The 57,671-nt window shown below is 29.1% G+C and carries 54 protein-coding genes and 2 other annotated features (2 of these 56 only partly in view); of the genes, 13 read left to right on the top strand and 41 right to left on the bottom strand.

Features of this window, described 5'->3' with window-relative positions:
• The 9 genes from ACWOA3_RS01130 to ACWOA3_RS01090 all read right to left on the bottom strand — a co-directional run.
• Nucleotides 1-366: the 5' portion of an esterase family protein gene (locus ACWOA3_RS01130; RefSeq protein ID WP_048803431.1), read on the bottom strand. 375 nt of this gene lie to the left of the window's left edge; 366 of the gene's 741 nt are visible here — the first part of the coding sequence; the start codon lies at nucleotides 364-366; the stop codon falls past the left edge of the window.
• Nucleotides 367-398: 32 nt separating this feature from the next.
• Entirely contained in the window at nucleotides 399-1,229 is an 831-nt protein-coding gene (locus ACWOA3_RS01125; RefSeq protein WP_003146474.1) for an alpha/beta hydrolase, read from the bottom strand.
• A gap of 350 nt (nucleotides 1,230-1,579) precedes the next feature.
• Entirely contained in the window at nucleotides 1,580-2,746 is a 1,167-nt protein-coding gene (dltD, locus tag ACWOA3_RS01120; protein ID WP_442565892.1) for a D-alanyl-lipoteichoic acid biosynthesis protein DltD, read from the bottom strand.
• A 2-nt stretch (nucleotides 2,747-2,748) separates the two neighbouring features.
• Complete coding sequence (gene dltC / locus ACWOA3_RS01115) at nucleotides 2,749-2,982, bottom strand: D-alanine--poly(phosphoribitol) ligase subunit DltC (RefSeq protein WP_442565893.1); 234 nt, start codon at nucleotides 2,980-2,982, stop codon at nucleotides 2,749-2,751.
• 21 nt (nucleotides 2,983-3,003) lie between these two features.
• The gene (gene dltB, locus ACWOA3_RS01110; RefSeq protein ID WP_442565894.1) at nucleotides 3,004-4,161 is read right to left on the bottom strand and encodes a D-alanyl-lipoteichoic acid biosynthesis protein DltB; all 1,158 of its coding nucleotides are present in this window, start codon (nucleotides 4,159-4,161) and stop codon (nucleotides 3,004-3,006) included.
• Between the two features lies 1 nt (nucleotide 4,162).
• Nucleotides 4,163-5,665 carry a D-alanine--poly(phosphoribitol) ligase subunit DltA gene (gene dltA / locus ACWOA3_RS01105; protein WP_456883820.1) on the bottom strand — a complete coding sequence of 501 codons (1,503 nt, stop codon included), beginning with the start codon at nucleotides 5,663-5,665 and terminating at the stop codon, nucleotides 4,163-4,165.
• Nucleotides 5,666-5,923: 258 nt separating this feature from the next.
• Complete coding sequence (locus ACWOA3_RS01100; RefSeq protein WP_456883819.1) at nucleotides 5,924-9,766, bottom strand: PD-(D/E)XK nuclease family protein; 3,843 nt, start codon at nucleotides 9,764-9,766, stop codon at nucleotides 5,924-5,926.
• A 28-nt stretch (nucleotides 9,767-9,794) separates the two neighbouring features.
• On the bottom strand, nucleotides 9,795-12,821 hold the full coding sequence (locus ACWOA3_RS01095; protein ID WP_456883818.1) for an SbcC/MukB-like Walker B domain-containing protein: 3,027 nt from the start codon (nucleotides 12,819-12,821) through the stop codon (nucleotides 9,795-9,797).
• Complete coding sequence (locus ACWOA3_RS01090; RefSeq protein WP_456883817.1) at nucleotides 12,808-13,947, bottom strand: exonuclease SbcCD subunit D; 1,140 nt, start codon at nucleotides 13,945-13,947, stop codon at nucleotides 12,808-12,810. Before ACWOA3_RS01090 ends, ACWOA3_RS01095 begins: the two co-directional genes overlap by 14 nt.
• Nucleotides 13,948-14,765: 818 nt before the next feature.
• Between ACWOA3_RS01090 and ACWOA3_RS01085 the strand changes: the two genes are divergently transcribed.
• A complete protein-coding gene (locus tag ACWOA3_RS01085) occupies nucleotides 14,766-14,993 on the top strand; it encodes a hypothetical protein (RefSeq protein WP_456883816.1) in 228 nt (75 codons plus the stop codon).
• A gap of 1,033 nt (nucleotides 14,994-16,026) precedes the next feature.
• Here ACWOA3_RS01085 and rseP read toward each other — a convergent pair.
• The 3 genes from rseP to ACWOA3_RS01070 are packed head-to-tail and all read right to left on the bottom strand — an operon-like array spanning nucleotide 16,027 to nucleotide 18,867.
• Complete coding sequence (gene rseP, locus ACWOA3_RS01080; RefSeq protein ID WP_456883815.1) at nucleotides 16,027-17,319, bottom strand: RIP metalloprotease RseP; 1,293 nt, start codon at nucleotides 17,317-17,319, stop codon at nucleotides 16,027-16,029.
• Nucleotides 17,320-17,339: 20 nt separating this feature from the next.
• The gene (locus ACWOA3_RS01075; protein WP_442565900.1) at nucleotides 17,340-18,113 is read right to left on the bottom strand and encodes a phosphatidate cytidylyltransferase; all 774 of its coding nucleotides are present in this window, start codon (nucleotides 18,111-18,113) and stop codon (nucleotides 17,340-17,342) included.
• Nucleotides 18,103-18,867, bottom strand: coding sequence for an isoprenyl transferase (locus ACWOA3_RS01070; protein WP_003146490.1), 765 nt, complete (start codon nucleotides 18,865-18,867; stop codon nucleotides 18,103-18,105). The genes ACWOA3_RS01075 and ACWOA3_RS01070 overlap by 11 nt, the downstream gene beginning before the upstream one ends.
• Before the next feature lie 258 nt (nucleotides 18,868-19,125).
• Nucleotides 19,126-19,339 (top strand) — a binding site (T-box leader).
• Between the two features lie 44 nt (nucleotides 19,340-19,383).
• On the opposite strand from ACWOA3_RS01070, the gene ACWOA3_RS01065 reads away from it, so the two are divergent.
• From ACWOA3_RS01065 to ACWOA3_RS01045, 5 genes are all read left to right on the top strand, one after another.
• Complete coding sequence (locus ACWOA3_RS01065; protein ID WP_003146492.1) at nucleotides 19,384-20,403, top strand: methionine ABC transporter ATP-binding protein; 1,020 nt, start codon at nucleotides 19,384-19,386, stop codon at nucleotides 20,401-20,403.
• On the top strand, nucleotides 20,393-21,073 hold the full coding sequence (locus ACWOA3_RS01060; protein WP_271987873.1) for a methionine ABC transporter permease: 681 nt from the start codon (nucleotides 20,393-20,395) through the stop codon (nucleotides 21,071-21,073). The genes ACWOA3_RS01065 and ACWOA3_RS01060 overlap by 11 nt, the downstream gene beginning before the upstream one ends.
• 20 nt (nucleotides 21,074-21,093) lie before the next feature.
• Nucleotides 21,094-21,921, top strand: coding sequence for a MetQ/NlpA family ABC transporter substrate-binding protein (locus tag ACWOA3_RS01055; protein ID WP_003146495.1), 828 nt, complete (start codon nucleotides 21,094-21,096; stop codon nucleotides 21,919-21,921).
• Between the two features lie 21 nt (nucleotides 21,922-21,942).
• On the top strand, nucleotides 21,943-23,124 hold the full coding sequence (locus ACWOA3_RS01050; protein WP_456883814.1) for an aminotransferase class I/II-fold pyridoxal phosphate-dependent enzyme: 1,182 nt from the start codon (nucleotides 21,943-21,945) through the stop codon (nucleotides 23,122-23,124).
• 114 nt (nucleotides 23,125-23,238) lie between these two features.
• Nucleotides 23,239-24,450: an L-lactate MFS transporter gene (locus tag ACWOA3_RS01045; RefSeq protein ID WP_442565902.1), complete on the top strand. Its 1,212-nt coding sequence runs from the start codon at nucleotides 23,239-23,241 to the stop codon at nucleotides 24,448-24,450.
• A gap of 42 nt (nucleotides 24,451-24,492) precedes the next feature.
• On the opposite strand, the gene ACWOA3_RS01040 is transcribed toward ACWOA3_RS01045, so the two are convergent.
• From ACWOA3_RS01040 to ACWOA3_RS00970, 15 genes are all read right to left on the bottom strand, one after another.
• A complete protein-coding gene (locus tag ACWOA3_RS01040) occupies nucleotides 24,493-24,981 on the bottom strand; it encodes a LysM peptidoglycan-binding domain-containing protein (RefSeq protein WP_003146500.1) in 489 nt (162 codons plus the stop codon).
• Between the two features lie 16 nt (nucleotides 24,982-24,997).
• Nucleotides 24,998-25,174, bottom strand: a complete 177-nt coding sequence (locus tag ACWOA3_RS01035; protein ID WP_003146501.1) for a DUF6501 family protein — start codon at nucleotides 25,172-25,174, stop codon at nucleotides 24,998-25,000.
• A gap of 45 nt (nucleotides 25,175-25,219) precedes the next feature.
• A complete protein-coding gene (gene panF / locus ACWOA3_RS01030; protein ID WP_003146502.1) occupies nucleotides 25,220-26,674 on the bottom strand; it encodes a sodium/pantothenate symporter in 1,455 nt (484 codons plus the stop codon).
• Nucleotides 26,674-26,919 carry a DUF997 family protein gene (locus tag ACWOA3_RS01025; RefSeq protein WP_003146503.1) on the bottom strand — a complete coding sequence of 82 codons (246 nt, stop codon included), beginning with the start codon at nucleotides 26,917-26,919 and terminating at the stop codon, nucleotides 26,674-26,676. Before ACWOA3_RS01025 ends, panF begins: the two co-directional genes overlap by 1 nt.
• On the bottom strand, nucleotides 26,912-27,514 hold the full coding sequence (locus ACWOA3_RS01020; protein ID WP_456883813.1) for a phosphatase PAP2 family protein: 603 nt from the start codon (nucleotides 27,512-27,514) through the stop codon (nucleotides 26,912-26,914). The genes ACWOA3_RS01025 and ACWOA3_RS01020 overlap by 8 nt, the downstream gene beginning before the upstream one ends.
• A 1-nt stretch (nucleotide 27,515) precedes the next feature.
• On the bottom strand, nucleotides 27,516-28,598 hold the full coding sequence (locus ACWOA3_RS01015; protein WP_456883812.1) for an undecaprenyldiphospho-muramoylpentapeptide beta-N-acetylglucosaminyltransferase: 1,083 nt from the start codon (nucleotides 28,596-28,598) through the stop codon (nucleotides 27,516-27,518).
• A gap of 2 nt (nucleotides 28,599-28,600) precedes the next feature.
• A complete protein-coding gene (coaD, locus tag ACWOA3_RS01010; RefSeq protein WP_003146509.1) occupies nucleotides 28,601-29,092 on the bottom strand; it encodes a pantetheine-phosphate adenylyltransferase in 492 nt (163 codons plus the stop codon).
• 1 nt (nucleotide 29,093) lies between these two features.
• Entirely contained in the window at nucleotides 29,094-29,648 is a 555-nt protein-coding gene (gene rsmD, locus ACWOA3_RS01005) for a 16S rRNA (guanine(966)-N(2))-methyltransferase RsmD (protein WP_456883811.1), read from the bottom strand.
• Between the two features lie 92 nt (nucleotides 29,649-29,740).
• Complete coding sequence (locus ACWOA3_RS01000) at nucleotides 29,741-30,007, bottom strand: DUF2129 domain-containing protein (RefSeq protein WP_003146512.1); 267 nt, start codon at nucleotides 30,005-30,007, stop codon at nucleotides 29,741-29,743.
• A gap of 9 nt (nucleotides 30,008-30,016) precedes the next feature.
• Nucleotides 30,017-32,104, bottom strand: a complete 2,088-nt coding sequence (gene pnp / locus ACWOA3_RS00995; protein WP_442565906.1) for a polyribonucleotide nucleotidyltransferase — start codon at nucleotides 32,102-32,104, stop codon at nucleotides 30,017-30,019.
• A gap of 238 nt (nucleotides 32,105-32,342) precedes the next feature.
• A complete protein-coding gene (locus tag ACWOA3_RS00990) occupies nucleotides 32,343-33,977 on the bottom strand; it encodes a Na/Pi symporter (protein WP_442565907.1) in 1,635 nt (544 codons plus the stop codon).
• A gap of 217 nt (nucleotides 33,978-34,194) precedes the next feature.
• Nucleotides 34,195-34,476 (bottom strand): 50S ribosomal protein L27, encoded by a 282-nt coding sequence (gene rpmA, locus ACWOA3_RS00985; protein ID WP_003145565.1) that lies wholly within the window; start codon nucleotides 34,474-34,476, stop codon nucleotides 34,195-34,197.
• Entirely contained in the window at nucleotides 34,476-34,811 is a 336-nt protein-coding gene (locus ACWOA3_RS00980) for a ribosomal-processing cysteine protease Prp (protein ID WP_003146517.1), read from the bottom strand. The genes rpmA and ACWOA3_RS00980 overlap by 1 nt, the downstream gene beginning before the upstream one ends.
• Nucleotides 34,812-34,813: 2 nt before the next feature.
• Nucleotides 34,814-35,122 (bottom strand): 50S ribosomal protein L21, encoded by a 309-nt coding sequence (gene rplU, locus ACWOA3_RS00975; RefSeq protein WP_003144981.1) that lies wholly within the window; start codon nucleotides 35,120-35,122, stop codon nucleotides 34,814-34,816.
• A 19-nt stretch (nucleotides 35,123-35,141) separates the two neighbouring features.
• Nucleotides 35,142-35,213, bottom strand: a sequence feature (ribosomal protein L21 leader region).
• 136 nt (nucleotides 35,214-35,349) lie between these two features.
• The gene (locus ACWOA3_RS00970; RefSeq protein ID WP_456883810.1) at nucleotides 35,350-36,243 is read right to left on the bottom strand and encodes a YidC/Oxa1 family membrane protein insertase; all 894 of its coding nucleotides are present in this window, start codon (nucleotides 36,241-36,243) and stop codon (nucleotides 35,350-35,352) included.
• Between the two features lie 206 nt (nucleotides 36,244-36,449).
• Here ACWOA3_RS00970 and ACWOA3_RS00965 point away from each other — a divergent pair, with 206 nt between their 5' ends.
• Nucleotides 36,450-36,884, top strand: coding sequence for an ArsR/SmtB family transcription factor (locus tag ACWOA3_RS00965; protein WP_456883809.1), 435 nt, complete (start codon nucleotides 36,450-36,452; stop codon nucleotides 36,882-36,884).
• Nucleotides 36,885-36,955: 71 nt separating this feature from the next.
• Entirely contained in the window at nucleotides 36,956-38,185 is a 1,230-nt protein-coding gene (locus ACWOA3_RS00960; RefSeq protein ID WP_456883808.1) for an MFS transporter, read from the top strand.
• A gap of 99 nt (nucleotides 38,186-38,284) precedes the next feature.
• On the opposite strand, the gene ACWOA3_RS00955 is transcribed toward ACWOA3_RS00960, so the two are convergent.
• The 14 genes from ACWOA3_RS00955 to ACWOA3_RS00890 form a co-directional block, all read right to left on the bottom strand.
• Nucleotides 38,285-39,565, bottom strand: coding sequence for a solute carrier family 23 protein (locus ACWOA3_RS00955; protein WP_048803459.1), 1,281 nt, complete (start codon nucleotides 39,563-39,565; stop codon nucleotides 38,285-38,287).
• 261 nt (nucleotides 39,566-39,826) lie between these two features.
• Entirely contained in the window at nucleotides 39,827-40,411 is a 585-nt protein-coding gene (locus tag ACWOA3_RS00950) for a peptidylprolyl isomerase (protein WP_314990948.1), read from the bottom strand.
• A gap of 207 nt (nucleotides 40,412-40,618) precedes the next feature.
• Complete coding sequence (gene thrS, locus ACWOA3_RS00945) at nucleotides 40,619-42,562, bottom strand: threonine--tRNA ligase (protein WP_456883807.1); 1,944 nt, start codon at nucleotides 42,560-42,562, stop codon at nucleotides 40,619-40,621.
• Nucleotides 42,563-42,901: 339 nt separating this feature from the next.
• On the bottom strand, nucleotides 42,902-44,101 hold the full coding sequence (locus ACWOA3_RS00940) for a leucine-rich repeat domain-containing protein (protein WP_456883806.1): 1,200 nt from the start codon (nucleotides 44,099-44,101) through the stop codon (nucleotides 42,902-42,904).
• Complete coding sequence (locus ACWOA3_RS00935; protein ID WP_456883805.1) at nucleotides 44,082-45,650, bottom strand: hypothetical protein; 1,569 nt, start codon at nucleotides 45,648-45,650, stop codon at nucleotides 44,082-44,084. The genes ACWOA3_RS00940 and ACWOA3_RS00935 overlap by 20 nt, the downstream gene beginning before the upstream one ends.
• A gap of 6 nt (nucleotides 45,651-45,656) precedes the next feature.
• Nucleotides 45,657-46,619 (bottom strand): glycosyltransferase family 2 protein, encoded by a 963-nt coding sequence (locus tag ACWOA3_RS00930; protein WP_048803463.1) that lies wholly within the window; start codon nucleotides 46,617-46,619, stop codon nucleotides 45,657-45,659.
• Nucleotides 46,620-46,634: 15 nt separating this feature from the next.
• Nucleotides 46,635-47,666: an L-threonylcarbamoyladenylate synthase gene (locus ACWOA3_RS00925; protein ID WP_456883804.1), complete on the bottom strand. Its 1,032-nt coding sequence runs from the start codon at nucleotides 47,664-47,666 to the stop codon at nucleotides 46,635-46,637.
• Between the two features lie 25 nt (nucleotides 47,667-47,691).
• Nucleotides 47,692-48,477, bottom strand: a complete 786-nt coding sequence (locus ACWOA3_RS00920; protein WP_456883803.1) for an energy-coupling factor transporter transmembrane component T family protein — start codon at nucleotides 48,475-48,477, stop codon at nucleotides 47,692-47,694.
• Nucleotides 48,470-49,357: an energy-coupling factor transporter ATPase gene (locus ACWOA3_RS00915; protein ID WP_456883802.1), complete on the bottom strand. Its 888-nt coding sequence runs from the start codon at nucleotides 49,355-49,357 to the stop codon at nucleotides 48,470-48,472. Before ACWOA3_RS00915 ends, ACWOA3_RS00920 begins: the two co-directional genes overlap by 8 nt.
• Entirely contained in the window at nucleotides 49,342-50,163 is an 822-nt protein-coding gene (locus ACWOA3_RS00910) for an energy-coupling factor transporter ATPase (protein WP_172497820.1), read from the bottom strand. The genes ACWOA3_RS00915 and ACWOA3_RS00910 overlap by 16 nt, the downstream gene beginning before the upstream one ends.
• Before the next feature lie 247 nt (nucleotides 50,164-50,410).
• On the bottom strand, nucleotides 50,411-51,208 hold the full coding sequence (truA, locus tag ACWOA3_RS00905) for a tRNA pseudouridine(38-40) synthase TruA (protein WP_456883801.1): 798 nt from the start codon (nucleotides 51,206-51,208) through the stop codon (nucleotides 50,411-50,413).
• A gap of 24 nt (nucleotides 51,209-51,232) precedes the next feature.
• A complete protein-coding gene (locus ACWOA3_RS00900) occupies nucleotides 51,233-51,922 on the bottom strand; it encodes a DUF5758 domain-containing protein (protein WP_456883800.1) in 690 nt (229 codons plus the stop codon).
• Between the two features lie 156 nt (nucleotides 51,923-52,078).
• A complete protein-coding gene (locus ACWOA3_RS00895) occupies nucleotides 52,079-53,173 on the bottom strand; it encodes an MGDG synthase family glycosyltransferase (RefSeq protein WP_456883798.1) in 1,095 nt (364 codons plus the stop codon).
• Nucleotides 53,174-53,184: 11 nt separating this feature from the next.
• Nucleotides 53,185-53,787 (bottom strand): phosphatase PAP2 family protein, encoded by a 603-nt coding sequence (locus ACWOA3_RS00890; protein WP_456883796.1) that lies wholly within the window; start codon nucleotides 53,785-53,787, stop codon nucleotides 53,185-53,187.
• A 362-nt stretch (nucleotides 53,788-54,149) separates the two neighbouring features.
• Here ACWOA3_RS00890 and ACWOA3_RS00885 point away from each other — a divergent pair, with 362 nt between their 5' ends.
• The 5 genes from ACWOA3_RS00885 to ACWOA3_RS00865 all read left to right on the top strand — a co-directional run.
• The gene (locus tag ACWOA3_RS00885; RefSeq protein WP_456883795.1) at nucleotides 54,150-54,425 is read left to right on the top strand and encodes a hypothetical protein; all 276 of its coding nucleotides are present in this window, start codon (nucleotides 54,150-54,152) and stop codon (nucleotides 54,423-54,425) included.
• On the top strand, nucleotides 54,422-55,240 hold the full coding sequence (locus tag ACWOA3_RS00880) for a serine hydrolase (RefSeq protein WP_456883794.1): 819 nt from the start codon (nucleotides 54,422-54,424) through the stop codon (nucleotides 55,238-55,240). The genes ACWOA3_RS00885 and ACWOA3_RS00880 overlap by 4 nt, the downstream gene beginning before the upstream one ends.
• A gap of 155 nt (nucleotides 55,241-55,395) precedes the next feature.
• Nucleotides 55,396-56,052: a S24 family peptidase gene (locus tag ACWOA3_RS00875; protein ID WP_456883793.1), complete on the top strand. Its 657-nt coding sequence runs from the start codon at nucleotides 55,396-55,398 to the stop codon at nucleotides 56,050-56,052.
• 4 nt (nucleotides 56,053-56,056) lie between these two features.
• On the top strand, nucleotides 56,057-57,469 hold the full coding sequence (locus ACWOA3_RS00870) for a Y-family DNA polymerase (RefSeq protein ID WP_456883792.1): 1,413 nt from the start codon (nucleotides 56,057-56,059) through the stop codon (nucleotides 57,467-57,469).
• 53 nt (nucleotides 57,470-57,522) lie between these two features.
• A protein-coding gene (locus ACWOA3_RS00865; protein ID WP_456883791.1) for a hypothetical protein crosses the window boundary here: on the top strand, nucleotides 57,523-57,671 show its start. The gene runs 151 nt beyond the window's last position; the window shows 149 of its 300 coding nt (coding positions 1-149); the start codon lies at nucleotides 57,523-57,525; the stop codon falls past the right edge of the window.

Raw genomic sequence — 57,671 nt, 5'->3', positions numbered from 1 at the left:
ATATCCTCCCATACTACAACCTGTAGCCATCATTTGACCAAACCAACCTGTTTTATGCTTAATAAATGGTATAGCTTCTTCAATTACATACTTTTCATATTGTGTATGTGCTAATGCTCTATCATGGCCATTTTTCCAATCGCATAACCATGATTCACTATCAACACTTGATAATGTAAAAAATTGAACTTTCCCTTCATTTATAAATCTTTCACAAGCATGTATCATACCAAAATCATAATACTCATTGTGTGTTCCCCCAGATGATGGAAATACAACGATAGGTAATCCTGCATGTCCATATCTATTAAGAACCATTTCTCTTCCTAAATTTCCACTATAATGACTTAAATTCTCTATATTCAAATTAAATAACCTCCATTTTCTATAAAATACTCTTACCAGTTTTCACTAATAAACCTTAAACATTCCGGTAAATATTTAGCCCAACATTCTTCGCTATGCTCACCATTAGCTACTACATTTAACTTAAGCTCACTAGTTGATAAACCAGCATCAATTAGTTGTCTATAATAATCTAAACTTGCATCTATATATAGTTGTTTTAAATTACCATTTGCCAATTGTTTATCTGTATCGTCACCTTCATTTGTTCCTACTTCAATATATACTCTTTGATCCGAAACTTTATGTTTTGATATATATCTATCAAATTCAGGTTTATTTAACCAGTTTGCTGATGAAAATACTCCTAGACATCCTACTACATCTTTGTGCTCTAATCCTATATATTGTGAAATATTAGCTCCTAAAGAACTACCAATCATCGCTGTGTATTCACGCTGTGGTTTTGTACGATATGTACTATCGATAAATGGTTTAACAACATTTACAAAAAAGTCAGCATACTCAGATCCTAATCCACCTAATGTTAAACCGAAATTTAATATAGGTAAACTTGAGAATTTCCAAGGTGCATATTCATTCATTCTTCCTTCATTATCATTATCAATACCAACTATTATCATTTTGGGCATATCTGGGTTTCTTTTTATCGCTGGAATTACTTTCCATGAGTGCCCACTAAAAGATTCTCCACTATAAAAAACATTTTGACCATCATTCATATAAACTACTGGATAATGTTTATGTTCATCTTGAGCATATCCTTTTGGTAAAAGAACTCTAATACGACGATTCTTCCCTGTATACGGAACTTTTAACTCATGCTCTTTCATCTCTAAATAAAAATACGCATCTCTATTCATTAATTTTTTCCTTCTAAATTATTATTATAGCTATAATTCTACAATATTTCTCATATAAAATCAATTAATTGAGTGTTATTTTCTGTAATTTTTCTGAAAAATTAATTTTAACATATTATTTTCATAATAAATGATACTAAAATATTCACTTTTGAATTTAAATTCATTATTCATTTCTAAATAAAATAAAAACGGATTGCATAAAACAACCCGTTTATTAACCTTAAAATTCGCTGTATACATATTCTTGAACATTAGAAAAATCAGTAATGAATGAATATATTATTATTCCCATTATTATAATATAAAAGAAAAATATCCATAACATCAATTTTTGATTTTCATTCATTCTATTTTTTAAGCTTGTAAAGATCTCTTTCAAAATCAATCCATCCTCTCCAACCTAAATGCATTGCATCGTACATATAATATTCCTCATATTCTTTACTAGAATAATCCATTACTTCTATATTATTCTTTTTAGCAATTTTTTTTAAGTTATTATATGCAACCTGTCTTTTTTCACTATCTATTCCTGTATAATCACTCCATTTACCATTAGCAGGAAGTATTGCGAATTTCATATTTAGATTCAAGTCTTTTACTATTGATAAAAGTATATCTAAATCATCATATTCCTTAGACTCATCATATTTTGTATTTTTAGAACTATTTTTCAATTGATCATATTTTGTTTTAATATACTTATCGTAGTATGTATTGTCAATTTGATAATCATTGTTATTAGTTCTTTCTTTGGCTTGTTCAGTTACCTTTTCATCTAACTCTTTCCAGTCATAATCAGGTGTTTTTTCACCACTTAATGGATAATTTTCTCTACCTTTATTTTTAAAAAACTCATACTTATTCTTCAGTTTATAAAAGTAATTATCCAGTTTTAAAAATTCCCCTGTGATAAAATTCCCTTGCTCCTGTACAAAATATTTTTTATAACTTCTATATTTCTTATTAAGAACTTTATTAGTTGATGAAAGTTCAATTACTCTATTGATAAATTTTTCTTTTGTTTCTTTACTAATTTTATCATTAGCCATAGTGTTATAAACATGTTCACTAGAAATTCTTGATAAAAATGCATCTTTTAATATACCATTTTTATTATCGAACCACTGAATTGATTGAATCATGACAATTTCATTATTTCTAACATCATTTCCTATAGCTCCAATCGTTGCCGCATGTATAATGTTTTGAGAATTACCTACCCCAATCTGCATAATATTAAAATCATCATAGTTAAAGATTTTCTTTGGATGATATTCTTCATTAATTGTTGTAGTTAATTCTGATGAACCTAATAATACTAATGTTTTAGGAGTAATATTCTCAAGGATTATATCCTTACTCTTATATTTCTCAAAAGCAGTACTATATCTGACACTATTATCATTTACTTTATAATAGTCTTCTATCTTTTTTATATACGTCTTATTTAAAATTACAAGTGTAATTAATACCAATACTATTGATATTAAAAATGCTTTTAATCTTATCATCTCTACTTCCTATTTTCTATATATGCAATTACTTTATTTGGTGTATCGATTTCTTCATATGTTACTTCTGTTGGCGCTATACTTAATCCAAATATTTCTTCAATTTTCACTAACATTTCTACGAAAGCTAATGAGTCCATTAGTCCTTCTTCTTTCATATTTATATCTAAATCTTCTCTTACAACTTCATCTTCACAGATTTCTTCTAACATATCCAATACTTGTTCTTTTATCATGTTTGTTCTCCTAACTCTATATTATTTTTTTAGTACATGGCTTATTAGTTTATATGGTTCTCCTGAAAAGATATATAAACCTATTATTACTAGATTTATCGTTATGAACCAACTAAGTACTTTATACCATGTTTCATTTTTATTCTTCTTGTAAAATTTACTTTTCTTCTGATAGTATTCAAATCCCGCCATTAATAAACCGTGATAGAATCCATAGACTATATAACTTATAGTTAGTCCATGCCAGAATCCCATAAGTACCATGTTTACCATATACGCATACATCGCTGTATTTAGTCTCTTCTTAAATCTTTTCTTCTTTGTTGCTTCCATAAAGATTCTTGAGAATACGAAGTCTCTTAACCATGTCGATAGTGTTATGTGCCATCTATTCCAGAAGTCTTTTATGTCTATACTTAAAAATGGTTTATCGAAGTTCATAGGTGTTTTTATTCCTAAAATATTACTACTTCCTACCGCCATTAAACTGTATCCTGCAAAGTCAAAAAATAGATATAGTGTATAGAGATACATGTATTTTATCGAATACATAAAGACTCCATGGTTTGTTAAACCAACTAGATAATGATAACTCAATGTTGAGAATACTACTTTGTATAATAATCCCAATATTAACCTGTATATTCCTTCTCCCGCTAGTTCTAAGTACTCGGCTCTCGGCATCTTTTCTTTTATATCACTCATGAATCTTCTACTTCTATCTATCGGACCTGAGCTTACTGTTGGGAAGAATAATAAGAATTGTACATATTCTACAGCACTGATTTTTTCTTTTATTAAACCATCTGATATTTCTATCATAATTTGTATCGTTTTAAATGACATATATGATATTCCAATAAAAGCTAATAAATGTAAATGCGTTACCGCAAATATTTTATTTATTACTAATGGTAATATTGATAATATCACTAGTATTTTTAAGGATTTTTTATTTTCTGTTTTTTGTGCTATTAATACCAATATGTATTCATATAGGATAAAACCTATTAGGTACGCTAACATTATCGTGCTTTTTCCATATATTACTACGGCAAAAATTATCGACAACATTAAGATATAATACTCGATTCTTTTACCAAAATAGTTTATTATAAATCCTATAATTAGTGCTATAGCTAAGAAAAAGAAGAATTCTATTCCTTCAAAGTAGCTCATCTTATACTAACTCCTTTAACTTCTTCTTATCTATTTTACCATTATTATTTAATGGCATCTCATCTAAAAAGACAATCTTCTTAGGTATCATATATTCCGGTACTAATTTCTTAAGCTCTTGTTTTATCCGTTTTGTTACTTCGAAGCGTTTTTCAATCTCTTGATTGTATATTACAAATGATACTAGTGATTTTACTTTTCCTTCTTCATAACTTGGAACTGTCGCCGCTTGTCGTATTTTTTTATTTTTTAGTAGATTGTTGTCTATATCTTCAAGTTCGATTCTATGCCCGTGAAGTTTCACTTGGAAGTCTATGCGCCCTTCACAAAACAACATGCCATCTTTGAAATATCCTAAGTCTCCAGTAAGATAACTTCTTTCTTCTTTTCCGTCTACTTCTCCTAAGCCAAATTTTTCATTTGTTATAGCATCATTTTTGAAATAACCTTTTGCGACAGTATTTCCTGTAATTACTATCTCACCTTTACCTTCTTCATCAGGATCAGCTAAATGTACTTTAGTACCCCATTTCACTTCTCCTACTGGTAGGTTCTCATAGTATTTCGCATTTAATTCTTTCGTTATTTCTACCCATGTCACCATTACTGTCGATTCTGTTGGTCCATATGTATTTATTACTTGAGCATCTCCAAAATTTTCATGGATTTTAGCTACAGTAGTACTAAAAAGTTTTTCTCCACAAAATACAAATTGTTTTACTTTTGGCATTAAACTTTGGTTGAAGTTTTTATCTATAAAGCACATTTCTATAAATGACGGTGTTGAAATCCATATTGTAGCATTTGATTTATTTAATTCCTCAAACATTAATTTGAAGTTTTCTTGATGTTTTTTATCTATTTGTACTAAAGATGCCCCTAAGTACATACTTGGCCATAATGACATTACCGATAGATCAAATGAGAATGGTGGATGTCCTAAAAATACTAGTTCTTCTTTTTCATCATAATATCCTGTATACCAATGTAAGAAATTATTCAAGTTGTTATATGTAATACACACACCTTTTGGCTTTCCTGTACTTCCTGATGTGAATATTATGTAAAATAGGTCTTTATCTTTTACATAGTGTTCTTTTGATATTGAACCTTGAACAGTTGATAGTATTTCTTTAGCAGATTCTACATCTAGCATTTCTCTAGTCAGTTCTATTTTTTCTGTGACAAGTACTAGTTTTGATTCTACTGTTTCTACTATTTCTTCCACTCTGTCTTTAGGTGTGTTTATATCTACTGGACAGAATGCTCTTCCCGATTTTACACACGCTAAAAAGTACACTAACATAAACGGATGTTTATGTCCATAGACTACTATAGGGTTTTTATCTTCCCTTAGTTTTTCTTCTAGATAAAACGCAAGTTTATCCGAATACTCTATTAAATTTTTATATGTTAAATTTTCATTCTGATATATATTATTAATATATACTTCTTTAGAACTATTTCTATACTGTTCTAGTTTTTCAAAAAAAGTTAATTTCATATTTATCTTATCCTTGCCTTTATCGTTATTATTTACTATCTAATACAATCTATTACTTCTACGAAAACACATATGAAAAGAAGTTACTCTTTCACTTATACTATTATAATATAAATCTTATCAAATGTGATTAAAATTTAATAAAAAAATAAAAAAAATTAGAGATAATCAAATTAATGCGTGTGTTTTAGTAACCATTTTATCGAATTATCTCTAATATTATATTTTTTCTTTAAAAGATTATAATCAATTAAAAATCTATTCTTTCAACAACTTTTCTTTTAATTCTTTCGGTTTAATATCAACTTTATATTTATAATCTAATCTCGTATCATTATTAGATGCAAAATTAAATAAAGTTTGTTTTTCAGCAAGATACTGATTATCTACTTCATAATTGTTTAGTGAGTAATCAAATGAGAATATTTTTTCTAATAAACACATCACATTGTGAAGATTTTTATTAACCAATTTTTCTAATTCCGGACTACTATAAGCTTTATGTGCATCAGCCCCATGGATAGCACCTTTCTTCGTAGTTCTAACATACATAACTTCTGGTGCAATTTCTAAAAAGTCTTCTTTTAATATTAAATCACTATTGGCTAAACCTCTTAATCTGTATGTTTTTAAATCTTTTCCTAACTTGGCAATTTCTCTATAAAAAATCCCAAGAATATCCTCAGATTTCTTATTGAACATCAATTCGCATGCTAACGCGTATGTTAAAATTTGAGAAATAAATCCTAATTCAATACTATCTAGCGTAAAATCTGTCTGACTACTCTTATAATCGATAATAGAAATATTTTTATCTAAAACATCAACCCTATCTATTACACCGACAAATCTAATAGGGGGAATATTATATTGTTGAAGTAACTCTTTCTTATTAATCTCGCCAGTTTCAATATTTTCACACGTAATAATATTGTCTTCTATCTTTAAAGAAAATGGCTTTTCTAAGAATGTCGGTATAAATTTTGTTAAAGCAAAATATTTTATTTCAATTGCTATCGCTATCTCTAATCTTTGAAGCATATTAATTAATAGATATTTATGAGTATTTAACAATTCTATTAATTTTAGAGTTTCTAGTATATCTTTGTTATCACTAGTATAAACAACATCTCTCACAATATCTTTTATTTTAAATTTTCTAGCGATATCTTCATCTTCTTGAACTTCAATATCTATCTTACTTCCACATTCAGCAATAAAATTAACGATTCTTTCATCTGCCATCACCGCATGGAAAAATCTTCCTGAAACAAGATTATCAATATCTATATCTCTTTCTTCTGCTATTCCAAGAACTCGTTTAATGAAGAACTGATATGGATTTCTCTCAAAATCAGAAATTTTAGATATACTAAACTTAGAGAAAGTATCTTTTTTCACTTCTAAAAATTCTTCAATTGTATTTTCGTTAAGTTCAAACTTGTAATCTCTAATTATTTTAGATAAATAATTTTTAATACTATTGTCTTTAGAAAAGAATATTCTATCATTTAATTCATCTAGTACTTCATAACTTTCAATACTCTCCGAAGATATTAACATCTGATAGTTTTCTAAAAACTTAATCATAAGTTCTACTAATATTTCAACTTCTTTCGTCTTACTATCTTTTACTTCCATAAATCTTCGATAGACTTTTGAAAACAAGTAGTTGAATTCTTTATCAGAAACAATTTCTGAAAAATTTTCTAAATAATAACTATAGTCTGAAATAGAAAATTCTAATATTTTTGAAGTTTGTTTTTCTTCTAATTGTGGAAACAATGATTTTACTGTACTCAAATATGGAGAAGCAAAGTTTTCTTTGAAACTTTTATCTAATAAACTATAACATATATATGTCTTATCTTTTGCGCGAGTTAAAGCCACATATGCTACAAATTCTTCATCAATAAGAGCCGCTTCTTTAGTTGGAGATAAGAAGATATCCCTTAAAATTAGTTCTTCCTTATCTTTATCGTCTATTAATCCTGCACTCTTTGATACTGGTAATACATCTTTGTTAAATCCAATAACAAAAACTACTTTTTTATTTTCTACCTTAGCTAAATCCATTGTAGACATAATTATAGAATTGTTTATCTCTGGTATTGAACGATACTTGATAGTAGTTAATCCAGCATTAAAAAGTGTTACAAATTTTTGATATTCAAACTTATCAATACCAAAATTCTCATTTATATCATTCATATATTCCAAGACTTTTTTATAAACTTGTCTATCAATACTATCCACTTTCAACTCTTCTATATCATCATAATCTCCATCTTCTTTATCGAGATACATTCTGATTTTACAATAATCAAATACATCAACTAGTTTTTTCACATAACGTTTAACTTGTAGGTTATCTTTCATAGATACTTCAGAAACCTTAGCAGAGAATTCTAATAGTACCTCTTTACAAATTTGTAGTTGTTCTGTAGAATATTTAATTGTTTTTTCAACAAAATAATCTTTTAATATATCATTAGAAGAATTTACTAATTTCTCATTTAATATATTTTCAACATCATCTATAGAAATTACTCTAACTTTTTCTAACAAATCATTATAACTAAACTTAGTAGTTGATGATACAATTAGGTTACTCTTAGAAATTCTTTCTTTAATCGTATCCACGTCTAATTCTGCTATTAACTTTTCTAATTGTTTTTCATTAACGCTTGTATCATCTAATAGAATATAAGAAATAACTTTTTGACGATAAATATTCTCGAAGTTTGTTAATCTAGTCTTTAATAGGTTTAATAACCTAATTTTAAAATTTCCATCATTAAAATTTAATACTTCCTGAATAAATTTAACTAAACGATGATTACTTGTCTCTATATTTTTATCTAAATGTACTTCTATATTATAATCTTTAAATATATTCACATAGTTCTCATATGTATTATCACGATAAAGAATAGCTATATCTTTATGATCAATATTTTTTTCCTCTTTTAATTTTACTATTTCACGTGCTACTTGTTTAACTTCTAATTCTTTATTCTTAGCACAAATAATCTCAATACTATCATCAGTCTCATATTGTGCAGTAAAATTTTTATAATATTTCTCAGCAAGAATACTATTTGAAATTCCTGTGAATCGTCCATTTTGGTTTTCTAGTATACTGTAATTCTCTACTATACTGTCCTTTATATCAAATTTTAATACACTCACTTCTTCATTTTTAATAAAAGCTACTAATGAAAAATTAACATCTTGGTTATTTTTCACGATTTCATTCATACTAGCAATAATTTCATGAGATTTTCTGAATATATCTAGTTTGTATTTCTCTTTGCTAAATAAATCTGAAAGATAAAAACTATTATATTTCATCTTTTCTAATTCATAACCTTGAATCAACTGCAAAAGATCGAAGTTAAAATATCTATTCGCATCACTAATTACACTTATTATTAATTTTTTAGATTTTTTAGCTAATTTCTCTATAAAATTATACTCTTGAGCTGTAAAGTTATAATAAGCATCGACATAAAATACATAGTCACTTAAATCGATATATTCTAAATATAATAACAATTCAGTTATATAATCTACTTTATCAAATGTACTCTGTTCTTTTAATAATCTTGTGTACTCTACGTATATTTCTAAAATTGCTTCTAGTTTTTCACGATGACTTTTTTCCAAATTACTATTTTTTTCTAAATACTCTTCTAAAGTATTTATACTTACAGTATATTCCTTTAACTCATTTATAATTTCTTCTACAACTTCTATAAAACTCGCATCTTGTAAAATTCGTTTTACTAAAAAATTCTCACTATTTTCTAGATTTTTCGCAGCCTTATAGAAATAAAATGGTTTAATATTGTCACCTAATCTCTTAAGATTATCGATTCCGAGTTGTTTAGATAGCCTTCTAGTTAAACTTGAGAAATTCATAACATCAATATTAAATGTTCCACCGAACTTATCACATAAGATTTTTTCGAAATTAAAACTGTTTTGTTCCGGAGTCAACACTATTATCTTATTATCTTTTCTATTTAACTCTATATCATCTAGTATATAGTTAGTCTTACCGACACCACTTGGACCTACTAATAATTCTAAATTCATTGTTTCTCCTTTCTTTTATTAATTTAATTTATACTCCAGTCATTTTTACTTTTGCATAATTATCTTTAGCATATACCTCAATTTTCGGTCTAATTCGTTCTTTAAGTTCACTAACATGAGATATTATACCTATATTTCTTCCATAAGACTGAAGATCTATTAATGTTGTTAATGCAATATCTAAAGTTTCAGCATCCAATGAACCGAATCCTTCATCTATAAAAATAGTTTCTAAAGAGATTCCGCCACTCTCATTTTGTATTACTTCTGCTAAACCTAGTGCCAACGCTAACGAAGCTAAGAATAATTCTCCTCCAGATAGAGAACTTATAATACGCGTACTATTTAGATAAATATCATGTATCTCTATTTCTAGACCTTGCAGCCCTCCACCTTTAGATTTTTCTTCACGTCTAATGAATCTGTAACGATCATTTGTCATCTGTAGTAATCTTTTCGTTCCTGCAACGAGTATCAAGTCTAAATAATATCCTTGTACATACGTTTCTAGAGACTTTCTATTTTCTGTTTTTCCACTAACAACATCACTTAAAGCTATTATTTCTCGTGTATCTTTAGACGTTTTTAATAAGTTGAGATACTCACTATGAATTTTTTCGTATAATTTCTTATTATTCGATAATCTCGTTGTAAGAATTGCCATTTTTTCTATAAAATTAGAAACCTTATCTTCTATATCTTGCAATTTCTTGCGTTCTTCTTCTAAATCAGGTCTTACTGTATTCGTTAATTCTTCTTCAAGTTGTTTCAGAGAATTTATAACTATCTTCTTAGTATCTTCAAATTCATCAATTTGAGTTTGATATTGTTCTAATTTTTCTAATTCCTTGATGTTTTCTTTAGCTTGTTCTAAAGAATTATAATATTTACTAAGTTTAGATTTTGTAAAATTCATTACTATGACTTCAATACCTTTAGTAACTTCTAATAAATTCTCTTCATTATTTTTCTGCTCAGTTTCTATTTTTGTTTTCCTAATTTGTAACTCATTATTATTTTCCTGGAATTTATTATAGTTATTATCAAATTCATTAATTTGAACTATATTATTTTCATAATAGCCCTTAAACTCTTCTAACTCTATATTTACATTATTTTCAAATTGATCAATTTTATTTTTAGCTTGCGATTGTTTTTGTTTTAACTGATCTTCATCTTTTAGTAAAACTGACAGATTTTCTATCTCTTTTTCAAAGCCTTTTATTCTAACTTCCGATTTTTTTAATCCTTCAACAACTTCTGTTAAATTAGTAGTTTCATGTTTTAATTCATCTTCTAATTGAGATAATTGTTCTACGGCTTTAAGATTAATAGAATCTTCTAAATCTTTTATTTCTGTAGTTAAATTTTGAATATCTTGTTCGTCTTTTTGTAAAAGGGTTTCTAATTTTATTACTTTTTCAGTAACATCTTGTAATGATTTTTCTATATCATCATCTACTTCTACAAGTGTAGTTACCTCTGGAAGATGCTCGATTTTCTGTTTACAAAGTGGGCAATCGTCACCCTCATGCAACTTCACTAAAAAACTATTTAGTACTTCTTGTTCTTTATTACTTTTCAGCAATAATACATCTTTTTCAATATCTTCTTTTATTACCTGCAACTCTTCTAAATTTTTTTTTGAAGCTTCATAATTAAGCTTTTTATCATTTAATTCTGATGATTTTTTTTCAAACTCTTTTAGTTTTTCTACTTCTTGTTCTTTCTTTAAAATCTCTAATTTTAACTTTCCTATGCTACTATCTAGAATATTCTTTTCTTCATTCGATTCAAAATAATTTTCTTTTTCACTTTTCAAACTAGTTTCTATTTCTTTTACAGATTCTTTTTTTTGATTTAGTTCTTCAAGTTTATTAGTAAATATGTTTATTTCACTTTTAGCCACTATCAGTTCATCTATATTGTTATAAAAGAATTTTAAATCTGTTGTCTCTTTTCTAAGTGATTCAATTTTTTCTTTCATTGAATTAAGTTTAGTTTCCAGCTCATTATTCATAGCTAAATCTTTCTTATATCGCTCTTTTTCATCTAGCAAAGATTTTCCCTGTTTTGTTAATTGAAGTTGTTTATCTAATAAACTTACATATTCTGTTATTTTATCGTTACTTTTTTGTAACTCCGTTAACTTTTCTACTTCCATTTTTAGTTTATTGAAATAATCGTCTTTTTTATTTAATTCATCAATTTTTACCTTATTATCTTCAAGATTTAAAAATTTATCATTCAGTTTACTTAATTCTATAAAATTTTCTTTTGATTTTATAAGATTTTTTTCTAATTTAGCTAATTCTTTTTTTTCTGTTTCTATCTCGTTTTCTTGAGATAAAATTATTTCATTTATTTCCTCAAAATTCTCATCTTTTAAAAATTCAAACTTTGTTAGTTCTCCATCTATATCAAACTGTTCAAATCTTGTAATTAATTCTTTTTCTTTTTGTTTGTTATTACTATCTAATTTTTTTGCTTGTTCTTGTAATTGATCTACAAATTTTTGATAAAAATAAGTGTTAAATAACGACCTTAAAGTTTCTTTCTTCTCACTTGATTTTGATAATAGAAACTCTTTAAATTTACCTTGAGGTAATATAATAATTTGACAAAATTGCTTGTCATCTAAGCCTATTAATTCTTCTACTTTTTCTTTAACCTCTTGCTCTTTTGTTGCAATAACTTCTAATCCTTCATAATTGTATTGCATTAAAGCAACCTTTCCAGAAGTTAAATTTTTATTACCAGTCTTCAAATAAGCCAAAGTTCTCTCAATTCTATATCTTTTACCATTCAATTCAAAGTCAAAATTTACCTGTGTTTTATCTTTATCACTAGCTGTTTTCGTTCTTAAAGAAGCTACATCTTTACCACCAGTCGTTTTATTATATAACGCATAAGTAATAGCATCAAAAAGCGTAGATTTTCCAGAACCGGTTTTTCCTGTTATTAAAAATATAGGTTCATTTATTATTCTATCCCATTCAATTATTTCATCTTTATATGGACCAAATTCTCTTAATTCTAATCTAATTGGTTTCATCTTGATTCACCTTATCTATAATATTTACCAGCACTTGTTTTTGCCCTACTGTTAACTCGCTACCTGTTTGCTCACTATAAAATCCTTCTATCAATTCTAGTGGACTTTTAGTCAACATCTCTTTATCGAGTTTCATTTCAATATTACTATTATTATTTCTTTTTTGTTTAAGTATCAAAGTATTAGGATAATATTCTTTAATTCTTGGTAATGGATCTGTTACACCTTCCAAGCCACTTAATTCCATACTAAAATAATCATTTTTACAATCAAAATTTTGTTGAAATTCTTTTGTAAATACCTCTTCATATCTTGCACTAATATTATGCAATTTACGTTTTTGTTCCAAGGAAATAAACTCTTCAGTAAAAATTTCTTTTGTTAATTTTACCAGCCTCATTCCTTTTGTCTGTGTTGCTTCAGAGAATGAATAAGCCATTGGACTACCACTGTATTTTATACGTTCTTCTTTTATAGCATTCGGATTATGAAGATGACCTAAAGCTACATAATCAAATTTTTCAAAAATTTCAATTGCTACATTTTCAACAGTTCCTACTGAAATTTCTCTTTCAGAATCAGTTTCTAGCCCTCCAGATACAAAAGTATGAGCTACTAAAATATTAGTTTTATTCATATCTATATTTTTATAAATTTCATCAATTACTCTTTTTGTTGCCGAATTGTGAGTTGTTAGAGTGCTATCCTCAAAATATTTTCTTGCTTCAAAAGGTTCAAAATATGGTAATAAATATATATCCGTATCTTCAATGGTAATCTTATCAAATACTTGATTTAATCTTGTATGAAGATAGAATTTATGCTTGCTAAACCAAGCTTCTCCTATAGCTAATCTCTCCCTGCTATCATGATTACCACTAATTGCAAAAATTGGTATATTACATTCTATGTTAATTTTCACTAGGAGTTCCTGTAAAAGTGTTGTAGCCTCTTTACTAGGAACACTTCTATCATATAAATCACCTGCAATTATTAAAAAGTCAGGTTTAGTCTCATCAATTTTTCTGATCAAATTATTCATTACATATTGTTGATCTTCTAATAAATCTTTTCCTTGTAATTTTCTTCCAATATGCCAATCTGCAGTATGTAAAAATTTAACCATATAATCACCTTTTTTCTATAAATTATCTCTATTATATTATAGCTTAAAACGAAATAAAATAACAGAGAATGATAAAATATTGTTAGATACGCTTCTATAACTAATATGAAAAAAAGAGCCTTGCATTATTGCATGACTCTTTAGTATTTTAAAATTGTAAAAAATAGTTTAATAGGTATTTAATACCTATCGATATTATATATTAAATCTATTAAAATTAAAAGCGATTTCCTAATACTAAATCTCTTTTATCAATATAATAAAAAATGAAGAGGCTGATCCAAAGGTACTAGATTTAAAAAATAGTTTACATGAAAACACATAGACTCAGTGGTTTATTGATATCTAAATTCACTTCATAAAAACTTTTTAGATTATCTAATAAACTGTGCGGGGACGACTCCACAAAATCGATTTCTCCGAAATCACGATTTTTGAGTCACTCCCAGCGTACCTAAAGGCACGCCTATCTAGTAGTTTCTGCTTGTTCTTCTTTGTTGCGTGTGATCTTAATACCCGTACTCACAGACTCACTCACAAACTACTATTCGACAGTTTTTATTTTTACTATATGGATTTATTATATCATAATATCTCAACTCAAATTTTATTTAATTTTTATATTAAATAAAAAGCTCTAACTATTTCATTATATCATACTTTTAACATATTTTTTAGAAAATATGTCATCATCTATTTCGTGTTGTTTTCATCAAACTTTCATGATATATTTAAGATAGATTTAAGTATATACTTATTAAATTAATATGTAGTTGTAAATACAATTTAAGTTTTACTTTATAAGTGAGGGAACCATTATGAAAACAAAAAAAAATAAACTAACTTACTCAATTTTATCATTAGGATTAATAATTAGCCCTATTTTTTCTTTAATCGATAATTCTAATATAGCTAACGCTAAAACAAATATACAAAATGAAAATATAAAAGCAAATAATACATTTACAACAACAATAGATTTATCTAAGATTGACGTCGAAAATGAATTACTTAAAGCACAACAATTACTAAAAGAAAAAAAATAACACAAGAAGAATATAATTTAATCAAATCAATATTAAAACCTGAAATTAATAACATAAGCAGTCAAACTAAATTTAGAGCAGCTCCACGTGCTTACGGACCTTATTATTCAGCTAGAAAAGTTGCATATATAAATAATTGGGGTGTAAGAGAAATTTATAAGAATGCACTACCTAAATCTAAAGGTTTAAGTACAATAATTAGTTTCATTACGGGTAGACTAATTGGAGGCCCTTATGGTTGGGGATTAGGAGCTTTAGGATTAATTCAATCTTTCAGTAGTCCAAGTGCATTTGAACAAGCTATACAACAAGCATATTGGCAAGGTAAAGGTATTGACGTATATTATCATATAAGTAGAAGTATAATGAGCTTAAACTATGTATCTTATGTTGTGATTTAATTATGAATAATAAATATTATGATATAATATCTTTAATAATTTTCCCTATTCTATACTTTTCTTATATAAAAAACACTTTAAAGATAAACATAAATCAAGAACATATAAAAACCTTTGTTATACTATACTCAATAATAATCCTAACTATAATTATTCAAAATTCATATGAAAAAATTAAAAATAAAAAAAATAAAAAGAATAAAAAAGACGACTAATTAGTCGTTTTTTTCAGGCTGTTGACTCATGCATATTTTGTATTTATCAACAGCCTGATAAAGAGCTAGACCAAAAAAAACTATATTTAACAAAGTTCATATGATAACTCATAGACACAGTAGTTTATCGATATCTAAATTCTTTTTATAAAAGCTTTTTAGATATTTAATATACTTTACGGGAGGTGACTAGACAAAATCTTGTTTCTTAAGAAATCATAATTTTTGAGATACTCCCTTTAATACTAAAAATTGTACAAATAGTTTAATAGATATTTAATACCTATCGATATTATATCTTAAATTAATTTAAATTAAATTGATAAAAATTAAAAGAGATTTCCTAATACTTAATCTCTTTTATCTATATATTAAAAAAATGAAGAGAAGATATGTTAATCTCCTCTTCATAATTTTCTATTTTCCAAATAATCTTTGAACATCATTCCATGTTACAGCTAACATTAATGCTACCATTAATAAACCAAATGCTACTGTCAAGTAATATTGGGCTTTTTTATTAATTGGTTTCTTAAATATTGCTTCGTAAATTACAAAAATTATTCTTCCACCATCAAGAACTGGAATAGGAATTAAGTTCATTAGTCCTAAGTTTACACTTAAAATCCCTGTCCATCTTAGGGTTGTTAGTAATCCACTTTGTGCAGCAGCTGAAGACATTTCATAAATTGCTACAGGTCCACCTAGTTGATTTAAACTAAATCCACCACTGAATAATGAAGCAAATAAATTAACAATTCCCATGAAAATCATTGTTCCGTAGAAAAGAGTTTGTTCGAAACCATTCTTAATAGAACCAACTAGATCTTTTTCATAAGCTTGATTAATACCAAGTTTATAAGTTTTAACCTCTTTTCCTTTTTTCACCGAAATCTCTTCTTTTGGAGTTATTTTAATCTCTTGTTGTGAACCATCACGTGAAATTTTTAATATAAGCTCAGAACCATTAGAACCTACGATTTCTTTTGTCATTTCATTCCATGTTGTAACACTCTTACCATTTACCTGCTCAACTACATCGCCTTCTTTTAGTCCAGATGAGTAAGCTGGGTAATTGGCCGCTATTTCTCCTAAGCGAGTAGTATTTGATGGAACACCACTATAGATTGAAATACCTAAGAAAATTGCTAGTGCTAATATAAAGTTCATCAATGGTCCCGCGAATAATGTCCAGAATTTTTTCCCCCATGAATGTGAAGAAAACATTCTTTCAACTGGAGCAATTTGTTCTTCCATACCACCAAATGCAACACATGCATCTTTTCTTACTTCATAACGTTCTATCTTATCTCCAACGAATCCTTCAACAAAAAGTTTTTCTGTTAAATCAAATTCGTTTAATTCTAATGGAAGTAAATCCATATCATTACTTTTATCTAGAACTATTTTTTCAACATTATCATTTTCATCTAGTTTTAAACTAACTTTCATACCTTTTTTAAGATCATATACTGACATATCATTGTTGAAATCAAAAACATTGTCAGGCATTTTTACGTATCCACCTACAGGTAGAAGTCTAATAGTAAAATTAGTTTCTCCTATTTTTTTATGGAAGATTTTGGGTCCCATTCCTATTGCGAACTCTTGGCACAATATTCCTGATCTTTTAGCAACTATAAAATGCCCAAATTCATGAATAGTTACTACTACAAAAAATATTAATATAAATGCTATAATACCTTGCATCTAATACCCCTTTCTATATTCTAAAATAAACTAAGTAATAATATTAAACATGGAGCTGATAATATTACAGAATCAAATCTGTCAAATATACCACCATGACCTGGTAATAAATTACTACTATCTTTAACTTGATATTCTCTCTTATATGCTGATTCAATTAAATCACCAAATTGTCCGATTACACTTACTATCAATGTTACAACAATTGCAACTAATAAATTTGAAAAAATATTAGTTGTAAAGAAGAACAATAATGCTATCGCTATCGATGATACACTTCCAATTACTGAACCTTCTATTGATTTATTTGGACTTATATTAGGTGAAAGTTTATTTTTTCCAAATTTCATTCCACCAAAATATGCAAAACTATCTGTAAACCAAATAGTAAGTAATAAATACGCTACATGGCTTAAACTTAAGTTTCTCAACATAAATAAACAATAGAAACCAACAAATATATAAACAGTTACGAATATTATTGAACCAATTTCAACTAATTTAATTTTATGCCCAGTCACAACAACAGTACCTAACATACCAATTAATATTAAATATACTATAGAATACTGTAATAATGATGAAACTTCACTATGTAAAAATAATAATGCTCCTGCTAATGACGATAAACTTAAAACTACGATGTTAGTTTCCTTAAAAGTCATTCTAACTATTTCATACATAGCCATCACACCAAGTGCAAAAGTTGTAAATTTGAAATAATCTCCACCTAAAAATAATAAAGGTAAGAAAACAATTAATGCTACTATAGCCGTTATTATCCTAGTCTTCATTTAAACCTCCAAATCTTCTATCTCTACTTTGATATTCTAATAAAGCTTGATAGAATTCATCTTCATTAAAATCAGGCCAAGCTACTTTTGTGAATAAAAACTCACTATAAGCAATTTGCCACAGTAAGAAGTTTGAAATTCTTTGTTCTCCTGAAGTTCTTATTAATAAATCAGGATCTGGTGTATTAGATGTAAATAGATTTGCACTAACATGCTCTTCAGAAATTTCTTCAGCACTATATTTATTATCTTGAACATCTTTTGCAATTTGTTTAATTGCCCTTAACATTTCGTCTTTAGAACCATAATTTAAGGCAAAAATTAATTTTAATCCTGTATTATTTTTTGTTTGTTCAATTGCATCATTAACTGCTTTTCTAGTATTTTCTGGAAGTTTTTCTACCACACCTATGACTTCAACTTTTACGTTATTTTCCATAAGTTCTGGCATAAAACTACTAAACATCTTCTCTGGAAGATCCATTAAATAACTAACTTCTTCCTTCGGTCTAGCCCAGTTTTCCGTAGAAAATGCATATAAAGTCAAATATTTAACACCTAATTTTGATGCATACTTTGTGATTTTTTTTACAGTTTGCATTCCTTCATAGTGTCCTTTAATTCTAGGCATATTTCTTTTTTTAGCCCAACGTCCATTACCATCCATTATTATAGCAACGTGTGTCGGAATTTTTTTTAATTCTTGTTTTTCAGTTTTTTGTACTTGTTCAGTTTTTCTAAAAAATTTAAACATAATTCCTCCTATGTAACATCCTTCATTATATCATAAAAGACCTAATGCAACAAACTTTTAATAGGATATGTATTTTAAAATATTACATCCATTTATTAGTTAATATATGACATTAATCTTTTAAAACAGTTAAAATCAGTTTTATATTTTTTTAGTTAGAGATAGTCATTATCCCGAAAATTAACATTCTTCATGTAAACTTTTGAATTTTTTTGTTGCATTGTCAGAAAATTTATGCTAGAATATATTCATTAACAATTTAATGCGTTGATAAGTAGAATCTTACAATCTACTTTTAGAGAGTTCTCGGTTGCTGAAAGAGAATAGTTAGATGTAAGAGAAATGGACTTTGAGCATATAGTTTTTACTACGGTATTGCCCGTTATAGCAAAAGTTATGTTTGTAACTTACTGAGGTACAATAAGTGATTATTGTATAAATAAAGGTGGTAACACGTTAAGACGTCCTTTAGCAAAAGCTAGAGTACGTCTTTTTATTATAAGAAAGGAGAAATATATGATTAATCTTAATAATGTTAGCAAAACCTTTTATCAAAAAGGTAAAGAAATCCAAGCGTTAAAACCTACTAACCTTCATGTAAAAGCTGGTGAAATTTTTGGAATTATCGGTTACTCAGGTGCTGGAAAAAGTACTCTTCTACGATGTCTTAACCTATTAGAAACGCCTTCTGAAGGAGAAGTAATTGTAGATAACCAAGTTGTTAACAAACTAAATAGAAAGGATTTACGATCATACAGGCAAAAAATTGGAATGATTTTTCAACAGTTTAATCTTCTTAGTTCTAAAACTGTAGGTGAAAATATTGCATTTAATTTAAAAGCCGGAGATGTTGATCCGAAAGATATTCCAAAAAGAATAGATGAATTGTTAGAACTTGTAGGACTTTCTGATAAAAAGAATGTTTATCCAAGCCAACTTTCTGGTGGTCAAAAGCAACGTGTCGGTATTGCTAAAGCTTTGGCAAATAATCCAAAATTATTACTTTGTGATGAAGCAACAAGTGCATTAGACCCTGTTACAACTAAACAAATTTTGTCTTTATTAAAAGAAATCAATCGTAAATTAGGAATCACAATTATTCTTGTTACTCATGAAATGGAAGTAATAAAACAAATTTGTGATAATGTAGCAGTAATGGAAAATGGTGAAATTATCGAGTTAAATTCTGTTTATGAGATTTTCTCAAATCCAAAAACGAAATTAATGCAAGAATTTATAGCTAATCTACACAATGATGAAGATTTTGAAGAGCATCTTGCTGAACATTATAAAAATGAAACTGTAATAAGGGTTATTTTTAAAGGTGAAGCAACTAAAGAGCCTCTAATTCAAACTTTAGCTAATAAATATAATGTTACTACTAACATACTTGCTGGTCGAATCGAATACATTCAAAATAAACAGTTAGGAAGCTTAACTTTTTCAGTAGTCGGTGAACCTGATAACACAGAGAAATTTGTAAATCACTTAATTGATCAAGTTAATGATGTGGAGGTGAATGTATATGGAAAATAATCTAAGTTTAATAGAACAATGGAAAAATCTTCAACCAGAATTAATTAAATCATTTGCCGATTCATTATACATGATAAGTGTTTCAATAATAATTACAGTAATTGTCGGATTATTTTTAGGAGTAGTTTTATTCTTAACTAGTAATAGACTTCTGTTCAAAAATGTTATTATTTATAAAACGGTCGATTTTCTAGTTAACACAATTCGTTCTATTCCATTTATTATTCTTTTGGTATTCTTGATACCATTTACTCTATTTTTATTAGGAAAATCAACTGGACCTACTGGAGCAATAGTTCCACTAACAGTTGCAGCTATACCTCTATTTACGAGATTAGTTGATACTTCACTAAATGAAATAGACTATGGTGTTATTGAGTCAGCAGTTGCTTCTGGAGCTTCTCTAAAATTAATAGTTAAAGAAGTTTTAATACCTGAAGCTATGTTTGGAATTATCCAATCTATTACTCTAACTTTAATCAACCTAATTGCTTTTTCAGCAATGGCTGGTGTTGTTGGTGGTGGTGGAATTGGAGACCTTGCGATTAGATATGGTTATTATCGTTTTGATAATTTCACAATGTGGATTACAGTAATTCTATTAATTATCTTAGTCCAAATTACACAATATATAGGAAATTCAATTTCAAAAAAATTCAAAAAAAATTAATTTAAAGGAGATTTATATTTATGAACAAACTAAAAAAATTATTAACAGTTGTTTTTACAGCGTTTTTAGCTATTACTCTAGCTGCTTGTGGAGCTACAAGCTCAAGCAATAATGGTGGTGGAGAGAAAAAAGAAATAAAAATAGGTGCAACATCTGGTCCTTATGCTGATATGGTAAACAAAGCACTTAAACCTCTTCTTGAGAAAAAAGGATATACAGTTAAAGTAACAGAATTCTCAGATTACATCCAACCTAACAAAGCTTTAAACAGTGGTGAATTAGACGCAAACTTATTCCAACACAAAATTTACATGAAAAAATTTGCTGAACAAAATGGAATGGACTTAACAGCACTTGCTCCTGTTCCAACTGCACCAATGGGATTATATTCTGATAAAGTTAAAGATCTTAAAGATTTACCAGAAGGTGCTGAAGTAACTCTTCCAAATGACCCTTCAAACGCTGCTCGTGCTTATGCATTATTAGCTGCTGCTGATTTAATCAAAATCAAACCTAATACTGACGTACTAAAAATCACTAAAAACGATGTAGTAGAAAATCCTAAAAAACTTAAATTTACAGAATTAGAAGCTGGTCAACTTGCTAGATCATTAAGTAGTACTACACTTGCTGCAGTACCAGGAAACTTCGCACTTGCTGCTAAATTTGATTTAACAAAAGCATTAATCTTAGAAAAAATGAACGAAAACAACCGTAACAACGTTGTTGTAACTACTGCAAACAAAGACAAACAATTCGCTAAAGATTTAGTAGAAATCGTTCAATCTAAAGAATTTGATGAAATCATCAATAAAGATTTCAAAGGATTTGACAAACCTGGAAAATAATTAACAAGGACGTGATTAATTATGAAAATTGAATTATCAAATACAATTAAAAATATTCCTGAAAATGTATTCTACCCTATTTTCAAATTAATCTCTGAGGAAAGTTCAAATGGTAATCCATTATTAAATGCGGGTATCGGAGTTCCAGACTCTGATACCCCTGAACTTTTACTTAAAGAATTGGAAACAGCTATAAGAAAACCTGAAAATATGAGATATGGAGCATTTGATGGTAAAGTAACATTATTAAATGAAATATCTCAGTGGTTGAAAGAAAACTATAATATTGACGCAGATCCTAAAAGTGAAATTGCTTTAGTATTTGGTACTAAATCTGGATTATCAAGTATTCCTTCAGTACTACTAAATCCAAATGATACGGTGTTATTACCAGTACCAAGTTATCCTGACTACATTCAAGGAATTGCATTAGCCCAAGCTAAATATGAAGAGATAGAATTGAAACAAGAAAATAATTATTTACTAGACTATTCTGATATTCCTGAAGAAGTGCTTAGAGATGCTAAACTTATATTTTTAAACTATCCTTCTAATCCTATTGGTGCAGTAGCTACGAAAGAGTTTTATGAACAAACAGTCAAGTGGGCAAAAGAAAATAATATCGTAGTTCTTCAAGATCATGCATATTCTAATTTCTATTATAAAGAAGGATACTCTCCAGCATTTATGCAAACTGAAGGAGCTAAAGAAGTAGGAATTGAATTTTTCTCGTTTTCCAAAAACTTCTCAATTTCAGGTCTAAGAATTGGTTTTGCTGTTGGGAACAAAGAAATTATTCGTGGACTAAAAGAATATAATACAATTTTCCACGCTAATATCTATGGAGCAATTCAGGATACAGTAATAACTGCATTAAAAAATTATAAAAACTTAACTAGTCATATAAAAGAAACTTATTCAAAAAGAATAGATAAAATAACTTCTAAACTTGATGAATTGGGATATTCATATTTTAAACCAGAAGGTGGAATTTTTATCTGGTTAAAAGTTAAAAACGGATATGACAGCCAAAGTTTCTTTGAATTATTACTAAAAAAATATAGAATTGTTACTATGCCTGGCCATGTTTTTGGTCAAGGTGGTGAAAACTATATTAGATTAAGTCTGAGTCTTTCAGATGAACAAATTAACATATTAATAAAAAAATTAGAAATACTAAATAATGATTTCAAGAATAATTAGAAATATTGATATCTTTATTAAATCTCATTAAAAATTCGACTAATCTATTGATTAGCCGAATTTTTAATGTTAACATATTAGTTTACATAAATATTTTTTTGAAAGGATGATTAAATGAAAAAAAATACAAGATGGACTGTCTTATTCGCCTCAATGGCAATTTTGTTGTGTGCTGGATCACTATATTCTTTTAGTGTTTTTGCAAAACCTCTAAGTGTTTCAAAAGGATGGAGTATGCCAGATGTTATGCTAGCATTTACTATAAATGCTGCTATCGCCCCTATTCCTACTATTCTTGGAGGATTTATTACAGATAAAGGAAAAGCAAATATTTCTATAATTTTAGGAGGAATACTATTTGCTGTCGGATTTATTCTTACTGGATTTGCTACTACAAAAGGAATGTTATATTTTAGCTATGGTGTATTATCAGGTGTCGGACAAGCATTTGCATACTCTGGAATTATAAGTAATGCACTTAGATTCTTCCCTGATAAAAGAGGATTAGCTGCTGGTCTAATAACTGGTGCTATGGGTGGTGCTAGTGTAATTGCCGCTCCAATCGCACATAGTCTTATAGCTAATTATGGAGTACACAATGCATTCATCTACCTAGGTAGTGTTTACTTAGTAATCATTATTATAGCTCTATTCTTCATAAAAGTTGCTCCTGCAAATTATCAACCTGAAGGTTGGGTTCAACCTGTGGCTGAAATTAAGCAAGAAGCTGCTAACAAAAACTGGAAACAGATGCTAATGAGTTTATCATTTTACTTCATAATCTCAATGTTTGCTATCGGTGCATTCTCTGGTCTTATGGTAGCATCAAATGCATCAGTTATTAGCCAAACTATGTTTGGACTAACAGCTTCTGTTGCAGCAACATTTGTTAGTATTTATGCTTTATCAAACTGTTTAGGACGTATCTTCTGGGGAATAGTTTCAGATAAAATCGGTCACGAAAAAACTCTTATTGCTATCTACTCAGTAATCGCTATATCTTTATTAATTCTAGTTAATATAAGAACTACTCTTGGTCTTACAGTTGGACTTGTTCTCCTTGGTTTATGTTTTGGAGGAACTATGGGAGTCTTCGCACCATTAGTAATGAAGACATTCGGTCCTATTAACCAAGGAGTAAACTATGGAATTGTATTTATAGGATTCTCTACTGCTGCATTTTTTGCTCCTAAGTACGCTGCTGGTATTGCAGCAAAGCACAACGGTGACTTTACAGATGCATTTTATGTAGCAATATCTCTAGTTCTTGTTGGATTAGTGATTAGTGTGATATATTCTATTTTTTCAAAACGCAAAGCAATTTAACAAAAAGAAATCATCTCATTAAGTTTTGAGATGATTTCTTTTTTATATTTTCGGTATTTGAATTTTTTGTCCAGCTGCAATATTATTATTACTAATATTATTAGCTTCTTTTATTTTTTCTACACCATTTTGAGCATTCGCTTCTCCATATGCTTTAGAGGCGATAACAAATAATGAATCACCTGATTTAATCACATAATCTTGACCTGCTACAGGAGTTGTACTTACTACACCTGAAGATTCACTCTTTTCAGTATTAGTATCATTATTGTTATTATTATTTGTTGACTCTTTTTTAGAAGTAGTTCCTTCTGTTACTTTAGAATTACTAGCCTTAGGTATATTATTATTACTTTCAGCTTTAGTTTCTTCTGGAACTTTAGCTGTTTGTTGTTCTGTAGTTTGAACTACCTTATCTTTAGATTTTCCTCCAAGTGAATTTCCTACGGTTGTTACCCCTACAAGAATAAGTGGTGCTAATATTATAAATAAAACAACTAGAACTGTATTCTTTATAGTATTATTTTTCATAATATTACCCCTTATATTATTTTACTTCTTCGAAATAATCGTGGTAATAACCACCAACTTTACCGCTATTATCTACCACAAATACATATTCTTCTGTTTCATTTACTACTTCATATTCTTTTCCTACAGTAAGCATATTACTTACAGTAAATTTCTCAGCATCTGTATGTTTTACAATAACTTTTTTTGACATTGTCCTACCTCCTTACTCTATTATTTTTATTTTATTACAATATAACTATTTTTTCAATTGTTTTTTACTAGCTATTAATGAAACCATCATAAATACCACAAGTGAGATTAATAATGATATCACAACAGGTTCAATAAATTTAATTACATAAACTGTTTTTATTAGTATATAACTAAGTAAACCTACTACTATCGAACTTAATGCTCCATATTTCTCAGCTTTTTTCCAATATAAACCTAATAATATAGGCCATAAGAATGTTGCTTCTAATCCACCAAAAGCAAATAGATTTACATTAACTATTAAACTAGGTGGTCTCATACTTAATAACATTATAAGTAAAATTACTAAAATATTTACCCCATAAACAAATATAGGAACTTTTTTACTTGTAATTTTTTCTTTTATAAACTTGTTATTAAATAATAAGTCCTTTATCAAAGCCGATGATATTAATAAGAATTGAGCATTCACAGTTGTTATAATAGCTGCCATAGGAGCTGCAAGTACCAACGCAGCTAAATACCATGGAAGTACTTTTAATGTAATTATAGGAATTACTGAATCGTAGTCTTTTATGTCTGGGAAAACTCCTCTAGCCATAACTCCAATTAAATGTACTCCGAACATTACGATAAATATTACTATTGATCCGACGATAATAGATTGTTTTAAACTTCTTTTATTCTTATATAACATTGAGTTGATAGCAATCTGCGGGATACCTATAACCCCAACTCCAACTAATACCCAAAACGAACTAACATAACTAGGTGTTAAACTTCCATTAGCTCCAAAAGGAGTTAATATCTTTTCATTAATATTAACCAGGTTCGCTGTAATCTGATCAATTCCTCCACCATAATTAATTACTGCAAACAGTAAAATTATTGTAGAAAATATCATTATTAAACCTTGAATCATATCGGTAATTAAAATATTCTTCAATCCACCGAATACTACACAAAATATAATAATTACTGAAATAAGAACTATACCAGTCTTATATTCAATACCCATAAATGCTGACAATAATTTTGCTCCTCCAACCCATTGGGCACTCATCGCAGCAATTAGAAATACTATCATAGCCAAAGTAGAAATAAATGCAACTAATTTTGAATTATATCTATTTCTTAAATAATCACTTATAGTTATCGCATTAATTTTTTGTGCAGCATTTTTAAATTTTTTTGCCAAGACTAATAGTACAAAATAGCCAGTTACAACTTGGATTACAGCTAGAAGAACCCAACCATAACCAAGTTTATACGCTACTCCAGGACCACCTAAAAATGTTGAAGCTGATCCATAAGTTGACATTAATGTTATCGCAAGTACTATTCCACTTACTTTTCTATCTGCTAAATAGTACTTTTCGAAAAAACCACCATGGTGTTCCGCTTTACTCATACGGTTCATCATTAACGGTAATAAAATTATCGCTAAAAATATTGTTGCAAATAGAATTAGTATTTTGTAATCTAATGTATTCGTCATTATTTTTCCTCCTCTTTTATTTCATCATTAAGTAAAAGATTTGTACAAATAATAACTAATATTATTATTAAAATACTTACTACTATCGAACTGTAAAAAAACCATTCTGGTAATCCTAAAATATACTTATAAGATTTCACATTATTCACATCAAATCTGACATATGCGAAATAATACCATAGAGCAAAGTGAATTATTGCAATAATGATTGCAACTATACCCTCTTTATTTTTTAATCTATTCATTTGTTTTTCCTAAAACCCTCATTATTAAATCATAAATTTTTACATAATAGACTTTCATAAAGTCTACTACTAAGCTTCCAAGTAATAATCCTGCAATAACATCACTTAAAAAGTGTGCACCTAAAACCATTCTTGAAATTGGTATTGCAATTATTGCAAAAGTAGCAATTACTTTTAAAATTTCTTTTTTATTTATTACAAACAATAATGCTAAGAAAAATAATGCTACAAATGTAGAATGTCCACTTGGGAAACTAAAACCATCATGAATCTCAGGTAGAGGTCTACCCCTTTGGATGCTGTATTTTAATGCAGATAAGAAGAATCCACCTAATCCAGCACTAAAGAAAATAAACACAGCTTTTTTCAATTCTTTAATCCATACTAGAAATACTGATAAAAGAACCATTATTAATAATAATAGTTTATCATTAAAAACTAATGAAATTATTTTAGCTAATGTTGCCAACGATTTAATCTCAATTAAATCAGCGATAATTCTATCGATATCATTATTCGGAAATTTAATTGCTACAAATGCTAACAGAATCAAAATCAGAAGCTTCAAGTAAAAAGTAATTTTTAATCTGTTCATACTATTTTTCACCTCCTATTTTTTCAATTATTTTATTATAAAATTCACTTACGTCATTAATAACACGTTTTTCTTTTTTATAATCTTTCATTGAATTTTTATAATCATCAAGTTTATCATAAAAATCAAAGATTTGATCAACAGGTAAATTGGTAAAATCTTCTTCAGCGACAACTTTCGCGAAACCATTTTTTTCAAAGAACTTCGCGTTTTCTATTTGATCACCTCTACTCTGATTAGTTCCAAGTGGTACTAAGATTGGAGGTAAATCTAAAGCTAAAAATTCATACAAGGCATTAGCTCCAGCTCTTGAAACTGCAAAATCTGTAATTTTCAGTACATCAAATAGTTCTTTAGCTAAAAATTCATATTGCTTATAACCTTCTTTTTCAACACTATCATTTAATAATCCTTTACCTACAAGGTGTACTATCTGATATTTGTTAATTAGTTCATCAATATTATTCCAAATATAATCATTTAGAATTTTTGATCCTAATGATCCACCCATAACAAGCATCACAGGTTTTTCCGATGTGAATCCTGTTAGTTCATAAGCGCGATTAGCATCACCTGTATAAATATCATCTCTTACAATAGCACCTATTAGACTAGCTTTTCCTTTAGGTAAGAACTTTTGTGTATCTTCAAATGTTGTAAAAATATGATTACAGAACTTTATGTTGATTTTATTTGCAAGTCCTGGTGTAAGATCCGACTCATGTAAGACAACTGGAATCTTAAGTAATCTAGCTGCGATACAAACTGGAACACTCACAAATCCACCTTTTGAAAATACAAAATTTGGTTTCTCCTTTTTTAATACTAATAAAGAATCTACAATTCCTTTTAGTACTTTAAATGGATCAATAAAATTCTCCCATGAAAAATATCTTCGTAACTTTCCTGAACTTATTTTATAGTACTTAACCTCTGGAATTTTACCAATCATCTCGTTTTCTATACCAGTTTTACTGCCAATATACGAGATTTCATATCCATTTTTTTTGAATTCTGGAATTAAGGCAACATTAACAGATACGTGACCTGCTGAACCCCCTCCAGTAAACAGGATTTTCTTCAATTTTACCCTCTCTCTTTCGTCTTTTTTTCTAAGCGTTCTTCAACATGTTTAGGTACAAATTTCGATAAATCTGCACCAAAACCTGAAACACCTTTTACAATACTAGAACTGATGAATGAATATTGTTTATTAGCCATCATATAAAATGTTTCAATGTTTTCGTCTAACGCCTTATTCATAAATGTTAACTGCATCTCATACTCAAAATCAGATACCGCCCTTAATCCTCTAACAATGACATTTGAGCCTACCTGCTTTGCATAATTTACTAATAATCCTGAAAATGAATCAACTTTAACGTTTGGAATTTCTTTAATTGTTTCATTTATCATCTCCACTCTCTCATCAAGTGAAAATAAATATTTCTTGTCAGGATTTACCAAAATAGCTACTATTACTTCATCAAATAATTCAGCACTTCTGTTTATTATATCAATATGCCCGTAAGTAATAGGATCAAAACTACCAGGTACAATCGCTATTTTTCTTTTCATTTTATTTCTCCATATATTCAAAAATTACTATGTCTGTAATTCCATACTGTTTTTCTCTTATTACTTCGATATTTTCATTTATAATGGTGATTTTTTCTGTATTACTCTTCTCACAGACAATTAAAGCACCATCATTACATAACTGATTATCAAAAATATTTTTCAATGCATCATCTATTAATCCTTTATCATATGGTGGATCTAGAAAAATCAAATCAAATTTTTCTTCCTTCTTCCCGAAAATCTTCAAAGCACGTTTGAAATCATTTCTATATAAAGAATAATCATCATTACTAATTCTACATTTTTCAATATTACTTTTAATAACCTTAATCGCATTATTACTACCGTCAATGAAAGTAGCATGTTTAGCACCACGACTTAAAGCCTCAATTCCTAAACCACCAGTTCCACCGAAAAGATCTAGTACTTTACAATCATAGCAATCTATCATATTAAATAAATTTTCTTTTATTTTATCTGTTGTTGGCCTTGTATTCATACCGTCAACGGCATTTAATTTTATAGATCTATATTTTCCTGCTATTACTCTCATGTTTCCTCACAATAAATATATAATATATTACTTATTAATGAATTCTTTAAAATAAGGGAGAATATGGCTTTCGCCTCCCCCTTATTATAATATTATTGTTTTGTTTGTAAATTACTATCTAAATGCTCAAAACATAAATGTAAATTTGACATTTCTGATAATTCTACTTTTTTTACGAATTTCTTCTTCTTAAGGTCTGCAACAATACTTTCTATTCTAGTTTCATCCACATAAATGCATGCATACCTACCTCTTTTAGAATAAGAAATAAAGTTCCCATATTTTTCTAATTTATTTAAATCTTTAAAACTTTTAAAATAGACATAGATTCCACGTCTTTCTTTTTCAAATAACTCCATAAGTTTCTCCTAGAAATGAGCTGCTGCGTCTACGCGACCTTTCTCATCAATTTTAATTACTTTAACTTTAAGAGTGTCTCCAACTTTTACAACATCTTCAACTTTATTTACTCTTTCTTCAGCTAATTTAGAAATATGTACTAACGCATCTACTCCTGGGAATAATTCAACGAATGCACCGAATTTTTCAATACGTTTAACTTCAGCAAGATAGATTTCACCAACTTCTGCTTCACGTGTGATGTTTTCGATAATTTCGATAGCTTTATTAATTCCTTCGATTTCAGGTGAAGAGATAAATACATCTCCATTTTGTTCGATATCAATTTTAACACCAGTTTTTTCAATGATTTCATTGATAACTTTACCACCTGAACCAATAACATCTTTAATTTTTTCAGGTTTAATTTTAATGATTTTAATTTTCGGTGCAAATGTAGAAACTTCTTGACGAGGTTCAGAGATAATACTGTTCATGTGCTCTAAAATTTGTAATCTACCAACACGTGCTTGTTCTAATGATTCTTTTAAGATTTGTTCACTTAGACCATCGATTTTAATATCCATTTGAAGTGCTGTAATACCTTCAGATGTACCTGCAACTTTGAAGTCCATATCCCCAAGGTGATCTTCCATACCTTGAATATCAGTTAAAATAGTATAGTGTTCATCTTTTTTAACTAATCCCATCGCAATACCAGCTACTTGAGCTTTAATCGGAACTCCTGCTGCCATAAGAGCCATTGATCCAGAACAAATTGTAGCTTGTGAACTTGATCCATTAGATTCTAAAATTTCTGATACAATACGGATTGTATATGGGAAATCTTCTTTAGATGGGATTACTTGTGCTAATGCACGCTCACCTAATGCACCGTGACCAATTTCACGACGTCCTGGCGCACGACTAAATCCAACTTCACCAACTGAGAATGCTGGGAAATTATAGTGTAACATAAATCTTTTGTTTTCTTCTTGAGTTAAATCATCAATGATTTGCTCATCTGATAAGTTACCTAATGTTACAACACCTAAAGACTGAGTTTGTCCACGAGTGAATAATGCAGATCCATGTGTTCTTGGTAATATATCAACTCTTGAAGCCAATGGTCTAATTTCTGTTAAAGCACGTCCATCTGGTCTGATTTTATCTTCAGTGATTTCACGACGAACTTCATCTTTTACAATTTTATCTAGTGATAATTTTGCTTCTTTTACAATATCAAGTTCATCTTTATCAGTTGCTTTTTCTTCAAATACTTCAAGAACTTTTTCTTTAACAGCTGAAATAGCTTCATCTCGTTCTTGTTTATCTTTAATAGCAATAGCTTCTTTCATTTGAGATAATGCCATTGAAAGAACTTCGTTATAGACTGTTTCATCAATAACTTTTAACTCTACAGCCATTTTTTCTCGACCAATTTCATCAACAATTTGTTGTTGGAATGCAATTAGACGTTTAATTTCTTCGTGTCCAAACATAATTGCATTTAACATAATTTCTTCAGATACTTCTTTTGCACCTGCTTCAACCATGTTAATCGCATCAATTGTTCCAGCAACTTTTAAGTCAACTGTAGAACGTTCCATTTGTTCAACTGTTGGGTTAATTACGTATTCTCCATCAACATATCCTACAGTAACACCAGCAATTGGTCCTTTGAATGGAATATTTGATACTGATAATGATAGTGAGCTTCCTAGCATTGCTGCCATTACCGGATCACAATCATATTCAACTGATAAAACAGTTGAAATAACTTGTACTTCATTTCTGAATCCATCTTCGAATAATGGTCTAATCGGTCTATCGATAAGACGAGCAGCTAGAGTAGCTTCAGTTCCTGGACGGCCTTCTCTACGTAAGAATCCTCCTGGTATTTTCCCTACTGCGTACATTTTTTCTTCATAGTTAACTGTTAGCGGGAAGAAATCTACATCTTTTGCTTCTTTTGAAGCAACTGCAGTTGTTAATACAACAGTATCTCCATATTTTACTACTACTGCTGCATTAGCTTGGCGAGCCATTTCACCTAATTCAACTGTTAATGTTTTTCCAGCCCATTGCGTTGTATAAACTTTTTTATCTTGAAACATGTTTATTTCCTTTCAATATTTTTCTTAAACTTTATATAAATCGACTACCTTATTATATCACGAATACTAGTATTTACAAAGAAAAAAACGAAAACATAGTAGAAATAACATTGATTTCTCTACATTTTCGTTTATAATTTTTATCCTAATTGTATTTGATATAATTTATATAAAACTAATACTATTAATAACATAATAATAAATAGAATTATAAGTATTTTTTGTTTATTAGACATGATTACATATGACCTTGAATTTCTTTTTCAAGAATGTTTCTTGTATGCTCACAAACACGTGTAAAATGTTGAATTAAGTCCATATAAACTACTCCAGCTGGAATTTCACAATCTCCATCTTTCATACGTTGAGTATGTCTCTTACGAGCAGCTTTTTCTAGTGCATATATGTTTTCACATGCCGCTAACGCCGCTCCTGCTAAAGCTATGTTGTTTTCTTCTAATGATTTAATAGTTTTTAAAATTATATCATTACAAAGATCAAACATCTCTTGTACTTCTTCTTTTGCACCATCAGAGAATTTCAATTTTTTTCTAATTTGATAATCAACTGATAAAACAATATCTCTAGCGTGGTCACCAATTCTTTCAACGTCACGAGTTCCATCTAATAATGTTGAGGCAATTAAACCTTCTTTAGGACTTAATTTTTCCCTAAATAATAAAGTTAGGTAATCAGTCATTTGTTCATCAAAATTATTTATCGCATCTTCGTAAGTTTCACCTTTTTCTCGTAGTTGCTCTTCACGATTCATGAAGTACTCTACAGAGTTGCGTAAACTTTTCTTAGATAATATTAACATTTCCACAAATTCTTTTTGAACTTGACCTAAAGCTACTGCTGGCGCACTTGTAATAAGTGATTTGTCAAGGTATTGTGTACTGTATTTGATTTGTTCATCTTCTCCCGGAATAAGTTTCGTTACTACGACAACTAATAAACTAATAAATGGGAATTGTAATATTGTATTTAGTATGTTAAATGTACCATGTGCTGATGCAATTGTCATCTTAGGTTCTAGACCTAACGTAGTTTCTAAATACTGAATAAATGCTCCGTAAGGAACTAAAGCAATTAAACAGATTATAGTACCGATAACGTTAAACAATACGTGTGATGCAGCAACACGTTTTGCTGCAATATTACTTCCTATCATCGCTAATGCTGCAGTCGTAATCGCTGTTCCGATATTATCCCCGAATAACACAGGTAGAGCACCTGTTAAACTTAAAGCTCCATCTGCGTATAAGTTTTGTAAAATAGCTATAGTTGCTGCAGAAGATTGAATTAATACTGTTAAGAATGTACCTACTCCTACCCCAACTACTGCACTATCATTAATATGCTCTAATACATTTTGGAACCAAGACATATCTTTCATAGGTCCCATAGCTGTAGCCATCATTTTAAGTGCATAAAAAATTCCACCAAAACCAAATATTACACGACCTATATTATTTACTAATTTAGCACGAGTAAAGAATAAAAACGCTGCTCCTAAGAAAATTAAAGGAAGTGCATATTTAGAAATATTAAACCCGATAATGAACGATGTTAATGTAGTTCCGATATTAGAACCCATAACAATAGCAATTGCTTGTTTCGTTTTTAATAATCCTGCCCCTACTAAACTGATAGTAATTACGATAGTTCCTGTACTTGATTGAATAAGTATCGTAACAATAATCCCGGCTAAGACAGCCATAAGTGGTTTAGATGTATATTTATCTAAAACATATCGCATTTTCTCCCCGGCTATTAATTGAAGTCCGTCCCCCATGTACTTAATACTGAATAGGAATAATCCCAGACCTCCTAAAAAAGAAAATAAAATTTCTTGCCAAAGTGCTGACACTTTTTTGTCCTCCTAGTATATGTTGCGTGTATCTTTAAACACACAAATAAATTTTACCATATAAATTTTAAAAGTACAACAAAAATCTAAAACTAGAAATATTAAAATATTATTACAAATTCTTACATTAATTACATAAAATTTGTTAATAACACATTAATATTTTCCAAAAATAAAAAAGGTATCTACAAATTTGTAAATACCTTTTTCGTGCTTATTAAGCTTGTGGATAAACAGAAACTTTTTTACGGCTACGTCCGTATCTTTCGAAACGTACAACTCCGTCAACTAGTGAGAATAATGTATCATCTCCACCTTTTCCTACGTTAGTTCCTGGCCAAATTTTTGTCCCACGTTGTCTGTATAAGATAGAACCTGCAGTTACGTACTGACCGTCAGCTCTTTTAGCACCTAAACGTTTTGATTCAGAGTCACGTCCGTTTTTAGTAGAACCTACCCCTTTTTTAGATGCGAAGAATTGTAAATTTAATTGTAACATCATGTCAATTTCACCTCTCTTACTTCAATAGTTATATAATCTGAATAATTTTCTTCAATTGTTTTTAATGCAACTAACATTGCATTTAGTAGAAGTTGTTCTTTATCAGTAGATTTTAACGATCTATATGTTAAATGTCCAGTTACATCCTCATTAGCTGAAATGTCAAATTGAACATCATCATCTAGTGCATCTACCGCATTAATTAAACCGAATACTACAGCAGAAGCACCTGCACAAACTATATCAGAACCATGTTCTGCATAATCAGCATGTCCATCAACTGTTACTTGTTTAATAACTTCAACTTCTTTTATGATTTCCACCTTAATCATGATTAAGCGTTAATTTTTTCAACTACTAATTTAGTGAAAGGTTGACGATGACCTAATTTACGGTGATTGTTCTTTTTAGGTTTGTATTTAAATACTGTGATTTTTTTACCTTTACCTTGAGCAACTACTTTAGCTGTTACTGTCGCACCAGCTACTAAAGGAGCACCAACTTTTGTTGTTTCTCCACCTACTAATACTACTTCGTCAAAAGTAACTGTAGAATCAACTTCAGCTGCTAATTTCTCAACTAAGATTGTTTGTCCTTCTTCAACACGTAGTTGTTTCCCACCTGTTTTAATTACTGCGTACATATCTGCACCTCCTTAAATATTTTTTACTAAGACTCGCCATATAAGGTGGATTTCTCTCTTATTTACCTTATACGTGCGGTTGTAGTAGCTATTTTAGGAGCTACACAACAATTCAATTCTAACACATATATACCCTAACGTCAACTATATTGATAACTTTTCTTACTTTTTTTTCAAAAAAACTAGGTCAGTAAACTATATTGCTAAAGTTCACTGACCAAGTTTAATTATTTACGTTTTTTCTTGTTAGAAACTAATGTAACTTTTTCCGGATCAAAAGCTTGTTTCTTTTGTTTTTCCGGTTTATATGGTGGATATAGTGCGTGTCCTAAGTATGTTTGGAATATCATAAATAATCCCCCTACGATATAATACACGGCAACTGCTCCAGCTACGATGAATGAGAACCCTGTAATCATTATCGGTGATAACCATTGCATCATTTGCATTTGACTTTGCATTTGCTCTTGACCTGGTTGAGTTGGTGTCGGCATTAAACTCATCTGTAGTTTTGTTTGGATAGCATATACAGCAAACGCGATTAATGGTAATGTATATGAACGAGTACCAAGACTGAATACTCCAAGGAATGTAGAATCAATAATTCCTGCAGAATATAGCGGATTTGATAACGTATAGAACAATCCAGTCAAGAATGGAAGTGGAATAAGCATTGGTAAACATCCACCAAGACTTAATGGCATAGCATCATATTTTTTCATGATAGCCATTTGTTCTCTTTGTAATTCCATAAGTTCACTACGAGCTTGCATTTTCTCTTCATTAGAAATTGCTCTAGCTTCTTTTTCTTTAGCTGCTTGTTGTTTCTTCTGAACTACTTCTAATTCTGGACGAGCTAATTCTTGTCCTTTTCTTGATTTATTTTGGACTTTGTAGTTATTTAACATGAAAGGTAGAACTAATAGTCTGATTACTAAAGTAATAATAACTATTGACCAACCCCAACTTCCTGTGAATTCATGAATTTTACTTAGTGATAAGTCCATAGGTTTTACGAAAACTTCGTAAAAAGTTCCAGAACGGTCATTTTGTGAACATCCTGAAAGAGTAACTACACCAAGCAAACCTAATAAAATTGCTGATAGTTTTTTCAATTTCATTCTCCTTAAATTTTATTTCTTCTTTGTAGTTTTAGTATTTCTACTAATATTATACCTAGTAAATTATATCAAATATAAAAGTAGTAGTCAAACTATTGTTTAATCAAACCTCAGTTAATTTTAAAAAAATAAAGAAAATAATTTTATAACGTTCAAAATTTATTGACAGTTGAAGGTACTTAATATATAATGTAAATAAGAAAGGGATGATTACTATCAAAGATATACAGTACATTACAGATATAGAGAAACTAAAGGTTATTTCTGACCCTTTAAGAATAAGTATTCTTACAACTCTTGGAAGAGAAAAAAAGAACTCAAGACAACTTGCTAAACTATTAAAAATTAATAGAACTAAAATACATTATCACCTTAATATCCTAGAGGAAAATAATTTTATCGAAGTAGTTGATACAGATACAATAAATGGAATAATCCAAAAATATTATCTACCGACTGCACAGGCATTTGTACCTTCACCTAGTATTTTTAACAACTTATTTAACAATACTTCAGTCAACTTTAATGTAAAGAAAGATGATATGACAGAATTTTGGAATGAAATTAAAAAATTAGAAGAAAAATTCTCCTCAAAAGATACTGATGGTGTTGGTATTAGTATTATTTCTACAGCTCGTTAAGAGCTGTTAAATAATATATAGACTGTCAAATATTTTTTATCGTCAAAATTTTTATAAAGGATGTCGACACTATGTTCAAAAATAAGAACTTTTCAATTTTACTATTTGGTAGATTAATCACTAATTTCGGTGATAGCATATATTCAATAGCTACTTTAACTTTAATCTACTCTTTAACTAAATCTACTTTTTATAGTGGTATTACCTTGTTTTTAATCTCATTTACCGCTATATTACAAATATTTATCTCACCGATAATCAGTAAATTTGATGTAAAGAAATTTTTAATTATTTCACAGTTAATTCAAGCGATAATATTACTAGTTATCACTTATCTAATCTTCATTGATAAACTACATATTACTACACTAATAATTTTTATCGTTTGTATTAGTTTCATCAATCAAATTGTTTATCCTATTCAACTTTCCTTACTTCCAAAAATAGTTAGACAAGAAGATTTAATTAAAGCAAATTCATTATTTTCTATCGCTTATCAAGGTAGTGACGCACTCTTTAATTCAATAGGCGGATTTATTATTGCGATTTTCGGGACAATATATGCTTTCATAATAAATAGTCTTACTTTTTTCATTAATAGTGTATTATTTATTTTTCTGTCAAGCGACTTATCTAAAAATGAAAAAACTATAACCACACAAGAAAAATACCTTTCAAAATTAAGTAATGGTATAAAAATTTGGAATGCCCCTCTATTAAAACCATTGTTAATTGGAATAATAATAATTAATTTTTCTACCAGCTCTTTACTAACGATACTTCCTGAGTATTCAGAAACTAGCTATTTTTATGGAATTCTACTTAGTGCCTCTGGGCTTGGTATCCTAATAGGAGCCTTTCTTTCTAACAAGAAAATATTACAAAACATAAAGCTAGGTACATTATATATTACATTTGCATTTGGTGTCGCTGTTTCTTGGGGAGCGCTTAGCATTCTTAACAATAACTCCATCACAAATAAAATAATCAATTTTTTACTATTTCTAATTGGTTGGATTCTTATAGGGATTTTGAATACATATTCTCAAACAATGATTCAATGCATAGTGAATAAAGATAAATTAGATGTTGCTATGTCTACCATGATTGGCTTATCAATAGCTTTTAGTCCTCTAGGTGCTCTAATGGCTGGAATTTTAAGTATAAAATACAATACGAAGATTATTATAATTATTACTTCGTTGTTAATTTTAAGTATATTTCTATTTTGGTTATTCAATAATAATATTAGGAAATTACCTAGTTTTTCTAATTTAACAGAGAAAGATAATATTCTATAATCCCATCTATACCGAAGTCCTATTATTTATTAGACTATGTTTCAAAACAAAAAATAGCTAGTAACTTGTTTTAAAAGTTACTAGCTATTTTGTTAAATACTATTTTTTATCTTCTTTTGGTAAAAATGCATTTAATAGCACACCGCTGATAGCCGCAAGTGCCATTGCTGGAAGTTCGAAATTAATGCTTTCGAATTTAAGCATTGCTCCTCCTACACCTAAAACGATAATTACTGATGAAATTACTAAGTTTCTGTTGATACTTAAGTCTACTTTTTCATCTACTAACATTCTAAGTCCACTTGAAGCGATTATACCGAATAGTAAAATCGATACACCACCCATAACTGGTGATGGAATCGTAGAGATTAAAGCTGAGAACTTACCTACAAAACTTAAGATAAGTGCGAATACCGCTGCTCCTCCTAATACAAATACAGAGAAGATACGTGTAATAGCAAGAACCCCAATGTTTTCACCATATGTTGTACTTGGTGGCCCACCTAAAAGTGATGCGAACATCATCGCTGTTCCATCAGCTAAAATTGAACGATGTAAACCTGGATCTTTTAGGAAGTTTCTTCCTACAACTTCAGATAATACCATTTGGTGACCGATGTGTTCGTTAATAGTAACTATAGCGATAGGTACCATCGCTAATGCTGCTACATTCCAATGTGGTGTATATGTCACAAAAGGAATTGTGAACTTCGGTAAACTAAACCAAGGAGCATCAATAACTGGTTGGAAATCAACTAATCCTGCAATCACAGCAACAATATATCCAAAAACAATTCCTAATAGTACTGGAATTTGTTTAGCAAATCCTCTTAAAGCAACACAACAGAAGATTGTTGCTGCTAATGTGATAAGAGCTACTAAGAAGTATTTCAAATCATAAACTTTAGCTCCATCTACTGTTTTATACATCGCCATGTTAATCGCTGTAGGAGCAATTCCAAGTCCAATAACAATGATAATAGGTCCAACTACTACCGGCGGTAAAAGTTTAAGCAACCAATTTACACCAAATTTGTAAATTAACATTGCTACAACTCCATAAACTAAGCTGGCTAAAAATGCACCAAGCATTGCTGTTTCAACATTGTGTGTTGTTGATAATACAATAATCGGATTAATAAAGGCAAATGAAGATCCTAAATATGCAGGAATTTTACCTCTAGTTATTAATAAATACGTAAGTGTTCCAATACCTGATGTTGTTAAAGCTGTACTTGCTGGTAATCCTGTTAAAATTGGTACTAACACAGTCGCTCCAAACATTGCGAATAAGTGTTGTAAGCTTAACGTTACCCATAGAGCTAAGTTAGGCTTTTCATGAACATCAAGAATTGGTTTTACTCTTGTTTTTTCTGCCATTCTTTTTCTCCTTTTTTTATATTCAAACTTTCATAATTATATCACATGAATAGTCAATTTGAAAGTGTTTTTTTCTATTTTTTTTAATTTATTTTAAAGTAAATTTTAAATTAACTAATAATATTTCATTCTAAATAATACTTTTCTTTTGTTTCTTAAGTTATCCCAACCTCTAAAATTTAAATTCTTAAATTATATAATGATTATTTCTTCAAAAAATTATAAAACGCAAGATTAATCTATTAACCTTGCGTTTTATAATTATTTAACTTCTACATCAAGAATTACAACTTCTTCAACTGGTTTATCTTGAGCTCCAGTTTTTACAGCTGCAATTTTTTCTAAAGTTTTCGCACCAGCAATAAGTTGTCCAAACACTGTGTGACGGTGATCTAAGTGAGGAGTTCCTCCTAATTTAGCATAACCTTCAACAGCCTCCTTTGGCCATCCACCTTGTTCAAGTGCTTGTAAAGTTCTAGCATCTACGTGAGAATTTTGAACTATAAAGAACTGACTTCCATTTGTATTTGGTCCAGCATTCGCCATACTTAACGCACCATAGAAGTGGAAGTAATCCATTGAGAATTCATCTTCGAAACTACGTCCCCAGATTGATTCTCCTCCCATACCTGTTCCAGTTGGGTCTCCACCTTGAATCATAAAGTCTTTAATTACACGGTGGAAAATAATACCTTTATAGTATCCATTTCTTGCGTGAGTTAAAAAGTTTTCTACTGCTTTTGGAATATCTTTTTCAAATAATTTGAAAGTCATATCTCCATGAGTAGTTTTAATTTTTACTCTAACTTGACCTTTTTTTACATTTTTTGTTAATTGAGTTAACATTATATCTCTCCTTATTATGATTATGAGCTTATCCAAAAATTCTAAAATTTTACGAAATTCATATGAGAATACATAGACGCAGTGGTTTATTGATATCTAAAATCGCTTTATAAAAGCTTTTTAGATATCTAATAAACTGTGCGGGGTGACTCGACAAAATCGATTTCTACGAAATCACGATTTTTGAGTCACTCCCTATTTATTTTACTATGCGTTTTTCTCGATTAATCTTTCGTTGATTTCTTTTAAGATATTTTCTTTAAATTCAGCAAAGCTTTCTTCTTTTTGATCGTGTGAACCAAATGTTCTTACGTTAACATTTCTGTTTTCTACTTCTTTATCTCCAATTACTAAAGTATATGGAATTTTTTTGCTTGCTGCTTCACGGATTTTATATCCTAATTTTTCATCTCTATCATCGATAGCTACTTTAACACCAGCTTTTTTAAGTTCTTGCATGATTTCTTTAGAATAGTCATAGTGGTAGTCATTGTTTACTGGAATGATACGTACTTGGTTTGGTGATAACCATGTTGGTAAGTCTCCTTTGTACTCTTCTAATAAGAAGGCAACCATTCTTTCCATTGTTGATACAATACCACGGTGGATAACTACTGGACGGTGAGCTTTTCCATCTTCACCAATGTATTCTAGTTCGAATCTTTCTGGTAATAGGAAGTCTAATTGAATTGTAGATAATGTTTCTTGTTTTCCGATTGCTGTTTCTACTTGAACATCAAGTTTTGGTCCGTAGAATGCTGCTTCTCCTTCAGCTTCAACATAGTCTAAACCTAATTCATCGGCAGTTTCTTTTAACATTTGTTGAGCATTATTCCACATTGCATCATCGTCGAAGTATTTTTCAGTGTTTTCTGGATCTCTGTAAGATAGACGGTAGCTGAAGTTTTTAATACCTAAATCTTTGTATGCTTCTTCGATAAGTCCTACTGTAAGTTTGAATTCATCTTTAAGTTGGTCTGGACGAACGAAAATGTGAGCATCGTTTAGAGTCATACCACGAACACGTTGTAATCCACTTACAGCTCCACTTGCTTCATAACGGTGCATCATTCCAAGTTCAGCGATACGAATTGGAAGTTCACGGTATGAGTGACGTTCATTTTTATAAACCATCATGTGGTGAGGACAGTTCATTGGACGTAGTACCATTGTTTCGTGGTCCATCTCCATTGGTGGGAACATATCTTCTTGATAATGGTCCCAGTGTCCACTTGTAATATATAGGTCTTTAGATCCCATAATTGGAGTATAAACGTGATCATATCCTAATTCAACTTCTTTGTCTACGATATATCTTTCGATAGTACGACGGATAGTAGCACCATTTGGTAACCATAATGGTAATCCAGCACCAACTTTTTGACTTGTTGTGAAGATTCCTAATTCTTTACCAAGTTTTCTGTGGTCACGTTCACGTGCTTCTTGTAATCTCACTAAGTGTTGTTCCATATGATCTTTAGTGAAGTATGCTGTTCCGTAAATACGTTGTAACATTTTATTATCACTATTACCTCTCCAGTATGCACCAGCTACAGATAATAATTTAAATTCTTTAATTTTTGAAGTTGCACTTACGTGTCCTCCTCGACAAAGGTCAGTAAAGTCACCTTGTGTGTAAACTGTAATTACTTCATCAGCTGGAAGATCATTAATTAATTCTACTTTATATGGATCTTCTTTGAAGATTTCTAAAGCTTCTTCTTTACTTACTTCACGACCTTCAATTGCATAATTTTCGCTAATAATTTTCTTAACTTCTTTTTCAATTGCTTTGAAGTCTTCTTCTGAAACTTTATATTCAGCATCAAAGTCATAGTAGAATCCACCATCGATAGCTGGACCAACTCCGAAGTGTACATCTTTACCGTATAATCTTCTTAATGCTTGTGCTAATACGTGTGCGCAAGTGTGACGTAATACGTATAAACTATCTTTATCTTCGTCATCTGCAACAATTAATTTTAAGTGACCATCTTTTGTTATTGGTTTGTTAACTTCGATGTAATCCTCATCTAATTTTGCAGAAATAACTTTTTTCTTAAGACTAACACTGATACTTTCTGCAATTTCTAAAGGTGTTTTATTATCATATTCTCTTACATTTCCATCTGGAAAAACTAATTTAGCCATATTAAGGTCTCCTTCTTTCTTATATACTTAGTCTAACTTACTTAGAAATTAAAAAAGCCCCTTCTCTAGCCGAAACTAAAGAAGGGACGAATCTTTTCGTGGTACCACCCAAATTCGAAGTAATTTTACTTCCTCTTTGTGAATATAGCTCACTAACTATGTTAATACTATTAGCTAGGTAGTAACATATATTGCTTATAGGTATTTTCAGCACCATACCCTCTCTTAAATAAGTTAAATATATATCTTGTCCTAAGTATACGTTGATTTATTTCATTAATGTAATTCTAGCACAAAGATAGATGAATTTCAAGGGGAAACTCATCTATCTTTTTCATTTTATTTATTTTTTCTCCAATAACTTCTTATCCCACTAAAAGTAAAAATTAATATTAACAACATGAAAATATAATTTTTTACACTGAAATATTTCGCAGCTTCTGTTTTTACTACCTCTAGTTTTTTATCTATATTATTAGATTTTTTAACTTCTAAGTTATTTTTTTCGAATGTAGTTATGTCAGTTTCACTTACTTTAGTATTTTTTAAAGCTATATAATAAAGATATTTTGCATCCTTTAATGCTGAAATATCAGTCACCGCTGTATCAGATATATCTACACTAGAAATATTTGGTACATCTTTTAACACATCTATATTTCTTAGACCTATATTTTCGTTCAGCATCAATCGATATAAATATTTTTTATCTTTCAATGCATCTATATTTTCAATATTATTTTTATATAATAGTAACTCTTCTAGACTTAATAAATTTTTAAGTGCTGAGATATCACTTATACTATTTCTATCTAAATACACTACCCTTAACGACTTTAATTCAGTTAATGGTGTTATATCTTTAATAGCATTTTCTTCAGCAACAAGACTCTCAAGTTTTGTAGCATTTTTTATAAATGAAATATTATCTAAACCTATACCAGAAATATTTAAACTCCTTAAATTTTCAAGTTTCAAATTATTCGGAATATAGTCTTTCAAAACACTGTTCATCGAAACATCTAATGATTCTACTTTTAAATCATTTAGAAAATCTAAATTATTCATTAGATTTTTTCTAAGCACTAACTGTCTTAATTTTGTTAATTTCGCTAAACTCTTTGGATCTTTTATTTTATTATTTGTTAGATTTAAATCTTCCAATTCTACTAGTTTTTCTAAAGGTGTAATATCTTCAATAAAGTTATTTGATAGATTTAAATTTTTCAAATTAACAGCATATTCTAAACCTTTTAGAGAAAAAATATTTTTCCAAGGTAATGATAAACTTGTAAATTGTTCCATCATTCCTATCGTTACTTCTTCACCTTTATAGTCTTTATTAATATGAAATTTATAATATTCTAGTAACGCTTCTTTAAGATTAAGATCATCGAAATCTATTTTTTGACTATTTTCAATTTCTGTAAATCTCTTTTCTCCAAAGGGTACATAAACATCATTAGCTTTTATCGTTGGAGTAGATACAGCTAGTCCCAATAATGTTACGACAAAAGCTTTATATATTACCTTTTTCATCTTTTTCCTCTTTATTTTTTCTATACTCAGTTATTTTATTTCGCACAATTATTAATCCATATGCAGCAAGTGGAATTAAAAATACGAAATACGGGAATACATATCTACTTTTCGCTTCCCAAATCATATGAAATAATGTTCCACCAATGAATGCAACTGGGATTATCGTTAATATTTCTTTCTTCTGTATATATATATTTATCGCAAAAATTGTAGAAAATATGTACACAAATACTTGAAATACCTTCATAATAAATGAAATTACATCATGAGTTCCATCAAAGTAAATTTGTTTTATAAAAAAGTCTTTCACTTTTTCCAACTTAGTCTCATTATCAAAGTTTCTCTGTGGTGCTGTTACCAACAAACTTTGGAATGTTGGCTCTATAAATTGATTTTCATACTTTCTTTGATAAAAATCTAGGGCATAACTAGGATTTTTCTTAAATACCTCTACTCTTTGTTTTATAGAATCTTTAGAAATATCAGTTATACGTTTCGCATCATAATCCTCTTCTGGCATAATATCGTAGTTAAATCTATTCCACCAACCAGCTTCACGATCACCCTCTTGCATTCCCATCGCTATCCATGTAATTTTCGGAACACCATCAGCTATTGTCTTTTGGCTTTTTACTTCATAATAATTATAAATCATACTTTTAGAAGCACTCATTAAAAATAGGCTACTTACTATGAACGCAATAACTTTTTTATCTCTAACTCTAATAAGATAAATTACAGCTGCTGAAAATATTGCTAGCATATGTATTAAGTTATTACCTATAAATAGAATTGCAATATTAATACTTATAGCACTTATTACTAACATATACCACTTTTTATATTTAATATACTTTATAAAATAATAATAAGCAACTAGTGTTAAAAACATACCTGGTAGTAATCCGTAAACAAATGCAACATAAAATATTAATGGAAAACATAGTCCACTAAGAATTACAACTAAATAGTTTGTATCTTCATCTTCAAACATTATATTAGATATTTTATATAACATAAAGATTATATAACTGATCGAAAAACTTTGCATTATATATAAAATAAATGTTGCTCTACCAAACAATGACAGTATTATTTGGAAAAGAAATACTGTTGTAATCTGGTGTGAATATATATATAAATAGTTATTTCCTTTATCAAGACCACTGTAGTTTTCTCTTATGAAATTATTAGCTTGATCTATTACATTAAATGGATCAAATTGCACATAATCACGTCTCAATATCGCAAATAATATACTAATAATAAATGTGTAAATCATTACAACTAAGACTAGTCTTTGAACACTTATTATTTTTTTCAAATATCTTGCTAATATTAAGATAACTATACTAAATATTATAAGAAATATAACATTTAGTATAGCACTATCATTTTCATAATATAAAGTTTCTTGATAATCTTTCGGAAATATCGCTGTTTTTGTTAATACTAGTAGTGAATTTATCCCCATAAGCACCATAAAAATCACAGCTATAACTTTTACTAAAAAGTTAGAAAATTTATTTAATATTTCCTTATTCATTGCCAATTATTCCTCTTCGTTTTTTTCTTCGTTTAAGAATTGTTCAACAATGAATCTTGGGCGTCCTTTTGTTTCTAAGTAGATTTTACCTACATATTCACCTACAATACCTAATGAAATCATAATCATTCCACCAATGAACCACATCGATATCATTAAGCTCGACCACCCTGGTCTTGCAAATCCTGCAAAGTAACTATATAAAGTGTAGAAAAATACTATCGCAGCGATAAATATCATTAATGCTCCGCCTATAGTAATAAATCTAATTAATTTTACAGATAAAGAAGTAATTCCTTCAAAAGCAAATGCTAACATCTTAGATAATGGATATTTACTTTCTCCAGCAAATCTTTCCGCACGTTCGTATGTTACAATATCACTTGGATATCCTATCATAGGAACAATACCACGTAAGAATAAGTTTACTTCTTTAAACTGAGCTAATCCTTCTAATGCACGTTTACTCATTAAACGATAGTCTGCATGGTTAAATACTGTATTAGCACCTAGTTTTTCCATTACTTTATAGAATGCTTCAGCTGTGAAACGTTTAAAGAATGTATCTGTAGTTCTTGCTGAACGAACACCGTAAACTACATCAGCACCTTCAAGATATTTTTTCATCATTTCATCCATAGCGTTAATATCATCTTGTAAATCAGCATCCATAGAAATACTTACATCACAGTGATCCTTAACAGTCATAAGTCCTGCTAATAGAGCATTTTGGTGACCTCTGTTTCTACTTAGGTTAATACCACTGAATAATGGATTTTTTTTATGAAGTTCTTCTATCATCTTCCATGTTTTATCTTTTGAACCATCGTTCACTAAAACAACACGGCTATCTTTTGAAATTAAATCTTCTTCTATCATAGAATTCATTTTAACTTCTAATCTTTTTGCAGTTTCGTTTAATACCTCTTCTTCATTGTAACAAGGTATAACTACATATAACTTTTTCATTACAAATCTCCTATTTTATTTTTTACTTATCGCTTTATTAAGTCTATTTAATAAAGCTTTATTCTCTTTCGTCTCTTCAATCGGTAGTATAAAAATTTCTTCTACCTCTTCTTCATCAAACTCCCTTAGAATATTATATAAATTTTTATTAGATTGTTCAACACTTTTCTCATTATCCGCTAAATATTTTACAGAAACATTTAAAAAGTCAACTTCTGATTCCATTTCTTTATATGTAATGAAGCCCGTTTTTTTATCTCTTTCTTTTAAAATACTTATTAATTTCTCAAATGAATCATTAAACAACACTAAGTCCGCTTCTGGAGAATAATGTCTATATTTCATTCCAGGTGCTATAGGAGTTGTATTTTTTGTTAATATTTCTTCATTATATTTTACACTACCTTCTCCTAGTACACCTTCTATATCTTCTTTTGTAATTTCTCCAGGACGTGCAATAACAAGTGGATATCTCGTACAATCAATAACTGTACTTTCCAAACCTATATCTGATTGCTCATCTTCGATTATTACATCAATTTTCCCATTCAAATCATGGTAAACATGTTCAAATTTTGTTGGAGATGGTTTACCACTTGTATTAGCACTCGGTGCTGCTAATAAAACTTTAGTTTCCTTTAATATTTCTCGAGCCGTAATATTAGAAGGCATTCTAACAGCTAATGTATTTAATCCTGCAGTAACCTTTTTAGAAACGCCATTGTTATCTTTAGCATTTAAAATTAGCGTCATAGGCCCAGGCCAAAAATTATTTATTAGTTTTTTTACATTTTCATCGTTATAATTTACTATGCTATCCAATTGACTCATTTCATAAAAATGAACAATTAATGGATTGTCACTAGGACGCCCTTTAGCTTCATATATTTTACTTACCGCTTCATCGTCCATAGCATTAGCACTAAGTCCATATACCGTTTCTGTTGGAATAGCTACTAATTTTCCTTCTTTATAATACGTAGTTAACTTACTATATATTTCTTCTTTATTTTCACTTTTAGAAATATTAATTATTTCTGTTTCCATCCTATCTCCTTTCTTTAATTTCATACTACAATATTATTAATATTGTAATAACTATTATTAATATATAACTTAAATAATCTAGATTATTATATTTCAATACTTTATACTTACTTCTTATACCAGTTGTAGAATACCCTCTTACTTCCATTGCAGTAGCAAGTTCATCAGCTCTTTTTAGAGTAGCTATAAATAAGGGGATTAATATTGGAATAAACTTTCTTACTTTCTGCACTAGATTTCCCTCATTAAAATCTGAACCACGAGAAACCTGTGCATTTATTATCCTATTAGCTTCTTCTAATATAGTCGGAATGAATCTTAGTGAAATTGATAATACTAATGCAAAAGTTGAAATTGGAATTCCTACTTTCTGTAAGAATCCAAGACTCTTTTCTATAGCATTCGTTATCTCAGTTGGTGAAGTAGTAGCCATAAAAACTACCATTATCATAACAACTAAAATAAACCTAACGGTTATCAATAATATTCCAAAAAGTGCTCCACTATAAATCTTCCAACCCAACACTTCTAACAATACTTCGCCTTTTTTATTAAAAACAAGATGAATAAAAGAAGTGAATATAATCAATATACTAATTGCTTTCACACTATTTATTAAAAACGCTGGACTTGTTTTCGATAATATCACTATCATTATCAACATTAAAAACAAGATAGAAAACTCTAGAACATTATAAGCAATAAAGACATCTACTAAGTACAAAATTACAAAAAATATTTTCGCTCTAGGATCTAGATTATGAATAATTGTATTCAATGGAATATATTTACTTATTAATGAATTATTCATTTACACTACTTCCTATCTTATTTTTTAAAGCGCCTATTAAATCTTCGTATTTCCTAGGAAATACATCTAGCTTAATATTATTTTCTTGCAGCTTATTATAAAATTTTAGTAATTCTGGTTGTTCCAGTGAATTTTCTTTAAGAAGCTGTTTATCTTCAAAAAGTTCCTCTACTGTTCCTTCAAAATTAATTTTTCCATTTTTCAAAACAAAAACTTTATCTGCATATTCTAATACGTAGTTCATATTATGAGATATAAGAACTATTGTCATATTAAGTTCGTCTTTAAGTTTTTTGACCATGGTCATGATTTCTTCACGACTCTTATAATCTAAAGCTACTGTTGGCTCATCTAATATCAATACTTTCGGTTCGAGAGCAAGTACTCCACATAGAGCAACTTTCCTCATCTCTCCACCAGAAAGTTCAAATGGTGATTTATCCAAGTAACTCTCATCTAGTCCGACTAACTTTATTAATTCTTTAGCTTTAGAAATAGCTCTTTCTTCTGATATACCGTAGTTTAATGGTGCAAAGATAATATCTTTTAATACACTTGTTTCAAATAATTGTTGCTCAGAAAATTGGAATAATACGGCAACATCTTGTCTTAATACTTTTAATTTTTTAGCCAGTTCACGCTTTTCTTTTTTACTTTTCGGATTAGTAATTAGTACATTATTTACCAATACTTCTCCTTGTGTAGGTAATAATAAACCATTAATATGCTCTATAAGAGTAGATTTACCACTCCCAGTCTTACCTATTATAACTGTATAACTTCCTTCTTCTACGTTCAAGTTAATATCTTTCAATACTTCTCTTGCATAAGGGGTTTTATAATTATAAGTATAGCTTACATTTTTCAAACTAATTTGCATATTTTTTTCACTACACTCTCCTCGTCTTCTTCTATTTCAAATATATCTTGATTTAGGTAATTATTTAGATCTTTTTTTACTCTTTCTACAAAAGGAACTTCTAAACTATATTTTTCCAATATTGTCGTATCAGAATATAATGTAGTATAGTCTCCATGATAAACTATTTCTCCACCTTCTAATATAACAATATCATCCGAATAAATACTCTCTTCTGCATCATGAGTAATTGATATTATAGTTATTCCTTTTTCTCTATTAATTTTTTTTATATACCCTAAAATGGACTTTCTTGCCTTTGGATCAAGCATACTCGTAGCCTCATCCAATATTAGTATCTCAGGCTTTAAAGCTAGTGAAGATGCTATTGCAACCCGTTGTTTTTGTCCTCCTGACAGTGATGATGGCTCATATTTTCTGTAGTCACTCATATCTACAATCTCTAAAACCTCATCTATTATTTTATCCATATCTTCTTGTGGTATATTCCTATTTTCAAGCCCAAAAGCAATGTCTTCTTCTACAGTAGAACCTACAAATTGGTTGTCAGGATTTTGAAATACTATAGCTATTTTATTTTTTATATCATCATAAATTTCTTTACTGTATTCTTCATTATTAAATAGGAGCTTCCCAGAAGTTGCTAGATTCTGACCGTAAATCAACTTCATTAACGTTGATTTTCCACTTCCATTTTTTCCTAAGACACTTAGCCAATGCCCTTCTTTTATTTCTAAATTTATATTTGATAATGCAGTCTTTTTAGAACTAGAATACTGAAAAAAAACATCTTCAAATTTTATCATTTTATTACCTAATTTCTATAGAATATCTTTTTATTATATCAAATATCCCGATTTTTCTCAATCTAAATGGGGCTAATCCAAAAGTCCTAAATTTTAACAAAGTTCATATGAGAATTCATAGACGCAGCGGTTTATTGATATCTAAATTCATTTTATAAAAGCTTTTTAGATATCTAATAAACTGTACGAGGGTAACTCTGAAAAATCGATTTCTATGAAATCACGATTTTCAAGTCACTCCTATCTGTTATTTATTGCAGTAACTTTGTAAACTATTTTTTATAAACTCATTTACTTTATCGTCATCATATACTACCTCTTTTAGGTATAATCCAGTAGCATCTGCCTTAGGGCCAGCAAATTGACGTTCTCTTTTATCTAATATTTCTTTTATATAGTCCGCTTCATACTTACCAGCAGCTACATTTTGTATAGTTCCAATAATTATCCTAACCATATTATATAAAAAACCATTCCCTGTAATTTCAAAGTTTACAATGTTAGGGTTAATCGGATCTTTTTCCATAGTTAAACTATATATCGTCCTAACCTTATCCTCAACACTAGAGTTTTTCGAACAAAATGATGAAAAGTCATGTTCTCCTATAAAATATTTCAGTGCTTCTTGAGCCTTTTCAAAATTAAAATCAAAACTATGTTTACCTACATAATTTAATAAAAATGGATCAACTTCTCTTCCAATATATAATTTATAATAATATGTTTTTTGTGTACTATTATATCTAACATGGAAATCCTCTGAAACTGTCGTTGCTCCTACTATTCTAATATCTTTTGGAATAGTAGCATTTAAAGCCTTAACCCAGGCAACATCTGGAATATTTAAATCAGTATCAAAATGTAATACCTGCCCATATGCATGAACACCACTGTCCGTTCTTCCACTCATATAAAGTCGCACATCTTTTTTATTAATTTTCTTTAAACTCTTCTCAATTTCTTCTTGAATTGTATTATTATTTGGTTGTATTTGAAATCCATGGTAATTGCTACCATCATATCTACAAAGTAAAGCTATTCTCACTTTTATCTCCTACATCTTTTATTTTTAATATTTTTTTGCCTCTTCTTCTGTCATCCAAAAATGAATACCTCCGGTTGAATCATACCATCGATCTTCATTGAAATTTCCTGCATAAACCCACTCTCCAAGTTTATAACAAAAGTCCTCAGCAACAGTTGACCATGCTTCGTCATAAAAAATAGTACCTTCAAAATTTTTTATTTCTAATACCTTAGCCTTATCACATCTGCAACAGTTTCTAGTTGAAGATACTCTTTTTGAATCACTTGGTATCAAAAGCTTTATAATTCTATTATTAAGTCCTTTTTTATAAGCAATAAACGCTCCTTGTTCAGGACAATATAATTTAAAATACTCCGTTTTATTATCAAAAATAATATTTTTTAAATTTGCACCTTCTAAAACAGCTGCATATAACTTGGCACCCTTAATATTGGCATTTTGTAAATTCACCCTTCTCATCGATGCTTTTTTTAGATTCGAATTAACAAAAAGAGCATTTTTCATATTACAATCATCTAGAAGACAATTTTCTAGATTACTATCTGTAAAATCTACATTACTAAAATCTACATTGATAAAATTTGAAGAAGAAAAATCTAATCTCGATAAATTAAACCCTTTTAAATTCATATCTTCAAAAATCAAGTCATTAAAATTCTTTTCCCCGTGTTTTAATCGTTCACTAAATTCCTCATACGAAATTTTTTTCATATATTAACACCTCTATATGATATTATAGCATATACAGTGACTTTCTATAAATTTTATCTGAATAAAATATTTTAAAAAAATACCGATTCAAAAATTAGATTCTCTTCTAACTTTTAAGTCGGTATCTAAATATTTATAATTATCTAAAATATAATTTTATATTGAGTCTAAATAACTCATTATATCTTCACATATATTGTAACTAGCCTTGGGTAAATAATTCCCCCTCATATTGGACTTCATTTTTTCAATGTTATCTTTCGATAATAATTGTTCTACATATTTCAGTACTTCCTCTTGATTTTTAGCAATTTTGGCCATATTATGTTTCTTGAAGTATCTAGCATTCTCCATCTCCTGACCTGGTACTGGATTAAAAAGAATTAATGGAATATTACTAGCTAATGCTTCAGATATAGTTACTCCTCCAGCCTTTGTTATGAGTACACTAGAAGATTTCATCCACTCATACATATTCTCTGTATATCCAAAGATCTTAACACCTTTATCTCCACTATATTTATACTCTAACTCTTTTTTCAACTTCATGTTCTTACCACAAATTACTACTACTTGAATATCGTTACCCTTCTTTTTCAATTGCTCGATAAGTATTGTAAAATCAGTAGATACCCCGAAAGCTCCTGCAGATAATAAAACTGTATTTTTTGTAGTACTTAGTCCATTATCTCTTAACCAACTATCAGTATCAAAATTATCATCAAATTTTTCTGCAATCGGTATACCAAATTTTTTAATCTTGTTTTTTTCTACACCTAATTTCAACAGCTCTTTTTCAGTATCATCAGTCGCAACGTAGTATTGAACCTCTCCTTTGGTTAGCCAACTTTTATGAAAATGATAATCTGTTATTATATTTACTATTGGTATCTTTTTATTTTTTAATAAAGATAATACTGGTATCGGAAATGTAGATACAATAATGTCTGGTTTAACCTCTTTCACTAATTTTTTTAAATACTCATAACTAAAATACCTGTAGATAGAGATATCACTTTGATTCCTACCAGCATAATATAAATAGCCATAGATATCTCTAAAATACGAAAAGCTATATAGATACAACTTTTTCAAAACAGGCGTTAAGTTCGGATGTGCCTGTAAAAATAAATCAGACTCTATTACCGTCACTTTGTCACCATAGTACTTATCAAATATTTCTCTAACATTTTTTGAAACTTGCAGATGCCCGTTCCCAAATGAGCCTGTTATCAATAAAATCCTCTTCATACTCTTTCTCCTTACGTCCTACTATAATAAATTAGATTGTAAATTAGCACTATTGCACTTCCTAAAGATACCCCCGCTATCGTATCAGTTGGATAGTGAACTCCTAAATAAATTCTAGAGCTTACTATAAATAAAATTCCAACTATAGCTACAAGAATCGGAGTATATGTATTTTTCTTCATCAATTTTACGGATATTAAGGCTAACGATAAATATAATATTGTAGCTGAAGTTGAATGTCCACTAGGAAAACTTAAACTATTCAACTCTACTAATCGATGAATATTCGGGCGTGGACGATTAAATATTGTTTTAATAAAAGCCATCACTATCCCGCATGTTCCCATTGTAAGAGTTAAAAATAAAGCCTCTCTTTTAAACTTTCTTGCGAATAAAATTATAACTATCATAGCTGTTATTACTGCACTTTGTTTCGTATCTGCTATATTAGTCACATTTAAGAATATATTAGTAAGTATAGGATTCTCTAATCCTTGAATAAAATGGATAATTGTGTTATCTAGAGGCTTTAAGAAACTATTATACCCACTAGCCATTAAGATAAATATTCCAATAAAAAATATAACTAAATTTATCTGTCTTCTTTTTGTCATCTTATCTCCTATAAAATTATTTACTTTATAATTCCTATAATAATACCATAATTTAATACATATAGATAGTAAAATAAAATTTCCCCTTTCTCTTGATTTATATAACATTTGTTCCGACTTTCCATTTTTCTTTATTTCTTAGTATCTACCTCCTCAAAATTTTAAAATTAATATGTTTCCGTTAACTATTTTAACATTAATATTATGCTATAATTTATTACTCTTTTTCTATAACTTCATCAAATTTGACTACATTTAATTTTTAAAAATCCACACTGATCTCCCTTAGATATAACTTGAAATTTCGCATGTTATCATTTATAATTATTAAGTTAACTAAACAAATATTAATAGGAGGCTTTATGTCGAAAGAACCTATGTCGAAAATTAAAAAAATCATAATATTAATATCTTCTATATTTTTAGTATCCATAGCTGCTCTTTATTACTTAAATAAAAAGCATATTGTAAATTTAAATAAAATAACATCTTATTGGCATACTAATAATACAGATAATACAAACGAACAAGCCAATGCCGAACAAAATGATAATAAAGAAGAAGCAAAAGAACCAGAGAAAAAAGTTAAATCTTTAGAAGAAAAACAAGCTACAATGACGCTGATGCTACAACTATGAAGTCATTAGGTTTAGATTTTGATTATGCAAATATGACTTTACCTGAAGTTGTCCAAGCTTACCTAAAAGCAAATGGAATTAAAAATTCTCAAGTAGCTTTCTCATATAAAAACTTAAACACTGGGGAATTAATAGAAATGAATGAAACTCAGCCGATGACTGCAGGATCTACTTATAAACTTCCACTTAATATGATAGTTGTCGATGATTTTGAAAAGTATAATTTATCTATGACCGAACGTTACGATATAACTAAAACAGAGTATGAATATATCGGAGAGCACGATGCATATGTTAGAGCTTTTAATGGGGCTATGACTATTCCAGAAATGCAACAGTATTCATTAGTTTATTCAGAAAATACTCCAGCATATGCTCTTGGTGATCGCTTAGGCGGTATGAGTGAAGTATATAAAATGTATAATAGATATGGAGAGTCTAAAGGAGAACTAAAAACTTTCAGTACTGATAACAAAACTACAACTAACTACTATATCCAAGTACTTCAACATCTATGGGATAATAAAGAGAAATATAAAGATATCCGTCAATATATCGGAGAGTCTTTCCCAGGTGAATACTACAAACGCTATTTACCAAATCTAAAAATTGAGCAAAAACCAGGTTATGTTAATGATGCACTAAACGTTGATGCAATAGTTTATGAAAAAACTCCTTATATTATTGCTCTATATACGGCTGGTTTAGGTGGAACAACTCCTGCTACCCAAGAAATTAATCTTGTTGGTTTAAACCAGGTTGGACAACTTTCATATGTTATAAATGAATGGCACCGTGTTAATATGAATATGTAATCAAATAATATTTAATGCTAATCAATTATCTAGAATTGGCCAGAAATAAAAATTTCTGAGCCAATTCTTTTTATTTATACTTTGACAAATTCTATTTTTTAATTTATAATATTTGTAAAGTTATAACTTTACAAATATTATAAATGGAGGTAGTTATGTTTTGCAATAATAGATTAAAATCTTTGCGTACTAAAAGAAAAGTTTCTCAAACTGCAGTAGCTGAATATCTTGGTGTTACTCGTGCTGCCTATAATAGTTGGGAAAAAGGTAAATATATTCCAAATAAAAAAAATTTAAAAGAACTAGCTCTTTATTTCAATGTAGAAACTAACTATTTTGAATCAGAATACGAAATAGTTAATAAATATCTACAGTTAAACGATATAAATCAAAAGAAACTTTTGACTATAGCAAACGAACTATATATTTCTCAATTGTATAAATATCAAGTTCACGCAAAATTATCAGCTGGACTAGGAAATTTCTACTATGAAAACTACGATTTTGATACAGTTTATTTTGATAAAGATATCCCCTATGATATAGCCTCATGGATTGATGGGGATTCTATGGAACCTAAATACCATAGCGGAGATGTCGCCCTAATTAAGAAAACTGGGTATGATTTTGACGGATTAGTTTACGCTGTAGTCTACAATGAAGAAACATACATAAAAAAAGTTTATTTGGAGGGCAATATTGTTCGCTTAGTTTCTATCAACGATAGTTACAAAGACATAATGGCTCCTATAGAAGAAGTACATATTGTAGGAATAGTCACAGATTCGTTTAAACCAATAACAGAGGTGTAAATCCATGGGAATAATTGACTACACATTAGAACCTCATTCTGACATAGCATTTATAGACATGAAATCTTTTTACGCTAGTGTCGAATGTGTAGAACGTGGACTTAATCCGCTAACTACCTCACTTTGTGTAATGAGTAGATGTGATAATTCTAATGGTCTAATCTTAGCCAGCTCTCCTATATTTAAAGAAGTTTTCGGAAAAAATAATGTTGGAAGAAGTTACGATCTACCTTTTGATATCAATACACGACGTTTTTCGTTTTATAATGCAAAAAGACAAGGGCTTAAAATAACTCCAGAATATATTAAACACATTGAATCTTGGGCTAAGAAAACATTAATAGTTCCCCCAAGAATGACTCTATATATTGAGAAAAATATACAAATACTCAACGTACTAAAAAATTATGTTCCAAACGAAGATATACATCCCTACTCGATTGATGAAGGTTTTATCGATTTAACTCAGTCCCTTAATTACTTCATAAAAGATTCTACTAAAACAAGAAAAGAAAAATTGGACATAATTTGTGCGAAAATCCAACATGATATATGGAAAAAAACAGGAGTATATTCAACTGTGGGCATGAGTAATTCTAATCCACTTCTAGCAAAACTTGCTTTAGATAATGAAGCTAAGAAAACTCCTACTATGCGAGCAAATTGGTCATACGAAGATGTTGAAACAAAAGTGTGGAGTATACCAACTCTTACTGATTTTTGGGGTATAGGAAAAAGAACAGAAAAAAGATTAAATAAATTAAAAATAGATTCTGTTAAAGATTTAGCAAATGCTAATCCTGATATACTAAAAAAAGAATTTGGAATTATCGGAGTTCAGCTATGGTTCCACGCAAATGGTATAGATGAAAGTAAGCCCTCAAAACCTTATAAGCCAAAATCAAAAGGTTTAGGTAACTCCCAAGTCCTTCCTAAAGACTATAAAATAAAATCACAAATAGAATTAGTTTTATCTGAAATGGCTGAACAAGTCGCCATAAGACTAAGAAGAATTAAGAAGAACGCAAAATCCGTACATATTCATATTAGTTACAGTAGAATTGAAAATAAAAAATCTATTAACGCATCTAAAAAGATTAATCCTACTCAAAGCACAAAGCAACTAACCGATTATGTTTTAGAACTCTTTAGAAGTAAATATGATGGTGGTGCTGTGCGTTCTATCGCAGTTAGATACGATAATTTAGTAGATGATAATCTTACAATATACACTCTATTCGATGATATTGAAGCTATTGAAAAACAAAGAAAAATAGATAAAACATTAGATAGTATACGTGATAAATATGGATTTCTCTCTGTACAAAATGGAAGTATGTTAATGGAAGGTTCACGTGTTAAAGAAAGAAGTAAATTAGTAGGAGGACATGCCGGTGGTATGGATGGAATAATATGATAAACAGAAATTATCTCCCTTATAAATCCGCAAGAGAATATGCTGATCGTGGTATGGCAAAATGGATGGGATTTTTCATCTCAGAGCATACTACCGCAATCAATACACAAGGTAACACCATAGACTTTTCCAATAATATGGATAAAGATGAAAAAAGATTATTACTAAATCAGCTATATTTCTTTAAAGGACTAGCATATTT

It is taken from the genome of Gemella taiwanensis (assembly GCF_054054385.1).
This window is presented reverse-complemented; position numbering and strand designations above follow the sequence as displayed.

Excerpts from the sequence above, each read along its gene's own strand:
- rplU (WP_003144981.1), bottom strand. The coding sequence starts at position 35,122 with ATGTACGCAGTAATTAAAACAGGTGGGAAACAACTACGTGTTGAAGAA.
- ACWOA3_RS00885 (WP_456883795.1), top strand. The coding sequence starts at position 54,150 with ATGTCGAAAGAACCTATGTCGAAAATTAAAAAAATCATAATATTAATA.
- rpmA (WP_003145565.1), bottom strand. The coding sequence starts at position 34,476 with ATGTTACAATTAAATTTACAATTCTTCGCATCTAAAAAAGGGGTAGGT.
- ACWOA3_RS01035 (WP_003146501.1), bottom strand. The coding sequence starts at position 25,174 with ATGTCAAAAAAAGTTATTGTAAAACATACAGATGCTGAGAAATTTACT.
- ACWOA3_RS00930 (WP_048803463.1), bottom strand. The coding sequence starts at position 46,619 with ATGAAAAAGTTATATGTAGTTATACCTTGTTACAATGAAGAAGAGGTA.
- ACWOA3_RS00875 (WP_456883793.1), top strand. The coding sequence starts at position 55,396 with ATGTTTTGCAATAATAGATTAAAATCTTTGCGTACTAAAAGAAAAGTT.
- dltB (WP_442565894.1), bottom strand. The coding sequence starts at position 4,161 with ATGAGCTACTTTGAAGGAATAGAATTCTTCTTTTTCTTAGCTATAGCA.
- thrS (WP_456883807.1), bottom strand. The coding sequence starts at position 42,562 with ATGGCTAAATTAGTTTTTCCAGATGGAAATGTAAGAGAATATGATAAT.
- ACWOA3_RS00960 (WP_456883808.1), top strand. The coding sequence starts at position 36,956 with ATGTTCAAAAATAAGAACTTTTCAATTTTACTATTTGGTAGATTAATC.
- ACWOA3_RS00980 (WP_003146517.1), bottom strand. The coding sequence starts at position 34,811 with ATGATTAAGGTGGAAATCATAAAAGAAGTTGAAGTTATTAAACAAGTA.
- ACWOA3_RS00890 (WP_456883796.1), bottom strand. The coding sequence starts at position 53,787 with ATGACAAAAAGAAGACAGATAAATTTAGTTATATTTTTTATTGGAATA.
- ACWOA3_RS00950 (WP_314990948.1), bottom strand. The coding sequence starts at position 40,411 with ATGTTAACTCAATTAACAAAAAATGTAAAAAAAGGTCAAGTTAGAGTA.
- ACWOA3_RS01020 (WP_456883813.1), bottom strand. The coding sequence starts at position 27,514 with ATGAACAGATTAAAAATTACTTTTTACTTGAAGCTTCTGATTTTGATT.
- ACWOA3_RS01025 (WP_003146503.1), bottom strand. The coding sequence starts at position 26,919 with ATGAATAGATTAAAAAATAAAGAGGGTATAGTTGCAATCATTATTGCA.
- ACWOA3_RS01045 (WP_442565902.1), top strand. The coding sequence starts at position 23,239 with ATGAAAAAAAATACAAGATGGACTGTCTTATTCGCCTCAATGGCAATT.
- panF (WP_003146502.1), bottom strand. The coding sequence starts at position 26,674 with ATGACGAATACATTAGATTACAAAATACTAATTCTATTTGCAACAATA.
- ACWOA3_RS01065 (WP_003146492.1), top strand. The coding sequence starts at position 19,384 with ATGATTAATCTTAATAATGTTAGCAAAACCTTTTATCAAAAAGGTAAA.
- ACWOA3_RS00880 (WP_456883794.1), top strand. The coding sequence starts at position 54,422 with ATGAAGTCATTAGGTTTAGATTTTGATTATGCAAATATGACTTTACCT.
- ACWOA3_RS01100 (WP_456883819.1), bottom strand. The coding sequence starts at position 9,766 with ATGAATTTAGAATTATTAGTAGGTCCAAGTGGTGTCGGTAAGACTAAC.
- ACWOA3_RS00915 (WP_456883802.1), bottom strand. The coding sequence starts at position 49,357 with ATGCAAATTAGTTTGAAAAATGTAAGCTATACTTATAATTATAAAACC.
- ACWOA3_RS01000 (WP_003146512.1), bottom strand. The coding sequence starts at position 30,007 with ATGGAGTTATTTGAAAAAGAAAGACGTGGAATCTATGTCTATTTTAAA.
- dltA (WP_456883820.1), bottom strand. The coding sequence starts at position 5,665 with ATGAAATTAACTTTTTTTGAAAAACTAGAACAGTATAGAAATAGTTCT.
- ACWOA3_RS01125 (WP_003146474.1), bottom strand. The coding sequence starts at position 1,229 with ATGAATAGAGATGCGTATTTTTATTTAGAGATGAAAGAGCATGAGTTA.
- ACWOA3_RS01075 (WP_442565900.1), bottom strand. The coding sequence starts at position 18,113 with ATGAAGACTAGGATAATAACGGCTATAGTAGCATTAATTGTTTTCTTA.
- ACWOA3_RS00935 (WP_456883805.1), bottom strand. The coding sequence starts at position 45,650 with ATGAATAAGGAAATATTAAATAAATTTTCTAACTTTTTAGTAAAAGTT.
- ACWOA3_RS01060 (WP_271987873.1), top strand. The coding sequence starts at position 20,393 with ATGGAAAATAATCTAAGTTTAATAGAACAATGGAAAAATCTTCAACCA.
- ACWOA3_RS01050 (WP_456883814.1), top strand. The coding sequence starts at position 21,943 with ATGAAAATTGAATTATCAAATACAATTAAAAATATTCCTGAAAATGTA.
- coaD (WP_003146509.1), bottom strand. The coding sequence starts at position 29,092 with ATGAAAAGAAAAATAGCGATTGTACCTGGTAGTTTTGATCCTATTACT.
- dltD (WP_442565892.1), bottom strand. The coding sequence starts at position 2,746 with ATGATAAGATTAAAAGCATTTTTAATATCAATAGTATTGGTATTAATT.
- ACWOA3_RS00970 (WP_456883810.1), bottom strand. The coding sequence starts at position 36,243 with ATGAAATTGAAAAAACTATCAGCAATTTTATTAGGTTTGCTTGGTGTA.
- ACWOA3_RS00895 (WP_456883798.1), bottom strand. The coding sequence starts at position 53,173 with ATGAAGAGGATTTTATTGATAACAGGCTCATTTGGGAACGGGCATCTG.
- ACWOA3_RS00940 (WP_456883806.1), bottom strand. The coding sequence starts at position 44,101 with ATGAAAAAGGTAATATATAAAGCTTTTGTCGTAACATTATTGGGACTA.
- ACWOA3_RS00910 (WP_172497820.1), bottom strand. The coding sequence starts at position 50,163 with ATGATAAAATTTGAAGATGTTTTTTTTCAGTATTCTAGTTCTAAAAAG.
- ACWOA3_RS00900 (WP_456883800.1), bottom strand. The coding sequence starts at position 51,922 with ATGAAAAAAATTTCGTATGAGGAATTTAGTGAACGATTAAAACACGGG.
- ACWOA3_RS01090 (WP_456883817.1), bottom strand. The coding sequence starts at position 13,947 with ATGGTTAAATTTTTACATACTGCAGATTGGCATATTGGAAGAAAATTA.
- rsmD (WP_456883811.1), bottom strand. The coding sequence starts at position 29,648 with ATGAGAGTAATAGCAGGAAAATATAGATCTATAAAATTAAATGCCGTT.
- rseP (WP_456883815.1), bottom strand. The coding sequence starts at position 17,319 with ATGCAAGGTATTATAGCATTTATATTAATATTTTTTGTAGTAGTAACT.
- ACWOA3_RS01070 (WP_003146490.1), bottom strand. The coding sequence starts at position 18,867 with ATGTTTAAATTTTTTAGAAAAACTGAACAAGTACAAAAAACTGAAAAA.
- pnp (WP_442565906.1), bottom strand. The coding sequence starts at position 32,104 with ATGTTTCAAGATAAAAAAGTTTATACAACGCAATGGGCTGGAAAAACA.
- ACWOA3_RS01095 (WP_456883818.1), bottom strand. The coding sequence starts at position 12,821 with ATGAAACCAATTAGATTAGAATTAAGAGAATTTGGTCCATATAAAGAT.
- ACWOA3_RS01040 (WP_003146500.1), bottom strand. The coding sequence starts at position 24,981 with ATGAAAAATAATACTATAAAGAATACAGTTCTAGTTGTTTTATTTATA.
- ACWOA3_RS00955 (WP_048803459.1), bottom strand. The coding sequence starts at position 39,565 with ATGGCAGAAAAAACAAGAGTAAAACCAATTCTTGATGTTCATGAAAAG.
- ACWOA3_RS00920 (WP_456883803.1), bottom strand. The coding sequence starts at position 48,477 with ATGAATAATTCATTAATAAGTAAATATATTCCATTGAATACAATTATT.
- ACWOA3_RS01085 (WP_456883816.1), top strand. The coding sequence starts at position 14,766 with ATGAAAACAAAAAAAAATAAACTAACTTACTCAATTTTATCATTAGGA.
- dltC (WP_442565893.1), bottom strand. The coding sequence starts at position 2,982 with ATGATAAAAGAACAAGTATTGGATATGTTAGAAGAAATCTGTGAAGAT.
- ACWOA3_RS00925 (WP_456883804.1), bottom strand. The coding sequence starts at position 47,666 with ATGGAAACAGAAATAATTAATATTTCTAAAAGTGAAAATAAAGAAGAA.
- ACWOA3_RS00870 (WP_456883792.1), top strand. The coding sequence starts at position 56,057 with ATGGGAATAATTGACTACACATTAGAACCTCATTCTGACATAGCATTT.
- ACWOA3_RS01055 (WP_003146495.1), top strand. The coding sequence starts at position 21,094 with ATGAACAAACTAAAAAAATTATTAACAGTTGTTTTTACAGCGTTTTTA.
- ACWOA3_RS00965 (WP_456883809.1), top strand. The coding sequence starts at position 36,450 with ATGATTACTATCAAAGATATACAGTACATTACAGATATAGAGAAACTA.